54 protein-coding genes (1 of these 54 cut by a window edge) are annotated in these 56,959 nt (G+C 58.0%); 31 read left to right on the top strand and 23 right to left on the bottom strand.

What is annotated here, in order from left to right:
* Positions 1 to 1,237, bottom strand: the 5' portion of a protein-coding gene (locus K5Q35_RS20395; protein ID WP_220801162.1) for an aminotransferase class V-fold PLP-dependent enzyme. It extends 23 nt beyond the left edge of the window; the window shows 1,237 of its 1,260 coding nt (coding positions 1-1,237); the start codon lies at positions 1,235 to 1,237; the stop codon falls past the left edge of the window.
* A gap of 334 nt (positions 1,238 to 1,571) precedes the next feature.
* Between K5Q35_RS20395 and K5Q35_RS20390 the strand changes: the two genes are divergently transcribed.
* Positions 1,572 to 2,480, top strand: coding sequence for a YihY/virulence factor BrkB family protein (locus tag K5Q35_RS20390; protein WP_220801161.1), 909 nt, complete (start codon positions 1,572 to 1,574; stop codon positions 2,478 to 2,480).
* Between the two features lie 10 nt (positions 2,481 to 2,490).
* Here K5Q35_RS20390 and K5Q35_RS20385 read toward each other — a convergent pair whose 3' ends face one another.
* Positions 2,491 to 3,300, bottom strand: a complete 810-nt coding sequence (locus K5Q35_RS20385; protein WP_220801160.1) for a response regulator — start codon at positions 3,298 to 3,300, stop codon at positions 2,491 to 2,493.
* 106 nt (positions 3,301 to 3,406) lie between these two features.
* Here K5Q35_RS20385 and K5Q35_RS20380 point away from each other — a divergent pair, with 106 nt between their 5' ends.
* Genes K5Q35_RS20380 through K5Q35_RS22770 form a run of 4 tightly spaced genes read left to right on the top strand, consistent with a single transcriptional unit; the run spans position 3,407 to position 6,025 of the window.
* Positions 3,407 to 3,565 (top strand): NepR family anti-sigma factor, encoded by a 159-nt coding sequence (locus K5Q35_RS20380; RefSeq protein WP_245538194.1) that lies wholly within the window; start codon positions 3,407 to 3,409, stop codon positions 3,563 to 3,565.
* Entirely contained in the window at positions 3,562 to 4,119 is a 558-nt protein-coding gene (locus tag K5Q35_RS20375) for an RNA polymerase sigma factor (protein ID WP_220801159.1), read from the top strand. The genes K5Q35_RS20380 and K5Q35_RS20375 overlap by 4 nt, the downstream gene beginning before the upstream one ends.
* Position 4,120: 1 nt before the next feature.
* Complete coding sequence (locus tag K5Q35_RS20370; protein WP_220801158.1) at positions 4,121 to 5,845, top strand: sensor histidine kinase; 1,725 nt, start codon at positions 4,121 to 4,123, stop codon at positions 5,843 to 5,845.
* A gap of 54 nt (positions 5,846 to 5,899) precedes the next feature.
* On the top strand, positions 5,900 to 6,025 hold the full coding sequence (locus K5Q35_RS22770) for a hypothetical protein (RefSeq protein ID WP_259650614.1): 126 nt from the start codon (positions 5,900 to 5,902) through the stop codon (positions 6,023 to 6,025).
* A gap of 6 nt (positions 6,026 to 6,031) precedes the next feature.
* Here the strand turns inward: K5Q35_RS22770 and K5Q35_RS20365 are convergent, their stop codons facing one another.
* Positions 6,032 to 7,657, bottom strand: coding sequence for an FMN-binding glutamate synthase family protein (locus K5Q35_RS20365; protein WP_013984595.1), 1,626 nt, complete (start codon positions 7,655 to 7,657; stop codon positions 6,032 to 6,034).
* A 165-nt stretch (positions 7,658 to 7,822) separates the two neighbouring features.
* On the opposite strand from K5Q35_RS20365, the gene K5Q35_RS20360 reads away from it, so the two are divergent.
* On the top strand, positions 7,823 to 8,014 hold the full coding sequence (locus K5Q35_RS20360) for a hypothetical protein (protein ID WP_220801157.1): 192 nt from the start codon (positions 7,823 to 7,825) through the stop codon (positions 8,012 to 8,014).
* Here K5Q35_RS20360 and K5Q35_RS20355 read toward each other — a convergent pair.
* Positions 8,011 to 8,763: an MBL fold metallo-hydrolase gene (locus K5Q35_RS20355; protein ID WP_220801156.1), complete on the bottom strand. Its 753-nt coding sequence runs from the start codon at positions 8,761 to 8,763 to the stop codon at positions 8,011 to 8,013. The genes K5Q35_RS20360 and K5Q35_RS20355 overlap by 4 nt on opposite strands.
* A 51-nt stretch (positions 8,764 to 8,814) precedes the next feature.
* Between K5Q35_RS20355 and K5Q35_RS22765 the strand changes: the two genes are divergently transcribed.
* Both K5Q35_RS22765 and K5Q35_RS20350 read left to right on the top strand, forming a co-directional pair.
* Positions 8,815 to 9,096 (top strand): hypothetical protein, encoded by a 282-nt coding sequence (locus K5Q35_RS22765; protein WP_259650613.1) that lies wholly within the window; start codon positions 8,815 to 8,817, stop codon positions 9,094 to 9,096.
* Positions 9,062 to 9,697 carry an aminotransferase class I/II-fold pyridoxal phosphate-dependent enzyme gene (locus K5Q35_RS20350; RefSeq protein ID WP_259650612.1) on the top strand — a complete coding sequence of 212 codons (636 nt, stop codon included), beginning with the start codon at positions 9,062 to 9,064 and terminating at the stop codon, positions 9,695 to 9,697. Before K5Q35_RS22765 ends, K5Q35_RS20350 begins: the two co-directional genes overlap by 35 nt.
* On the opposite strand, the gene K5Q35_RS20345 is transcribed toward K5Q35_RS20350, so the two are convergent.
* Genes K5Q35_RS20345 through K5Q35_RS20330 form a run of 4 tightly spaced genes read right to left on the bottom strand, consistent with a single transcriptional unit; the run spans position 9,694 to position 13,584 of the window.
* Positions 9,694 to 10,254: a membrane integrity-associated transporter subunit PqiC gene (locus tag K5Q35_RS20345; RefSeq protein WP_220801155.1), complete on the bottom strand. Its 561-nt coding sequence runs from the start codon at positions 10,252 to 10,254 to the stop codon at positions 9,694 to 9,696. The genes K5Q35_RS20350 and K5Q35_RS20345 overlap by 4 nt on opposite strands.
* Positions 10,255 to 12,336, bottom strand: coding sequence for an intermembrane transport protein PqiB (locus K5Q35_RS20340; RefSeq protein ID WP_220801154.1), 2,082 nt, complete (start codon positions 12,334 to 12,336; stop codon positions 10,255 to 10,257).
* Positions 12,329 to 12,988 (bottom strand): paraquat-inducible protein A, encoded by a 660-nt coding sequence (locus tag K5Q35_RS20335; RefSeq protein ID WP_013984600.1) that lies wholly within the window; start codon positions 12,986 to 12,988, stop codon positions 12,329 to 12,331. Before K5Q35_RS20335 ends, K5Q35_RS20340 begins: the two co-directional genes overlap by 8 nt.
* Entirely contained in the window at positions 12,946 to 13,584 is a 639-nt protein-coding gene (locus tag K5Q35_RS20330) for a paraquat-inducible protein A (protein ID WP_013984601.1), read from the bottom strand. The genes K5Q35_RS20335 and K5Q35_RS20330 overlap by 43 nt, the downstream gene beginning before the upstream one ends.
* Positions 13,585 to 13,899: 315 nt before the next feature.
* On the opposite strand from K5Q35_RS20330, the gene dld reads away from it, so the two are divergent.
* The 4 genes from dld (at position 13,900) to K5Q35_RS20310 (ending at position 18,581) form a co-directional block, all read left to right on the top strand.
* Positions 13,900 to 15,621, top strand: coding sequence for a D-lactate dehydrogenase (dld, locus tag K5Q35_RS20325; RefSeq protein WP_220801153.1), 1,722 nt, complete (start codon positions 13,900 to 13,902; stop codon positions 15,619 to 15,621).
* 125 nt (positions 15,622 to 15,746) lie between these two features.
* Entirely contained in the window at positions 15,747 to 16,517 is a 771-nt protein-coding gene (locus tag K5Q35_RS20320) for a (Fe-S)-binding protein (RefSeq protein WP_220801152.1), read from the top strand.
* A 9-nt stretch (positions 16,518 to 16,526) separates the two neighbouring features.
* Positions 16,527 to 17,933, top strand: coding sequence for a LutB/LldF family L-lactate oxidation iron-sulfur protein (locus K5Q35_RS20315; RefSeq protein ID WP_220801151.1), 1,407 nt, complete (start codon positions 16,527 to 16,529; stop codon positions 17,931 to 17,933).
* Positions 17,934 to 17,936: 3 nt separating this feature from the next.
* A complete protein-coding gene (locus tag K5Q35_RS20310) occupies positions 17,937 to 18,581 on the top strand; it encodes an LUD domain-containing protein (protein ID WP_220801150.1) in 645 nt (214 codons plus the stop codon).
* A gap of 194 nt (positions 18,582 to 18,775) precedes the next feature.
* Here K5Q35_RS20310 and K5Q35_RS20305 read toward each other — a convergent pair whose 3' ends face one another.
* Entirely contained in the window at positions 18,776 to 19,075 is a 300-nt protein-coding gene (locus K5Q35_RS20305) for a CcdB family protein (RefSeq protein WP_044025792.1), read from the bottom strand.
* The gene (locus K5Q35_RS20300) at positions 19,075 to 19,305 is read right to left on the bottom strand and encodes a type II toxin-antitoxin system CcdA family antitoxin (protein WP_013984606.1); all 231 of its coding nucleotides are present in this window, start codon (positions 19,303 to 19,305) and stop codon (positions 19,075 to 19,077) included. Before K5Q35_RS20300 ends, K5Q35_RS20305 begins: the two co-directional genes overlap by 1 nt.
* Before the next feature lie 276 nt (positions 19,306 to 19,581).
* On the opposite strand from K5Q35_RS20300, the gene K5Q35_RS20295 reads away from it, so the two are divergent.
* Positions 19,582 to 20,562 (top strand): LysR family transcriptional regulator, encoded by a 981-nt coding sequence (locus tag K5Q35_RS20295; RefSeq protein WP_013984607.1) that lies wholly within the window; start codon positions 19,582 to 19,584, stop codon positions 20,560 to 20,562.
* On the opposite strand, the gene K5Q35_RS20290 is transcribed toward K5Q35_RS20295, so the two are convergent.
* Positions 20,559 to 22,079 carry a trimethylamine methyltransferase family protein gene (locus tag K5Q35_RS20290; protein ID WP_220801149.1) on the bottom strand — a complete coding sequence of 507 codons (1,521 nt, stop codon included), beginning with the start codon at positions 22,077 to 22,079 and terminating at the stop codon, positions 20,559 to 20,561. The two genes, K5Q35_RS20295 and K5Q35_RS20290, sit on opposite strands and share 4 nt — an antisense overlap.
* A 184-nt stretch (positions 22,080 to 22,263) precedes the next feature.
* On the opposite strand from K5Q35_RS20290, the gene K5Q35_RS20285 reads away from it, so the two are divergent.
* Positions 22,264 to 24,699, top strand: coding sequence for an FAD-dependent oxidoreductase (locus tag K5Q35_RS20285; RefSeq protein ID WP_220801148.1), 2,436 nt, complete (start codon positions 22,264 to 22,266; stop codon positions 24,697 to 24,699).
* A gap of 698 nt (positions 24,700 to 25,397) precedes the next feature.
* On the opposite strand, the gene K5Q35_RS20280 is transcribed toward K5Q35_RS20285, so the two are convergent.
* From K5Q35_RS20280 to K5Q35_RS20255, 6 genes are all read right to left on the bottom strand, one after another.
* Positions 25,398 to 25,595, bottom strand: a complete 198-nt coding sequence (locus K5Q35_RS20280; RefSeq protein WP_158308179.1) for an SUMF1/EgtB/PvdO family nonheme iron enzyme — start codon at positions 25,593 to 25,595, stop codon at positions 25,398 to 25,400.
* Positions 25,596 to 25,679: 84 nt separating this feature from the next.
* A complete protein-coding gene (locus K5Q35_RS20275) occupies positions 25,680 to 28,073 on the bottom strand; it encodes an arylsulfatase (RefSeq protein ID WP_220801147.1) in 2,394 nt (797 codons plus the stop codon).
* Between the two features lie 15 nt (positions 28,074 to 28,088).
* A complete protein-coding gene (locus K5Q35_RS20270; protein WP_220801146.1) occupies positions 28,089 to 29,030 on the bottom strand; it encodes a transporter in 942 nt (313 codons plus the stop codon).
* A gap of 56 nt (positions 29,031 to 29,086) precedes the next feature.
* Complete coding sequence (locus K5Q35_RS20265; RefSeq protein WP_220801145.1) at positions 29,087 to 30,541, bottom strand: DUF1254 domain-containing protein; 1,455 nt, start codon at positions 30,539 to 30,541, stop codon at positions 29,087 to 29,089.
* Between the two features lie 25 nt (positions 30,542 to 30,566).
* Positions 30,567 to 32,159, bottom strand: coding sequence for an arylsulfatase (locus K5Q35_RS20260; protein WP_220801144.1), 1,593 nt, complete (start codon positions 32,157 to 32,159; stop codon positions 30,567 to 30,569).
* A gap of 1 nt (position 32,160) precedes the next feature.
* On the bottom strand, positions 32,161 to 32,934 hold the full coding sequence (locus K5Q35_RS20255; RefSeq protein WP_220801143.1) for a hypothetical protein: 774 nt from the start codon (positions 32,932 to 32,934) through the stop codon (positions 32,161 to 32,163).
* 156 nt (positions 32,935 to 33,090) lie between these two features.
* Here K5Q35_RS20255 and K5Q35_RS20250 point away from each other — a divergent pair, with 156 nt between their 5' ends.
* Positions 33,091 to 33,768 carry a Crp/Fnr family transcriptional regulator gene (locus K5Q35_RS20250; RefSeq protein ID WP_220801142.1) on the top strand — a complete coding sequence of 226 codons (678 nt, stop codon included), beginning with the start codon at positions 33,091 to 33,093 and terminating at the stop codon, positions 33,766 to 33,768.
* A complete protein-coding gene (locus K5Q35_RS22980; RefSeq protein ID WP_220801141.1) occupies positions 33,758 to 33,925 on the top strand; it encodes a hypothetical protein in 168 nt (55 codons plus the stop codon). Before K5Q35_RS20250 ends, K5Q35_RS22980 begins: the two co-directional genes overlap by 11 nt.
* Before the next feature lie 354 nt (positions 33,926 to 34,279).
* Here the strand turns inward: K5Q35_RS22980 and idi are convergent, their stop codons facing one another.
* Genes idi through K5Q35_RS20215 form a run of 6 tightly spaced genes read right to left on the bottom strand, consistent with a single transcriptional unit; the run spans position 34,280 to position 40,448 of the window.
* A complete protein-coding gene (gene idi / locus K5Q35_RS20240; RefSeq protein WP_013984618.1) occupies positions 34,280 to 34,810 on the bottom strand; it encodes an isopentenyl-diphosphate Delta-isomerase in 531 nt (176 codons plus the stop codon).
* The gene (locus K5Q35_RS20235; RefSeq protein ID WP_220801140.1) at positions 34,807 to 35,985 is read right to left on the bottom strand and encodes a geranylgeranyl diphosphate reductase; all 1,179 of its coding nucleotides are present in this window, start codon (positions 35,983 to 35,985) and stop codon (positions 34,807 to 34,809) included. The genes idi and K5Q35_RS20235 overlap by 4 nt, the downstream gene beginning before the upstream one ends.
* Before the next feature lie 4 nt (positions 35,986 to 35,989).
* Positions 35,990 to 37,288 carry a BCD family MFS transporter gene (locus tag K5Q35_RS20230; RefSeq protein ID WP_013984620.1) on the bottom strand — a complete coding sequence of 433 codons (1,299 nt, stop codon included), beginning with the start codon at positions 37,286 to 37,288 and terminating at the stop codon, positions 35,990 to 35,992.
* Complete coding sequence (chlG, locus tag K5Q35_RS20225) at positions 37,288 to 38,187, bottom strand: chlorophyll synthase ChlG (RefSeq protein WP_013984621.1); 900 nt, start codon at positions 38,185 to 38,187, stop codon at positions 37,288 to 37,290. Before chlG ends, K5Q35_RS20230 begins: the two co-directional genes overlap by 1 nt.
* A gap of 54 nt (positions 38,188 to 38,241) precedes the next feature.
* A complete protein-coding gene (gene ppsR, locus K5Q35_RS20220) occupies positions 38,242 to 39,669 on the bottom strand; it encodes a transcriptional regulator PpsR (RefSeq protein WP_013984622.1) in 1,428 nt (475 codons plus the stop codon).
* Entirely contained in the window at positions 39,666 to 40,448 is a 783-nt protein-coding gene (locus K5Q35_RS20215; RefSeq protein WP_220801139.1) for a cobalamin B12-binding domain-containing protein, read from the bottom strand. The genes ppsR and K5Q35_RS20215 overlap by 4 nt, the downstream gene beginning before the upstream one ends.
* Positions 40,449 to 40,759: 311 nt before the next feature.
* Here K5Q35_RS20215 and bchF point away from each other — a divergent pair, with 311 nt between their 5' ends.
* The 15 genes from bchF to K5Q35_RS20140 all read left to right on the top strand — a co-directional run bounded on the left by bchF (position 40,760) and on the right by K5Q35_RS20140 (position 56,746).
* On the top strand, positions 40,760 to 41,272 hold the full coding sequence (gene bchF, locus K5Q35_RS20210) for a 2-vinyl bacteriochlorophyllide hydratase (protein WP_013984624.1): 513 nt from the start codon (positions 40,760 to 40,762) through the stop codon (positions 41,270 to 41,272).
* On the top strand, positions 41,269 to 42,555 hold the full coding sequence (locus K5Q35_RS20205; protein WP_013984625.1) for a ferredoxin:protochlorophyllide reductase (ATP-dependent) subunit N: 1,287 nt from the start codon (positions 41,269 to 41,271) through the stop codon (positions 42,553 to 42,555). Before bchF ends, K5Q35_RS20205 begins: the two co-directional genes overlap by 4 nt.
* Positions 42,552 to 44,096: a ferredoxin:protochlorophyllide reductase (ATP-dependent) subunit B gene (bchB, locus tag K5Q35_RS20200; protein ID WP_220801138.1), complete on the top strand. Its 1,545-nt coding sequence runs from the start codon at positions 42,552 to 42,554 to the stop codon at positions 44,094 to 44,096. The genes K5Q35_RS20205 and bchB overlap by 4 nt, the downstream gene beginning before the upstream one ends.
* On the top strand, positions 44,086 to 47,658 hold the full coding sequence (locus tag K5Q35_RS20195; protein ID WP_220801137.1) for a magnesium chelatase subunit H: 3,573 nt from the start codon (positions 44,086 to 44,088) through the stop codon (positions 47,656 to 47,658). The genes bchB and K5Q35_RS20195 overlap by 11 nt, the downstream gene beginning before the upstream one ends.
* Before the next feature lie 52 nt (positions 47,659 to 47,710).
* Complete coding sequence (bchL, locus tag K5Q35_RS20190) at positions 47,711 to 48,610, top strand: ferredoxin:protochlorophyllide reductase (ATP-dependent) iron-sulfur ATP-binding protein (protein ID WP_013984628.1); 900 nt, start codon at positions 47,711 to 47,713, stop codon at positions 48,608 to 48,610.
* Positions 48,610 to 49,350 carry a magnesium protoporphyrin IX methyltransferase gene (gene bchM, locus K5Q35_RS20185; RefSeq protein WP_220801136.1) on the top strand — a complete coding sequence of 247 codons (741 nt, stop codon included), beginning with the start codon at positions 48,610 to 48,612 and terminating at the stop codon, positions 49,348 to 49,350. Before bchL ends, bchM begins: the two co-directional genes overlap by 1 nt.
* Entirely contained in the window at positions 49,347 to 50,780 is a 1,434-nt protein-coding gene (locus tag K5Q35_RS20180) for a PucC family protein (RefSeq protein ID WP_220801135.1), read from the top strand. Before bchM ends, K5Q35_RS20180 begins: the two co-directional genes overlap by 4 nt.
* A gap of 22 nt (positions 50,781 to 50,802) precedes the next feature.
* A complete protein-coding gene (gene puhA, locus K5Q35_RS20175) occupies positions 50,803 to 51,570 on the top strand; it encodes a photosynthetic reaction center subunit H (RefSeq protein ID WP_013984631.1) in 768 nt (255 codons plus the stop codon).
* Between the two features lie 88 nt (positions 51,571 to 51,658).
* Entirely contained in the window at positions 51,659 to 52,297 is a 639-nt protein-coding gene (gene puhB / locus K5Q35_RS20170) for a photosynthetic complex putative assembly protein PuhB (protein WP_220801134.1), read from the top strand.
* 5 nt (positions 52,298 to 52,302) lie between these two features.
* The gene (gene puhC, locus K5Q35_RS20165) at positions 52,303 to 52,770 is read left to right on the top strand and encodes a photosynthetic complex assembly protein PuhC (protein WP_013984633.1); all 468 of its coding nucleotides are present in this window, start codon (positions 52,303 to 52,305) and stop codon (positions 52,768 to 52,770) included.
* A gap of 20 nt (positions 52,771 to 52,790) precedes the next feature.
* A complete protein-coding gene (locus tag K5Q35_RS20160; protein WP_013984634.1) occupies positions 52,791 to 53,087 on the top strand; it encodes a hypothetical protein in 297 nt (98 codons plus the stop codon).
* Entirely contained in the window at positions 53,084 to 54,226 is a 1,143-nt protein-coding gene (acsF, locus tag K5Q35_RS20155; RefSeq protein WP_374758668.1) for a magnesium-protoporphyrin IX monomethyl ester (oxidative) cyclase, read from the top strand. Before K5Q35_RS20160 ends, acsF begins: the two co-directional genes overlap by 4 nt.
* A 1-nt stretch (position 54,227) precedes the next feature.
* The gene (gene puhE, locus K5Q35_RS20150; RefSeq protein ID WP_013984636.1) at positions 54,228 to 55,049 is read left to right on the top strand and encodes a putative photosynthetic complex assembly protein PuhE; all 822 of its coding nucleotides are present in this window, start codon (positions 54,228 to 54,230) and stop codon (positions 55,047 to 55,049) included.
* Complete coding sequence (gene hemA, locus K5Q35_RS20145; RefSeq protein ID WP_220801133.1) at positions 55,039 to 56,253, top strand: 5-aminolevulinate synthase; 1,215 nt, start codon at positions 55,039 to 55,041, stop codon at positions 56,251 to 56,253. Before puhE ends, hemA begins: the two co-directional genes overlap by 11 nt.
* A 73-nt stretch (positions 56,254 to 56,326) precedes the next feature.
* On the top strand, positions 56,327 to 56,746 hold the full coding sequence (locus tag K5Q35_RS20140) for a cytochrome c family protein (RefSeq protein WP_013984638.1): 420 nt from the start codon (positions 56,327 to 56,329) through the stop codon (positions 56,744 to 56,746).
* Positions 56,747 to 56,959 lie beyond the last annotated feature (213 nt).

The raw sequence follows: 56,959 nt of genomic DNA, 5'->3' as shown, positions 1-56,959 counted from the left end.
CTTTCATGGCCGCCAGAAAGGCCGAGACCTCGGTGAGGGTGTTGTAATGGCACAGCGACACGCGCACCGCTGACGTCAACCCAAGGGGGGACAGGATGTTGCCCGAATAGTGATCTGCCTTGCGAATATGCGTGCGGATGCCCTGCGCATTCAGCTTTTCGACGATCTCAACCGCCGGGACGTGATCCAGCGCAAAGCAGACAAGCCCCTCGCGCTTTGGGTTTTCCGCCCCGCCAAGGATCGTCACCCCCGGCAGTTCCGCAAGGCCGGGCAGATTGCCTGTGCCCTGCAGCATCGCGTGGGTCAAAACCTGTTCATGGGCATGGATCGCACCGCCTGCCGCCTTGATCCGCTGCTGCCTGTCGTCGCTGTCGGTATGCTGCGTGCCAAGCCATTCGAAATACTGCACCACATCGGAAAACGTCGCATAGGCCCCGGTGTCCCGCGTGCCCATTTCCCAAGAGGCGCGCGGCCCGTCGATCAGTTGCTCAAGCGGCAGGGCGGTCATGCGATCTGACACCCATGCCACGCCATAGCCATGCCGGGAAAACACCTTGTAGGGTGAGACGACATAGCCATCTATGTCATACCCGGCGATATCAATCCGCCCATGGCTGGCGTGCTGAATACCGTCAACGATGATAAAGGCATCCGGGGCCACCGCGCGGATGGCTGAACTGATGCCTGCCACATCATTTGCAATCCCGGTCACGGGAGAGGTGTGCAGGATGGTCGCGACCCTGACATCAGGGGTCATCAGCGCCGCATATGCCGCTGGTATGACCGCCCCCGTCGCATCGTCATGCGGGACCGAGATATAGGGTTTGCCCGCCTGTTCCGCCCAATGCCTTGCAGCAGAGCGCGAGGCAGGATGCTCAACCGTGGACCCGATGATGGACCCCGCACCGCTGCCCATCGCCGCCGTGCGGATCAGGCGAAAGGTCAGTTCGGTGCCGCTTTCCCCGACAAAGAACTGTCCCCCTTGTGCGTTGAAAAACAGCGCCATATCGGATTTAGCACGGTCGATGATCTTGACCAAAGCATGCGCTGCCGGATTGTCACGCCCTTGATTGTCGGGAATGGCCGCGAATTTCGCCGAAGTCTCAACAGCTGAATTGAGGGTCAGCGCGCCGCCTGCGTTCTCGAAAAAGACGCGCGGGCCCTGAAAGGGGCAGGCATCTACATGAGAAAAGCGGCTGCGAACTTCTTGCATAAGACCGGTGGTGAATTCAGGCATTATACTGTCCTTGTGGAAATTATTTCTGACTGCTTGAGCGGCAAACAGGCCTGCGTCAAGTCGCGTTTACCCAAGCAAAGTGGATTTAACGGAGGGTCTTGTGTGCACGAGGATCACACACCTTAAATTTAACAGGGATGTGGGATGCAACTGCTTAGACACAAGAGACGCAATCCATGGTAGAAATCAGGGCATTTTCCCTTTAGGTTCGCAGGGTAGGGTCGCGCCCTTTATTGCGAGATCGCCCGCAGTACATTTCTGAATTTGCTCAGTTTTATGTGTGCTGGTGCTGCGCCGTTTTTGATTTGTGGCTGCGCTGAGAGGATAAAGAAAAATGATATCACGGATTTCAGTTGGCCTGCTTGGCAAAGCGCTCTTTGCTGCAGTCGGACAAGTCGGACGCAGCAATCTGGCGCTGATCGCGGCTGGGGTTGCGTTTTATTCCATGCTGTCCATTTTCCCGGCGCTTGCGGCCTTGATTGCCGTGCTGAGCCTGATTGCCGACCCCGAAGTGGTCATCGTGCAACTGTCAGAGTTGCAGGAGCTTATGCCAGATGATGTCTATGACATTCTGAATGCGCAGATCGTCGGGCTTGTCAGCACAAGTTCGGACACGCTGGGATGGACGGGTATTGTATCGGTACTCGTCGCGCTGTGGTCCGCGCGCGCAGGCGTGGGTGCGATGATGCACGGGTTGAATGTGGTCTATGCCACCGACAGCCGGGGCACATGGCGTCATTACCTGCGCGCTGTCTTATTGACCATCAGTCTGGTTGCCGTCGGGATCGTCGCGCTATTGGCGCTGGTCATTGCGCCGGTCATTCTGGCGTTTCTTGCCTTGGGTGGGTTCACATCCGTGATCATTGACCTTTTGCGTTGGGGCCTCGGGATTGCGGTGATCTTTGCGGGTATCGGCATGCTCTATCGGTTCGGACCGAACCGGCGGCCTGAAAACACCAGATTTCTGACACCGGGGTCGGTTTTCGCGGCAGTATCCTGGGCGGCGCTTTCCATTGCGTTTTCGTATTACGTCACGCATTTCGGAAACTACAACGAGGTCTATGGATCAATCGGGGCGGTAATTGCGATGCTTGTCTGGCTCTGGATCAGCAGCTTTCTGGTGCTCTTCGGCGCCGCGCTGAACGCCGAGATCGAGGCGCGCACGGAGCCAACCCTGGACGAACCCGTCGCCGAGGATCCTGTCGAAAATCCAGATGCCGCAGAACTTGCACCCACAAGCTGAGCGCACAGGCTCAGGTGGTGAGTGTTTCCGTCGATGAGAAGAACATCGCCTGACTGACGGAGGACACGACCTGATCCTCTGCATAAGGTTTGGAAATCAGGAAGGCGGGTTCGTGTTTTTCACCGGTCAGCAACCGCTCCGGGAAAGCCGTGATAAAGATGACCGGACGCTCGCCCAAGGCTTCAATCAGGTCGTTTACCGCATCAATACCCGACGAATTATCCGCAAGCTGTATGTCAGCCAGAATAAGGTCCGGTGCATCGGCCTTGCCCAATGCGACAGCTTCCGCGCGTGTCGAGGCAATGCCGGTTACACGGTGGCCCATTTCGGACACGATGCTTTCCAGATCCATGGCAATGATCGCTTCATCCTCGATGATCATCACCGAGCCAGAGGCCGCATCTGCCATTTCACGCCGCGCGATGGAGACCAGCGCCTCGGCCTCCGTTTGTTCAATTCCGATGATATTTGCAATCTGGTCAAACCCAAACCCCTCAAGCGTGTGCAGCAAGAGCGCTTCGCGGCTGTTATCGGTCAGCTTGGCCATGTGTTTTTGCGCCCGCGCCTTCAAGCCACTTTCGGCATCATCAACAGGCGCGCCGGCACTGGACCAGATGCGATACAACACCCGGAACAGCCCGGTTTTGACGTCACTGCCATCAAGGACCGATCGGTCGGTCAGGATCGTCTCCAGAGCAGCCGCTGCAAACCGGTCACCGCTGGACTGACTTCCGGTCATCGCACGGGCAAAACGGCGCAAATAAGGCAGATAATTCGCCAACTGGCTGCTGATATCTGTGGTATCTGAAGGATTTGACATAAACCGTGTCCTTTTTTTCGGCGCAACGTGAACCATATAGAGAGTCGTGGTGTTTAGATACTGCCGGCAGCAATAGTTGCAACCGCTTTAGGGAATTTTGATCAGTATGGCTCAGTCAGGTGCGCAGCGGAAACGGGATTCGATCATCGACCAGTCCCTCAAGCAGGCCTATGAGCAGGTCATCGACGAAGGGGTCCCCGACCGTTTTCGTGTCTTGCTGGATGCGCTCAAGGAACAGGAGCAGCAACAGGGTCGTTCCAAATGAACGATGCCGATCCACGCTCTGCGCTGTTGGATCATTTGCCCGCCATGCGTGGTTTCGCCACCAGCCTGACCCGCGATCCCGTAGCCGAAGATGACGTGGTACAGGACGCCGTGATCAAGGCGTGGACACATTTTCATCAGTTTCAACCCGGGACCAATCTGCGTGCCTGGCTTTTCACGATCCTGCGCAATACGTTTTACTCGTCTCAGCGTACGTCCGGGCGCGAGGTCGCAGATGTGGATGGCGTACACAGCAGCGCGCTGGCCGAAAAACCTGCGCATGATGGGCGGTTGCAAATGACGGATTTCCGCACTGCCTTCGCGCAATTGCCTGATGAGCAACGCGAGGCGCTTTTGCTTGTGGGCGCATCCGGGTTTTCCTATGAAGAGGCAGCCAAGATGTGCGGCGTTGCCGTGGGTACCGTCAAAAGCCGCACAGGTCGCGGACGTCAGCGTCTCGCAGAATTGATGCAACTCAGCGATGAGGACGCGCTTGAAATGACCGATGACGCGACGCTTTCTGTCTTGACGGCGGCCAAAGCCGCAACGTTTTAAAATGACGGGCGGATTTCTGGACGGTGATGTTTTTCGCGGCCTCGCGTTCAGAATTCTTGTGTTTCTGACGCTGGCCCTTTTGCCGTTCGGATTAATTGCCGTTTTCCAAACGCGCGAGATTGCACGACAAGCCAATTCAAATTCAGAGTTATCCCTTTTGGCGCTCACGGATCAGGCTGCCAGTGCAGAACGTTCGATCTTTCAGGAAGCCTTTGGGGCGGCGGAAGCGCTGAGCGCGCTGACGCAATTATACGCAAGCGATGCACGGGCATGTTCGTCTTTTCTAAGTGCTTATCGCCGCGCCGTTGGGCTCTATTCCTTCATCAGCTATCTGCCCCCTGACGGGATCGTGCGCTGTTCATCGGCGGGTGGGTCCTATGATTTCAGTGACGCGCCCGGCTTTGCAAAGGAGCTGGAAAACCCCAGACGCCAGATCACTGCCAACCCAAGCGGCGAGATCAGTGCAGAACCTGTGCTGGTTCTGTCGCAACCGTTTTTCACCCGCGCAGGGTTTGCCGGGTTCATTACAATGTCGGTGCCGCTGTCGGTTTTCAGTGCCGGCATGGCGACCCCGCTGGATGGGATGCCGGCGCATCTGGTGACATTCAATGCAGACGGGAAAATTGTGCGGTCCGATCGCACGGATGACGTGACCAAAGTGGACTTGCCTGCGGATAAATCCCTGCAGGCATTGGTCGGGCAGGAGTCCGTTGTGTTTCAGTCTACCAACACCATCGGCGAGGCGCGCATCTATGCGGTCGTGCCCGTGGTCCCGGATGTCGCCTATGCGATGAGCATTTGGCGGCCCGATGAAATGGAGGAAAGCCTGCAACAATCCATCGGGCTTAGTCTGGCATTGCCGGTGATCATGTGGTTGGCCAGTCTGGTGGTGGCATTCTGGTCGTTGAACCGTCTGGCTGTGCGCCACATCAAAAAGCTGGGTCGGCAGATGCGCCACTTTGCTTTTAACCGCCGCGTGCCGCGTACCACCCTGGGGCAGGGCGTACCGCGCGAACTTGCGGAAATACAAAATTCATTCGTGCGGATGGCAGATTCCATTGTGCGTGATGAGGCCGCGCTGGAAGACACGCTGCGCGACAAGAACATCCTGCTGAAAGAGGTCCACCACCGGGTGAAAAACAATCTTCAGCTGATCTCGTCCATCATGAACATGCAGATCCGGCGCGCAGAATCCGACGATGCGCGTCAGGTGCTGAAACGCTTGCAGGAACGTATTCTCAGCCTCGCAACGGTGCACAAGAACCTCTATCAGACGGAAAACCTCGATCGCGTCGATGCAGGTAAATTACTCGAGGAAATCATCGGTGAATTACTGGCGATGGGGCTATCTGCAAGTGCTGGTGTGCGTGTGACGCAGCACTATGCGTCGATTCAAATGGATGCTGATGATGCAGCACCTTTGACCTTGATGGTGTCAGAGGCGTTGACGAATGCGCTCAAGTACCTTGGTGAGCCAGAAAGTGGCGGGCCTGCGCGGCTCGACATCACCTTTGAGATGAGCGCGGAGAACACCGCGTGTTTCCGGATCGCAAATTCCACCGCCGGCGCGCAAGGCAGTGCGGGCACCGGTCTGGGCACGCAGCTGATCAGTGCCTTTACCCGGCAACTCAACGGTACGGTAGAGGTAGGGTATCAGCAGCAAGAACATTGGCTTGAGGTCAGGTTCCCTTTGAGAGAGCGTGTAAAAGGCACTTACGATTTCTGAACCAATTCCGGCTAGCGTGATCAGGTGAGCATCAATCCAGCGGAGTTAGGAAACATGACGATCGAGATTTTTGCAATAGGATCCAGCGGTTTGGCACTGGTTGTCGTCATGCTGATGGTTGCGACAAGAGGTGATGTTGCCATCCCCAGCGATGTCAAGAAACACCGCGCCGGGAAATAGGCTGAATTAAAAACCCGGTGCCGCGAAACTTGCAGCATCGGCACGATGCCACCGCGTGCGGTAATCTTCCAGAACCGGGGAGCCTTCTTGATTGTTCTGTAAGAAGCCTTCGGGCAGATAGGCAAAGATATCGCTGGCTTCGGCCATTTTCTTGTCGCCAAGTCTCAGCATCATATGCTGTGGCATGAAACAACCGGGGTGCTCCAATCCGGCGGCGCCTGTCATTTCTCCCAATGCCTTGAGCGTGTTGCGATGATACCGGGCCACGCGTTCTGATTTTGACCCCACATCGAGAGCGCGGGCGCGCAAAGGGTCCTGTGTGGCGACGCCCACGGGGCAGTGGTTTGTATGACACGCCTGTGCCTGAATGCAGCCGATGGCAAACATGAACCCACGGGCCGAATTGCACCAATCCGCCCCAAGCGCGAGTGCCCGCGCCACATCAAAAGCGGAAACGATTTTACCCGCCGCCCCTATCTTGATCTGATCCCGCAGACCCGCCCCGCGCAATGTGTTGTGCACGAACGCGAGGCCCTCAACCATTGGCATTCCGACATGGTTGGAAAACTCTACAGGTGCCGCACCCGTACCACCCTCGGTGCCATCCACGACGATAAAGTCCGGCACGATCCCGGTCTGCAACATAGCTTTGACCATACACATGAACTCGCGCCGATGGCCGATACAGAGTTTGAAACCGACGGGCTTACCGTTCGACAAGGATCGCAGTTGCCCGATAAATTCCATCATTTCAAGCGGGGTTGAAAACGAAGAGTGTGCGGCAGGGGACACACAATCAATCCCCATCGGGATGCCACGCGCCTCGGCGATCTCTTCGGTGATCTTGGAGGCTGGCAACATGCCGCCATGCCCCGGTTTCGCGCCTTGGCTTAATTTGACCTCGATCATCTTGATCTGATCGAGGCTGGCCGTTTCGCGGAACTTATCGGGATTGAACGTGCCATCTTCATGCCGACACCCGAAGTATCCCGACGCCACCTGAAAAATCAGATCACCGCCACCGATCTTGTGATATTTGCTGACCGACCCTTCACCTGTATCATGCGCAAAACCGCCCATCTTTGCGCCCGTGTTCAGCGCTTCGATGGCATTGCCGGAAAGCGAGCCAAAGCTCATCGCCGAAATATTATAGATGGATGCGCAATAAGGTTGCTGGCACTTTGGCCCGCCGATGGTGACACGAAAATCCGTGTCTGCAATGTGGATCGGGTTGACCGAATGTGTCACCCAGGCATAGCCCGCGTCGTAAACCCGCATGCGGGTACCGAAGGGACGTTTGTCTTCCTGACCCTTTGCGCGCTGATAGACCAATGAACGTGCATCCCGCGAAAACGGTTCCTCATCCTGATCGGATTCGATCAGATACTGGCGGATTTCAGGCCGAATGCCTTCGAACAGAAACCGCATATGCCCCAGAACCGGATAGTTGCGCAAAATCGAGTGGTGCGGTTGGCGCAAATCATGAACGCCCAGCAAAGTCATGGCCGCAAAAACGAGAAACGGAACGATCAACCAGGCGCTCCAGATCATCGCCGCGAGCGCGCATGCAACGGCCAGCGCCGCCACAACAGCCATTGTCGTGAAGCGCAGCATCGGTTCAAGAAAGTGCATCCAGTTTCTCCGTTTTCGGGCATCGTTGTTTGGTCGCGGATCGTATAGCTGTTTTTGATCGTGTTCTATTGCGCGCAGTGAAGCAAGCCGTTGTGTGCCCGAATAAATTCAGCGGCACTACACAACGCTTCAACAATTGCTGATCTGGCGTATGGAGCCGTACAAATGGAAAAACTCAGGCAGGAAAGAGGCCGGGAGGTGAAAAAGATTGCCGTTGTCACCGGTGCTGCGGGTAGTTTGGGGTACGTGATGCAACCTGCTGAAATCGCCGCTTGGGTGCACGTTCTGGTATCACCGGCGGGCGATACCTCAGGCGGGAATGCCATCATCCTCAACCTGGGACGAAACGTGCGCTAATCGTACCATTCGGGCGCTTTTCGCAGTTTTGGCCATTGTTCAGGGCAGTGACCGAATATCACCATCGCCTTGTCGTTGTGTGCCTGTGTCATCAACCGGTTTGCATGGTGGCGGGCCAGGTCAGCATCCCATGCACCGGTAAAGTCGCTTTCCAACTCTGACGGCCTGCTGATCGCATCCGAGGTTAAAACTACTGGGCCGGTCTGGGGCAGCTCCAAGGCAAAAGCCAACTGTCCCGGTGCATGACCCGGCACCAAAAGCGCATCAAATCCCGGGCCCAACCGGGTGTCGGATTCCAGTTCGATATACTCAGCCTCGGGCCATTCCATCGTTTGTTTCCCGGACCAATACACCGGACGGGGCAGGGCGCGTTCAGCGGCGGCAATGACAATAGGCACGCCGGGGAAGCCCCCCATAAAACCTACATGGTCGATATGTGTATGACTTTGGATCATCAGATCAATATCGCCGCGCGCCAACCCAAGCAGGGCGAGCTGCGCCAGGGCGAGGTTCGACTTACCCAGCGACAGAACCTGACCAAAACCGCCAAGCGCGTCTTCGTCAGTCGCCGCCGCGCTATTCGCGCCGTATTTGGCAGGAAACCCGGTATCAATCAGAACATTTTCACCGGCCGTTGTCTGGATGAGATAGCCGCAAATGCCAATGATGCGGCCATCTTCATGCACCTGAAACAACCCGTAATCAAGGATCGCCAACCACGCGGGCCGGCCACGAAGGAGGGGTTGCATATATAAACCAAGGCCTTTTTGGTTGCCCGTGAACTAGAGCGGATGGGCCCGATGAAAGTCAAGATACACAGGCTGTTTGAATATCTGTTGGAATCGACGCAACCCAAGTCCGAGACGATTGTCGGTCTTTTCCTGTCGGCCTCGCCCACCTTTGGGGATTTCATTGCTGATATTGATCCATCCCTGTCACTGGATTGGAACAACCGTGACTTTCGCGGCTTGCCGCTGGACGCGCCGCGCCGCGACCCCGCGTACACGTTTGATTTTCCTTACGAACCCGAACAATCCAACAGGGCAGGTGCTGGATCAGAGTGCGTTGCGCGAAATCGCTGAGATCGCGGATAAGGTCGGCGCATGGTTGCTTGTGGATGAGGTTTACGCCGGTCTGGAATGGCAGGGGCCGCGCGCGCCCTCGATTGCAGGGCTTTATGATCGGGGGATCACCACAGGCTCCGTGTCCAAGGCATTGGGCCTGCAGGGTTTGCGCACCGGGTGGCTGATCTGCCGTGATCCGACGTTGGTCATGGACGCAGTTATTCTGCGCGAAAACACGTCTGAGATCATGAACATCATGGGCGAAGTCATTGCTGAAATTGCCCTGCGCCCTGATCGGCTGGAACCGGCTCTGCAAGATGCATGCATTGCGGGCGCTGCAAATCTTGCCCGGCTCACAACATGGCTTGAGGCGGAGCCGCAGTTAAGCTGGGTTGCGCCAAGGGCGGGGCTGATCGGGCTGGGACGCTTGCCGATCGGGTGCGATAGTGACGCATTTGCAAAGCGCTTGCTGGGTGATCCCTACCGCACTTTTGTTTTGCCGGGCAGCGCTTACGGGCAGCCACAGCACATCAGGCTGGGTGTCGGTGGTGGTGCAACGGTCAGTCTGGAAAAGGGCCTTGCCCGCGTGTCACAGACGTTGCGCGACGGGTCCGCCTAGCGCAGACCGTTGCGCGCGATAAATACAGCCAGATCAAGAATGATCTGCCCGCGCGCTGATGCAATGGCCGAGGGCCCGGCCAAAGGATCAAAAGCCACCGCCAGATCGAACAGCCCCGACCGTTCCCGACGGCCATCGGGGACTGCCACGAAATACTGGCCCGACGCGCGGTACTGACCGTCGTCACCCGCTACAAGCGTTTCAAAGCGCACATCAAGGCGGGCATCGGGCAGGGATTCAAATGGCCAGGGCGAGGACGCCACACGTGCACGCGTGACCTGCGTCAGATACCGGCTCAGTTCCAGCGCTACGGCGCGGTCAGGTGTGTCGGCCCACAGCACGTCACCGGCGCTCAGGATGCGGCCATCCGCTGCCTGAAGGGTGATTTCATCATCAGCAGCATAGGCGGGCAGGGACACGTCACGCACTTCGACGGCGCGAAAGGCGATGGCCTGCGTTTGCGTCACTTGCGGCGATGTCACAGCATATCGGTCCGACACAGCACCACAGGCCGAGAGGCAAATCAACACGCTCAAAAGAAAGGGAAAAGGTCTCATTTATCGTCCTCTGATCAGAGCGCTGGGATTGCGTTCGAGCAAACGTGCCAAGGCAGAAATAGCATTGGAGGCCTGCGAGATATCGCGCAGGGCCGCCTGTGCATCCCGGCTGAGGACTTCGCCCTTGTTATATCCTGCGATTGTGGCGCTGGCCTCGTCAAAGACCTGCGTGATGCGATCCACCAGATCGGGCAGATCCTGTGTGGACAAGGCCACCGCGTCCGCTGCATTGCGCGCAGAAAGCAGTGTTGCATTTACGTTATCCACAGCGCCCCCCTCGCGCAATTCGGCAAGGGTGCGGTTCAATTCGTCCAAAGCACCAGCAAGTGAGGCTGGCAGTTCCTGCATCGCTGGCGCGCTGACAACTGCGTCCGCCGACGCAAGCACGTCCGTGACCTGCTGGGTCAAATCCTTTAGGGGCAAACTGGCAGCTTCGGCCGCAACGCCTGCCAGTTCCGTCACCAGTTCTGGCAGTCCTTCGACCGACGTGCCAACCGCGGTTGCCGCGGAGGTGGCTGCATCTATGGATGCAAGAATGCGCGCCACGCCCTGTTGTTCTTCAATCTGGGCGAGGATACCATCGAGCCTGCCAAGGGCAATGTTCAGCGTGACCGGTATGTCCTGCACAGTCTGAGACGTGATGACACCGCGAATATCCCCAAGCAAACCGCGTAAATCTTCGGGCGCGGCCCTGATGTCTTCGCTCGACAGTAAATTCTCAGCCGATTGCAGAAATCCCATGACGCTGATCATGACTTCCTCGATGGGCAGGCTGTTGATCCGGGTGAAAACGCCCTCGACCGAAGCCGATGCATCAGAGATCTCACTGGGGGCGGATGGCATGCGGGGAATGGACCCTTCGGAGATCTCAACCTGGTCCGGCGGCGCATCGGGCAGCTGCACAAGTTCTATCTTCAACCCGCCGGTCAGAATACTGGTTGAGGCAAGCCGCGCGCGCAAGCCATTGCGCACCTGTTCTTCAAGGAGCATCAGCGCGGCTTGCGGCGTGATCTCTTCGGGCAGACCAAGGCGCGCAGGCTGGATGCCCAGAACAACGGCAAGTCTGACACGGCTGTCCCCGTAGGTTTCAGGGTCCACAACACCTGACAGGTTCTCAACAGAACCCACGCGCAAACCACTCAGTTCGACCGGGGCACCAAGCGTCAGGCCGGAGATATTTTCATCAAAGATCACCCGCACCTCAAGCAAATCGACTTCGGAGGCGTTAAACACACTGTTGCGCGCATCGGTCTCAGACGCAAATACCTCGAAAACGGAGCCATCCCCCACCTGCTCGCCACCGGACACAAAAGTATCGAATGTTATGCCACCACCGAGCAATGACGCAACGGACGTAAAATCAATCTCGGCCCCTGCAGGCCCAATGGAAAAGCTGAAACCCGACGCGTCCCAAAACCGCGTGGATGGCGTGATCAATCGCCCGTGAGGTTCGTAGATAACCGCCTCGGCAATTGCGAAATTGCCTTCGGGCGAAATGCGGGCCGGGCCCACGCGGCCGATTTCTATCCCGCGAAACAGGATGGGCGTATCAGCACTCAGGGTGCCGCCGGGCAAAGACCTGAGCGCGATCTGCAAATCTTCAGTGCCGGAATGATAAAGTGGCGCGCGCTCCAGACCTTTGAACTCGCTATTGGAAGGGCCGATGATACTGTCCCACGATCCTTCTACGAACACCCCGCTCAGCACGGTATCGAGACCAGTTATGCCGCTGGCTGAAAATTCAGGTCGAACAATCCAGAAAGAGGCGGTTGAATCGACATATGGTGCAACTGATTTGTCCATGCGAATTCTTGCAACGACACTGCTCAGCCCCTCGCTGAACATCACCTCCTCGACGACGCCGACTTTGACGTCACGAAATCGCACTTCGGTTTCGCGTGGTACGATGCCTGCCGCATTTTCAAATTCGACCGTGATCATCGGGCCGCGCGCATTGTAGGTTTGAAATGCCACAAACAACGCCGTCAGCAACGCCAGAACCGGTATTATCCAGACAATGGACAGGCTGCTGAGGATGGACTTTTGCTCTTTTTCGATGAGGACCGGCGGGGCGTCACTCATTTTTCGTTCCCTCGTCCTGCGCGTTGATCTGATCCCATATCAAGCGGCTATCAAAAGACTGCGCGGAAATCATCGTGAAAATTACGGCAGAGGCAAAAAATATACTGGCCGCACCGGGATTTATCGTCACAAGCAGCTGAAGCTGCACCAACGATGACAGGATGGCCACCACAAAGATGTCGATCATTGACCATCGTCCGATGTATTCGACAATCTCAAAGAGCTTTTGTCGCTGGTGATTAGAAACCGTCGTTGGGCGGTGTATCGATATTGCCAGAAACGCAATGGCAAGGAATTTTCCAATCGGGATAGCCACAGATGCAAAGAGGATCACAAGGGCGATCCCGACGCTGCCATACTCGATCAATTCAACGGCACCGCCAACAATCGTGCTGTCTTGCACATAAAACAGCATACGCGTTTGCAGCATGGGATATATATTGGCCGGAATGTAGCACATCAGGCCGATCACCCAGAACGCCCAGACCCGTTGCAGGCTTTTTGGGTCACGGCTTTTCAACGCGTGTCCGCAACGGCCACATTTTGGCGTGCCCTCAGGCCAGACCTGATGACAGCGAATACAGCCCACCAGCCCCAGTTCGCGCGCGGTTAATATCTTTTCGGTCGGCTCAATGCGTTCCATACGGACCATCTACAGATTATATTTTCCTGCACAACGACAAGCAGCACAAGTGCGCTGAACAGCCAGAAAGCAGGCCCGAAAGTCACGTGAACCAGAGCGCTGACCTTGATGAGCGCAACGGCACAGCCAATTGCAAAAACCTCCGCCATGGACCAGGGCCGCAAGGCTTCGGCGACCCGAAAAGCGTCTGTCGCATAGGGCGCGGGCGCGCGATCGCGGACAAGCGGCACAATAACATACAGACAAAGCAATACCCGCAGCAGCGGAATAAAGAGGATCAGCGCCGCCGTTGTCAGAGATAGCACCGCCAATGGCCCATCGCTGAACACCAAAGCGGTTTCGAGGATCGAAACTGAATTGCTGATCCCGACGGCATCCACCGACAGAAATGGGAATACCGCCGCCGTGGAAATTAGGATCACGATCGACAGTGACAATGCGATAATCTGAAGCCCGGCATTTCGACGTGGCGTGATCAAAACCGTATCACATCGACTGCAAATTGCCTTTTCGCCATGCCCGGGTCGGGCAAGGGAAAACACGGCATCACAATTGGGGCATATGATGAGGTCCGTGCGGGGCAATGGCTTTGTGGCTTGTGTCATCGCGGGCAAGATAGCCTGTTTATACCAGTACTAAAACGCCTGTTTTTCGCCATGACGCCGCACGCGCATGAGATCCTCCTGCTGCGCGCAACATAAAGTACCAACGCAAAAGAGGGCATCTGTTGCAGCACGATCATTTGCAAGCCGCGCGCGCCGTTCCCTGTGTCAGATAAATGATGACGGTGCGCCGATCGGCTGATGGCCCAGCGTGGCAAACCACCTGCGACGCTGCGGCTATTGCGTCGAATGTCAGATTTTCCGATAATTTATCGTGTGACATGGTCGCCGCCCGATCCAGTCGCAAGGAGCAGACCTATGACAAATGACGATCTGATTGCAAAACTCAAAACCATCGCTGGTCCCCGGCATGTTTTGACCGGGGATCGCCAAACCGAACGATACCGTAAAGGATTCCGGTCGGGGGAGGGGGACGCAATCGCCGTCGTTGTACCGGGATCGCTGGTCGAGATGTGGGAGATCCTCAAAGCCTGCGTGGCAGCGGACAAGATCCTGATCATGCAGGCTGCCAACACCGGTCTGACCGAAGGCTCAACGCCAAAAGGGACGTATGACCGCGATGTTGTGATCCTGTCCACGTTGCGACTGGATCGCATCCACCTGCTGCGTGACGGACAGCAGATCGTCAGCCTGCCCGGTGGCACGCTTTTCGGTCTTGAAAAACAGCTTGCGCCCTATGGTCGCCAACCCCATTCCGTGATCGGATCGTCCTGCATTGGCGCGTCCATCATGGGCGGTGTGTGCAACAACTCCGGTGGTTCGCTCGTGCAGCGGGGGCCTGCCTATACGGAACTGTCACTCTATGCGCAGATCACCCATGAAGGGCAGCTTGAACTGGTCAATCATCTCGGCATCAACCTCGGCAACAGTCCTGATGAAATTCTGACGCGGATCGATAGAGGCGCATTCAGCGACACGGACCTCAGCGAGGATGCGGGCCGCGCCTCGGATGCAGGCTACCCCGAACGGGTCAGCGATGTGGACGCCGATAGCCCTGCAAGGTTCAATGCCGATCCCCGCACCTTGCACGAAGCCTCCGGATGTGCCGGAAAGCTCGCGGTTTTTGCGGTGCGGCTGGATACCTTCCCCATCGCGACAGGTGAAAAGGTATATTACGTCGGCACGACCGATCCCGCGCAGCTGACCGAATTGCGCAGGCGGGCCCTGACGGAATTGCCTGAACTGCCGATCAGCGGTGAATATCTGCACCGCGAGTGTTTCGATATTGCCCGCAAATACGGCAAAGATACGCTGCTGATGATCAACTGGCTGGGGACAGATTTTCTGCCCAGGATTTTCGCCATGAAGGGCGCGATGGATGCGCGCTTTGCCAAGGTTCCGTTTCTGCCCGCAAATCTGGTCGATCGGGTGATGCAGATCGCCTCGAACATCCTGCCGGAAGCCTTGCCCAAACGGATGATGGATTTTCGCGCGCGCTTCGAACACCACCTGATCCTCAAGGTCAGCGCGCACAGCATCGCCGGGACCGAAAGCATCCTGAATGACACGGTTGGGCCTGACGGCTGGTTTGCCTGCGATCCCAAAGAGACCAAGAAGGCGATGTTGCATCGGTTTGCCGCTGCGGGCGCCGCGATCCGGTATCATGCGGTCCATCCCGGCACGACGGAGGATATTCTCGCACTTGATATCGCGCTGAAACGGAACGACCGTAACTGGGTCGAGACGCTACCGCCCGAAATCGAGGATCAATTGGTCGCCAAGATGTATTATGGCCATTTCTTCTGCCACGTCTTTCATCAGGACTATGTGGTCAAAAAAGGGTGCGATCCTAAGGCGCTGAAAAAACAGATGCTCGCCCTGCTGGACACGCGCGGCGCCGAATACCCTGCAGAGCATAACGTCGGGCACCTTTATGCGGCGAAACCCGCGCTGGCCAATCATTACAAAACGCTTGATCCGACGAATTCGTTCAATCCCGGTATCGGAAAAACCTCGCGAGAGCGATACTACGGCGCGCCTTGCGGCTGTGGCGCGGATCACACGGCGGCGGCTAAGTAAATTAGACGTTTCCCATCCACCCCTTCACAACAGCTAACGGTTGTCGTGGCAGAGATTATGTACCACCATGGCGTTGAGAGCGTCTTGGCAAGAAGACGTTCGCAGCGCGCAATCAGGAGCCGTTCATGAAAAACAACCGCGGTCCCCACGTCGGGTTTTTCGTAACCTGCATCGTGGATTCCATGCGCCCCAATATCGGGTTTGCAAGCCTCAAGCTGCTGGAGGACGCCGGATGCATTGTCGAGGTGCCAACGGCGCAGACCTGCTGTGGCCAACCTGCCTTTAACAGCGGCGATGACGCCACAACCAAGGCCATCGCCAAGCAGGTGATCGAAGCCTTTGAACCCTATGACTATCTCGTGGTGCCGTCCGGGTCCTGTGCGAGCATGATCCGAAGCCACTACGCCGAGCTTTTTCAGGATGATCCGGCGTGGCAGAGCCGCCAAAAGGCGGTCTGCGCGAAAACATGGGAAGTGCTCAGCTTTCTGAGCGACGTAATGAATTACACGCCCAAGGCCACCTATCAGGGCACCGCCACCTATCACGACAGCTGTTCGGGCCTTCGGGATCTCGGTGTGCACGATCAACCGCGTGCGCTGCTTGCTCATGTGCAGGGGCTGTCCATTGTTCCCTTGGAAGGCAACAACGAATGCTGCGGCTTTGGCGGCACATTCTGCGTAAAATACCCCGAGCTTTCCACGGCGATCGTGAGTGACAAAACCGACAAGATCAAAGCGACACAGGCCGATACGCTGCTCGGCGGTGACATGGGTTGCCTGATGAATATGGCTGGAAAGCTCAGCCGGGAAGGGCGCGATGTGCGGGTGTTTCATACCATTGAAGTTCTGGCTGGCATGGCAGATGGGCCGGGCATCTGTGCGCCCAGGCTGAAATAGGGCATTCAGATGGAACAAACCTCTCGCCTCTTTAACGAAAACGTCAGGCGCGCGCTGGCTGAGCCGACGCTGAAAACCGCCCTTGATCGCACCACAACGCTGCTGCGCACCCGACGCGCAAAGGTCATCGATGCGTTTCCCCAATACGCCAAGGCCCGCGAAACGGCGCAAAAGATCAAAGACCACACGCTGGACCATCTGGGCCATTATCTGCGCCAATTTGAGGAAAACGCGCGGGCAAATGGGGCGCAGGTGCATTGGGCGGCAACACCAGAAGATGCGCGCCGGATCGTGACCGACATTTGCCGGGCTGAGAACGCCAAGACTGCCACGCGCGTAAAATCGATGCTGGGCGAGGAAATCGGCATCGCGGAAGCCCTCACCGAAGCCGGGGTTGAGCGGATCGAAACCGATCTTGCAGAACATATTATCCAGCTGGCCGGTGACCCGCCGTCTCATATCGTGATGCCAGCGATGCACAAAACACACGAACAGGTTGCCGAGCTCTTTGCGCAAAAGCACCAGGATCCGGGCACCAAGCAAGACATTCCCTCGCTCGTTGAAAGTGCGCGACGCGAATTGCGCCCCAAGTTCATGAATGCCGATATCTCGATTTCGGGTGCAAATTTTCTGATCGCGGATACCGGATCCTTTGTGACCATCACCAACGAGGGCAATGCGGAGCTGACCACGACGCCCCCCAAAACCCATATCGTGACCGTCGGTATCGAAAAAATGGTGCCCAGCCTGAAACATGCTGCCGTTTTCATCAGGCTGTTGTCCCGTGCCGCCATTGGCACTGAAATCACGCAATACACGACTTTTTATAATGGCCCGAAGCGGGCAGGCGACCGGGATGGCCCCGAGAACCTGCATATCGTTCTGGTGGACAATCATCGCTCAGACATGCTGTCAGACTTCCTGCGACCCATGTTGCGATGCATTCGCTGTGGGGCCTGCATGAACCATTGCCCGGTCTATGCGACCGTTGGTGGTCACGCTTATGGCGCGGTCTATCCGGGGCCGATGGGATCGGTGCTGACACCCGCCATGACGGGTTTGAAGGGGTCGAAAGACTTACCTAATGCCTGTACGTTGAACGGCCGTTGCAAAGAAGTCTGCCCGGTCAATATACCCCTGCCCGACATGCTGCGGTCCTTGCGCGCGCGCCAGTTTGAGAGCGGAATGGTGACGCCTAAAGCCAAATGGAGCCTCAAGCTCTGGGCGATGTTGGCGACACGGCCCGCACTTTATCATTTTTGTACGACGATCGCGAATATCATGTTGCGTGTTCTGGCGCGCGGGCAGGGAAAAATCAGTGCAGTGCCTTTCGCCGGTGGCTGGACCCGTACCCGCGACTTACCACAGCCCGAGGCGGGCACATTCATGCAGCAATATCGCAAGCAACAGAGGTAAAGCATGTCGCGCGACAGTATTCTCGCCAAAATTGACGCAGCGACGGAAGCGGGGTCCAAAGCGGAGATTGATGCCCTCGCCGCAGAGCTGATTTCCGAGCCCGACGGATATCGCGCAGAAATAGCACCACAGCCCTTAGACGCACGTTTCATCGAAAAAGCGACCTCCGAAACTGTGACGGCCACCGTCGAAAAACTATCGTCTCTGTCAGATATTCCCACGGCAGTTTCTGCCTACCTGACAGTCAAGGACCTCAAACCAAAAATTGCGGTGCAACCCAAAGAGTGTCTCACAAACCTGAACTGGTCCGGTCTGGAAACCGTGGATCATGCTCAGATGAACGAGCCTGTCGCTATTACTTTTGCAGATGCCGGGATTGCCGAGACCGGCTCACTCGTGTTTTTCACCGGACCCGACGCACCCGTCCTGTTGAACTTCCTGCCGCTCCACCATTTGGCCGTTGTACGCAACAGTACAATCAAGGCCTATATGGAAGACATCTTTGACACCTTCGGAACAACCCGCACAAAACAAGGCCGGAGTTGTAACATCATCACAGGCACCAGCGGCACCGCTGACATCGAGGCGCGGAACGTACGCGGCGCGCATGGCCCGCGGTTCATGCACATCCTGCTTATTGCTGACTGAGGTCAAGGGCGGGGAAACTACTGGCAGACCGTAAGGTCCAGAGCCACTCGGCACAAAGGCCACGGTCGCAGTAGATTAGAGCGGGCATGCTATGATTTCGTCCCGCCTCCGCCTTTTGGCATTTCATAACATAATGTTCATTACAGGCTAACACTCTCGGCTGTCGCTCCCACTTACCGGCAGTGTGCTGGTACTTAAAAACCCTGCATCAGCATATCGACCGCAGCCGTAACTTTCTCAAACTCTTCATCGAGTTTTCCAACGGCGGAATTAAGCATGCTGGTCGGTACAGCCGCCATAAACTGTGTGACCATTACCACTGACTTACCATCAAGCTCAAAGACAGGGTTCAGTCTCGTCGCCGGTTTTGGTGCTTTTGACGGTGGGAGCAATGGCACCACCACGCGGGTGTTCAGATCGCTGAGCAGATCCGTTTGGACATCTAATAAATAGCCGTCGCCGGATGGGCTGGGATACACATCATATTTGGGCATCAGAACTGGCGGTATCGATCAAGTGGCAAGCCATTCTTCTCGACGTATGCGTTAGAGCTTCGAATAGCGGCCGCATTCTCAACTTTCCATTGTTCCGACTTAGCTGCTGAAACTGCACTTCGAACCCCGTCCTCTGCCGCGCGAGACAGATTGACTTTCAGCGCCTTGGCTTCTGCAAGCAAAGCAGCGTCCAACGACAGATTTGTAGGCTTCCGTGTATGAGAGTTCATGTGATGGCCTCCTTGAATGAAATTACACTTAATAAATATACCCGTCAATTATGCGCATATAATATGCTTATAGAGTTCATCTTAGGTTAAGCCAGATACCCGCTCTGGGTTGTCGCACGGGCAAGTACCGGAGTAGCTTCTAGCATTGGGTTATGCTGCAAAAAAGTGGGAAGCCTTTGACCTGTTGGCTTTGTCCACATTTCCGATTTGATTGGCGTTGTGCGCTGATTTACGCGATGTATCTGCGAGACGGATTCGGACCGGACAGATGCTCCTATGGCGACACCCTCTTCTCACAAAGATCTCAGCCTGAAGTGGCTTGAGCTTTTCCAGACCTATGCACGGACACATTCTTTGCAGGCGACGGCCAATGAGACGGGGTTGTCTGTCAGCACGGTTTCCCATCATTTGCGCAGCCTCGAAGAACATCTCGGCGTAGCCCTGTTTGATCACGCCCGCAGGCCGATGGTTTTGACGCCGACGGGCCGTAACTTTCTGCGCAATATTGCTCAGGCGATGCAGGGTATTCGCAAGGCAACGGCAGAGGCATCTTCGGGCAATGTTGCGGATGCTTCTTATCTGCGCGTCGGCACGATCGAGGATCTGGACAGCGATGTCACACCAGAACTTGCTGTTCATCTTTCCCAGAAGATGCCCGACTGCAACTTCCTCTACCATACCGGCACCAGCCATGAGATCGTCAAGATGCTGCGCCATCGGGAGTTGGATCTGGGCATTGTAACCTCGCCCGCAAAATCCTTGAACGACCTGATCGACTGGCCACTGCTGCGTGACCCTTTCGTTGCGGTTTTACCAAAGTCCGCGGAGTCTTCTCTGCCTGATATCGTTGCCGGGCACACCAAGCTGCCGTTCCTGCAATTCTCGAGTGACCTGATCATCGCGGCTCAGATCGAAGCACAATTGCGCCGCTTGGGGGTCGAATTGCCCAACAAATTTGAATGTGGGAACAACCAGACACTAATGGCGATGGTCGCGGCGGGTGCCGGTTGGACCATCACGACACCTTTGCTGTTCTCCCGTGCAAGACGGTTTCAGCCCAAGCTGCAAATGCACCCTTTTCCGGGCAAGAGTTTCGGGCGCACCCTGTCCTTAATTACCAGCCCGGATTGTGCCCGGTCCGTCATCGATCTGGTCAGCCACAAGCTGCGCAGTGAATTGAGCCAGCAGGTGATTGCACAGACGCATCGCGCCATTCCGTGGCTCAAGGATCAGTTCACTCTGATAGACCAGGTTTAGTCCAGCAAGATGTTGAAGCGCGCTTTGATTTCGCGCTGCTGATCCGGTGACAGGTAAGCGGGCTTATGGGTGCTCAAAACCGCGCGCACGTGCTCATTGGCCACGCTCCATGCATCCTTGGCCCCGTTTTCCGCCCAAGTGCGCAGCTGTTCACGGTCGGCATGTGTCGGGTAAAAGTAGTCTCGCTCCATCGCCGCCAAGGTTTGTGCGCTGCCCAGAAAATGCCCATCCCCAAGCACCGCCTCCAGAATGGCGTCGTATCCGATGTTGTCTGTCGACACCTCGATACCCCGCAACGCGCGGTAGGTGTTCGAGTGCATTTCATCATCCAGAATGAACGCCTCAAAACTTACCCCCAGCAAGGATGCCGTCATACCTGAACTCTCGTAAATCAAATTGCCCCCCGCGAGGGCTGCCGCCATGGATGTCAGCCCCTTTTCAGCGCCGTATTGGGCGTCGATGGCTTTGGCATCTGTCATGGAACAGGCCACGCCAGACACCAGCCCCAGCCAGTTGGACAGTTGCGCAGAGGCGGCATTCAGCACCGCCGTTTCCCCACTGCCGCCCGCGAATGCACCGGTACGCAGATCAATCACCAAAGGCCAATTGGAAAAGATCATCGGATATCCGGGTTGGATCGCGTGGACCATCACAAGGCTGGCAAGAGTTTCGGCCAGCGATTGCGCCAAAAACCCCGCCATCGTGGCAGGTGCCGTCGCACCGGCTTGGGCAGCGGTGATGCAGGACATTGGGATGTTGTGTGCGACGCATTGATAGACGACATCAACCGCGTCTTCGCCAAACCGCATGGGCGAAATGATCGGGCTGATGTGGGCCTTCATGAAGGGCCGTTTGGCGAATTCGCCAGCACCACCCGCCGCAATGTCCAACATCTCGACGATGGGGGCGACATGCCCGGCCAAGGTAAAAGACGTCGCGGTCGGTTTGGTTGTGTTCTTCAACAGGGCGTAGACAGTGTTCACGTCGAGATCAAAACTATCCGCGATGTCTGTTGCCACGCAGCACCGGGTGTACCAGCTGATATTGGGCAAAGTGTCTTGCAAGCGCGTAAAATCATGCAGGTCTTGGAGCGTCGAAGGGCGGTAGAGCCGACTGTCCACATCCAGTGTTTGCACCGCAGCCCCGCCAGTCCCGAAATGCACCGCCTCATCGCCCACCGTAATCGAGCGGGCCGCGTCACGACCATGAAGGACAAAAGAGGTTGGTGCCTGATTGATCGCTTCTTCGACAAGCCGGGGCGGGAAGGTGATGCGACCGGGTGCACCATCCTTGGCACCTGCTGCCAAAAGATCGATGCGCAACCGCTCTGGCACCTCCCCCAGACCAAGATTTGCGAGGAGTTTCAGCGCAGTATCGTAAATGCTCTGCAGTTCATCGTCGCGCAGTGGTTTATAGGTGCCACCGGTTTGCCCCGGCGGACAAGGGTCGACCACAGGCTTAGCTGCACGTTGTGCCAGCCGCTTTTGGCGTCCTGCGCGCGTTGTCGCACTGCCCATGCTGTTCAGTCCCCGATAACCTGTTTCAGTAGAACACCCTGTTGCGATGTTTACCGCAACAGAACTGTCATAAATTCGGGTTAATCGAAATTGATTTCCTATTTTATGAGATTAGATGCCCGAATCTTGTATCAGCACGGAAATTATTGCTCTGTTCCATCGCATTAAATCTCAGGGGACAGACATGAAATCACGCACGAAGGTTGTGGTCATCGGTGGCGGAATCGCCGGATGCTCAACACTGTATCATCTGACCAAAGAGGGCTGGTCCGACGTCGTTCTGATTGAACGCGATGAGCTGACCTCGGGCACTACATGGCATTCAGCGGCGCAGGTGACAAACTTCGGCATGAACCAGACGATGGTGGGACTCAAAACCCACTCCATCCAGCTGTATAAGAAACTGCGCGACGATCCTGAGTATCCCGTTGGCTATCACCACGGCGACGGCGGCATCCGGCTGGCCAATACACCCGAACAAATGCAGGCCTACCGTCATTTTGCCTCAATGGCGAAGGGCATGGGCACGACCTTTGAAGTGATCGATGCTGAGGAATGCGCACGCCGTCATCCGCTGATTTCAACGGACAACCTGTTGGGCGGTCTGTGGGATGGCGAGGACGGTGACATCGATCCCGCGCAGCTGTGCCAGGCGCTGGCCTTTCACGCGCGCAAAGCCGGTGCAGAAGTCTATCGCCATACGAATGTCACCGCGCTGACGCAGCACAAAGATGACACGTGGACGGTTGAGACGGACAAGGGCAGCATTGATGCTGATATCGTCGTGAACGCCTGCGGCTACCGCGTGAATGAAGTTGGGGGCATGATGGGTGTGCATCACCCCGTCGCCTCCATGGAACATCAGTATTTCGTCACCGAAGACATCCCGGCCATCGCAGAGGCCGGCCACCGCATGCCGCTGCTGCGTTGCCCGATCTCTGACTATTATTCGCGACAGGAAAAGAACGGCCTCTTGGTAGGGTTCTACGAACAGGACTGTAAAACATGGGGCATGGATGGCATCAGCCCGAGCTTTGCCAATGATCTGTGCCCTGATGACCTTGACCGCGTGATGGACGTCCTTGAGGGCGCGTTTGAACGGATGCCTGCCTTGGCCGAAGTTGGCATCAAACGCGTCGTGAACGGCCCGATCACCTATACCATCGACGGCGCGCCGTTGGTCGGTCCAATCCCCGGCAAGCGCAATGCCTACTGTATCATCGGCTTGCGCGCGGGTGTGGGCGAAGGGGGCGGCCATGGTTGGCTGCTCGCGCAACAGATCGTGCATGGCGAAGCGCAATACGACACATGGGTCATCGACCCGCGCCGCTTTACCGGACATACCAATGTCGAACTGACGGCATTGAAGGCCATTGAGGACTATCAGAACGAATTCCGCTTTCACTTCCCGCATGAGCATCGCCCTGCCGGTCGCAATGCCAAAACGACGCCGCTGACACCGATCATGGCGGCGGAAGGGGCAGAGTTCACGGTTGTGAATGGCTGGGAGCGGGTCGACTACATCAAGCCGTCGCCGGACTTCCACCCGACCCTCAGCTTCAATTTTGACGAAGCCTTCGACGTCATCGGTGAAGAAGTCCGCAATGTGCAGGAAAATGTCGGCCTGTGTGAGGTCAATGGTTTTAACCGTTTCGAGATCACCGGTGCGGACCGACACCGCTTTTTGGATCGGATGTTTTGCGGTGCAGTCACCAAAAAGGATGGCCGGGTCGGCCTTGGCTATCTGCTGAACCACCACGGCAAGATCAAGGGTGAGGCGACTGTTGCCAATATCCCCGCCTCTGACCGGGGGCCTGCGCGGACTTGGTACGGGTCGGCGGCGGCATCTGAATATCACGACATGGATTGGCTGACCGCGCATTTGGGTGCCGACGAAGACGTGCAAATCAGCAGTCTGACCAACGATCAAACGATCCTTGTGCTGGCAGGTCCCAAAGCGCGTGACGTGCTGTCAGCCTGCGCGCGCGGCGATTGGTCCAAAGCCGCCTTTCCATGGTTGTCGGTGCGCGAAGCTTTCATCGGGTTCTCTCCGGTCACCGTTTTGGGCGTCAGTTTCTCGGGCGAGCTTGCCTATGAAATCCACGTGCCGAACGCGTCGCTCTACGCCGTCTATCTTGCGCTGCGCGCAGCGGGACAGCCGCATGGCCTCACGCTCTTTGGCGCACGTGCGGTCGACTCGATGCGGATGGAAAAGGGTTTCATGCATTGGAAAGCGGACCTTCTTACCGAATTCGATCCGTTTGAGACGGCGCTGGACAGGTTCGTGAAACCAGAAAAGGGCCCGTTCATCGGTCAGGAGGCTTTGCAAAAGCGCATGGCACACGGACCCACCCGCAAACTTGTGACCCTAAAGATCGGCAGCACGACGACACCAGCCCATGGCGGCGCGTCTTTGATGCAAGGCGATACGGTTGTCGGCACCATTACCTCGGGTGATTGGGGCTATCGCGTGGGCCTGAATCTGGCCTATGCCTTTGTCATGCCGGACATGGCCGAGATTGGCCGCGTCATGCAACTGGACCTCTGCGGTGAACTGGTCGCAGCCGAGGTCATCACCCCATCACCCTATGATCCCGACCACGCACGGATGCGGGCGTGAACAGCGTGACGGAAACCGCGGATGACGGCGTTGTCATCGTCCGCAACCGGTGGAAGATCTTGGGCGACAGGACTGAAGAGGCACTGTTATATTGAGTATGCGACGGCGTGTGATTTAGGGCATTTGATAGTAGGTCATGTCCCATTGAGACATGTTCAAGCGGCGCTGCTTTCCGAAGGGTATAATCCTGCTGGCCGTCCGCTGGTTTTGCATATGCCCGCAGTCATACCGCGATGCGCGCGATCTTCCGTGGCACATAGATGAAAACATATGTCCGAGCAAACAGCAGATGGTGCTACCTTGGGCGGGCTGTCGATCATCTTGCTCAAATGATTGATTCCGGCTGACAGCCCGAAGTGCTGCAAGGGCCTTTATGCGCCAGACAAGTGATGCCGTCCGCTACTAAAAGCCCGTGACGGTTATTTCTGACAAAGCCAATAGCCACGCAAAGGTGATCGAAGAGGTGGATTTTGGAGACGGGCCTGACGACCGAAACGTAGCTTTCGAAGGCTCGCAACGGCCAGGAAACTCAGTTAATGCAACCGTTGCGTCTGAAGGCGAACGGGAGCCGAAGGAATGTGGGCGTCAAGTTTCCCGGACCCTCCGGCGCGCGCCAATTCGCACCGATAAACCACCGCCACCATCCGTTGGGATCGGCGCGCAAGGCCCTTTCGACTGTGGTCACATAGCCCGTTACTTCAACGAAAGCTCTGAACCGGGCTGGTGACTTCGATACGACCGATCATGAAAGGGTCGACGGCCACCTCTGCTACAGGGAGTTCTTCACGGTACTGCCGGTCTGATCCCATCTGAAAAGTGCCACGCTCCATTAGGATCAATTCCGTCGCAAACGTGACCTTGGCGACCGTCCAGCTAACCAGAAGAGCGATAGACATAGAAGTCTTGCGAGCGCGCATCCCAATGCCGACCCGGCGTTCGACCTCCATCGTTCCATTCACGTTGGATTATCGGACTTTTCATCAATCGTCCAATGCGGCTCCCTGTGTGATCTGCACGTTGTGAATAGTGCCATCGAAGGCGAAGGGACGGCTTTCTTCATAGCTCAAAGACACGGGCGAACCGAGGTCGCGACCGACATCGAAACTCTCGGTCGCGGTGAAGGCTGCCGGCACGGTGCGGGGCACCTGAACGGTTGCCGCCTCTTCGCCATTGATCTTGATGAGTACATCCGCCGCCGCTGCGGGTTTCGCGATTGTCGTGTCGATAATGATCTTGTGCCGACCTGCCGGAATCGGATCGGTCTTTACCTGCGTGTTTTCGATGATGAGCACGTTGTACTCATAAGTCAGCACACCATCCTCGACATAGACGGACAGGCCGCCGCCAGCGCCGCCGACTGCGTAGAGCACGCCGTTCGCGGCCTCGCCGAACTCGGCATCGATGATCACGCGGGTCGACTGACGACCGATGCCCGGTGCTGCGAACTCGGGCATCCGCTTGGTCTCGGGTCCGAAGGTCCAGCTGTCATAGGCCGAGGTGATCCGATCCTCGGGATGGATGCGCAGCCAGTTGCCCGCCCCGATGGGAAAGTCCTTGTTGTCCTCCGCCACCTCCAGAAACCGGGCTTGCAGCTCGGCCAGCTTGTCCGGCATATCCGCCGCCAGATCATTGGCCTGACTGAAATCCTCCGTCAGGTTGTAAAGTTCCCAAACGTCGTTGTCGGAATCCCAATCAGCGATCCCGGCAGCCGAACCTGCGCTGTCCCATGGCGTGAAAGGCCCAAAGGTGCCCGCGAACCAGCCGTCCAGATAAATTCCGCGGCTGCCGTTGTTGTCAAAGAACTGTTCGGACTTCTGCGGCGCGGCCTTTGCATCCGTGAAAGTATACGCGAGGCTGACGCCGTCCATGGGCATCTGGGAGAAGCCATTGACGACGTCGGGATGCGGGATGTCGAGCAACTCGTAGACCGTCGGGGCGATGTCGACGACATGGTGAAACTGGGTGCGCATTTCGCCATCATGAACGACCCGGCCCGGCCAGTTGACGACCATCGGATTGCGTGTGCCGCCAAAATAAGCGCCCATCAACTTGGTGCCCTTGAACGGCGTGCTCCCCGCCCAGGCCCAGCCCGCATGGTACATGTTGTCGGTGCGCGGGCCGCCCAGCTCCTCGATCCCGCCGATCTGATCGAGCGCCTCAAGTTGCTGTTCGATCGTGTTGGGGACGTTGTTCTGCGCCAGAAGTTCGCTGATCGAGCCGCGTTGGCCTTCGGCGGAGGATCCGTTGTCACCGAAAATGTAGAAGATCAGGGTATTGTCGCGCAGGCCCCGGTCATCCAGCCCGTCGATCAGCCGACCGGCCTGCGTATCGGTATGTTCAACGAAACCGGCGAAGATTTCCATCAGCCGCGTCTGGAAGTCGTGTTGATCCGCAGGGATATCGTTCCAGCCTTCCAGCGTCTTGTCGCGCGGGGTCAGTTGCGTGCCCTCGGGGATCACACCCATCTCCAGTTGCCGCTGGAACGTGGTTTCGCGGTAGGCGTCCCAGCCGTCGTCAAACTGGCCGTCATATTTGTCAGCCCATTCGGGGAAGATGTGGTGCGGGCCATGCACGCCGCCCGGGGCCCAGTACATGAAGAAAGGCTTATCCGGATCAAAGGCGCGGTAATCGTCCAGCCAGCGCAGCGCGTCGTCAACGAGGTCCTCGGTCAGGTGATAGTCGGGGTCGCCCACGGGCGGTTCGACCGCGTCGAGGTTTCGCGTCAGTCTTGGCTCCCATTGCGAGGTTTCGCCACCAAGAAACCCATAGAAATATTCGAACCCGTATCCGGTCGGCCAGCGGTCCTTTGGCCCGATTGCCGTCGTCTCGATCGCGGGCGTGTTGTGCCACTTACCGAAGGCGGAGGTGTGGTAGCCATATTCCTTCAAAACCTCGGCGATGGTCGCCGCCTCCTTGGGGATGACGCCGGTATAGCCGTCAAAGGCCACCGCACGCTCTGCGATGGTACCGGAGCCGACACGCGTGTGGTTGCGCCCTGTGAGAAGCGCGGCACGGGTGGGCGAACAGATCGAGGTCGTGTGAAACTTGGTGAACGAGATGCCTTCGGCGGCAAGCGCATCAAGGGTCGGCGTGCTCACCGCTCCCCCGAAGGTCGAAGGGATGCCAAAGCCCACGTCGTCCAGCATGACGATCAGGATGTTCGGTGCGTTCTCTGGCAGACGCTCTACAGGGTCGGGCCATTGCATCGTGCTGTCCTGAAGACGTCGGGCGGTGGTGCCTGCCATGGGTTGTTCCGGGAACGGCAAGACCGAGCCGTCGTTCGGGGTGCCTGCCTCCTGCGCTTGGACGGAGACGGCAAGGACCGTTGCGGCGATGGCCGAGAAAAGCGTGGGAACCGAGGTTAGATGAGACATGGGGTGGTCCTTTGATCAGAAAGCATAGGAAAGGGACAACATGTAGAGATTGCCGGACAGCCGGTCCTTGGCGTCGATATCAAAGAGCGCCTTGGCGGTGACTCCGATAGAAGTGCCTCCGACGGGCACATTCCATTGCGCCACCGGACCGATGCCGTAGCTCCACGCTTTGATGTCCGAGGCGTCCAAGGGGCCGACCACGTTGCCCTCGTCGGCTTCGACTTGGGCGTAGAAGTATCCACTGATGCCAGCGGTGAAGCTCTTGGAGACATGTTGGGCGACGGTCCAGTCGAGGTGAACTTCTTCGCCTGTTCTATAATCTGTATCCGGGTTTTCCCAGTTGTGAAGATACCCGAAATTCACGGAGACTTCGAACCCGGATTGAGGATTGAACCAGCTATAAGCGCCGCCGATTTCGGCGGTCCAGTAGTTGCGACTGGTGTTCAGCGCCTTGTCCGGGTCAAAGCTGCCAGTCGGCGCGTAGGCACCAAGCTTGAACGTGAAATGATGCTTGTCCTGCGACCAGTTCAAAAGGACCGGCGCGACGTAGAGGTCGGCAAAGCCGGAGATGGACCTGCCGCGGGTAAAGCCGCCGGGGTCCGTCACGACCTGCCCGGAAATTTCCGCGTCGAGCACATAGGTCAGAACAACAGACGCGCCATAACGCGCGCCGAAAACCTCGGTATCGGTCAGCCATGACAGCCGGGTCGTGTTGAGCCATGCCTGCTGATTGGCAGATCCTACCGCGAGACCGTTTCGCACATGGGCCCCGACATCGTAGTCGTAGAACCATGTGTCGTTGCGCAGGTAGACGCCCGCCGGTCCGAAGACGCCGAGCAGGAACTCGCCTTGTGTGCCGGGAACGTAGTGGCTGCCGCCGCCCTCTCCAGCGAAAGCAGGCGATCCACCGCCCACGACGCCCGCCGCGATGATCGCAGCGATGGCAGGTTTACGCATGACGATGGGTATCCTGCCTGTCAGGCTGTGGCGGCATTGTGTAGGATTATCATATGTCACGGGTTGGACCTCTCCACGGCGGGCGGCGCCCATGTTCCAGTTGCCAGACCGTCATCCGGGCCATAGAGACGCAGGTTCATGTAAAATCCGCCCTCCGGCGCCGGCAACCAGTTGGATGTGGCGCTATCCCCTTCCGGCGCGGTGTTCTGAATGGTGATCGTAAGGGAGCTGTCATCGCCGTAAACCAACCCCGGTGTGTAGGTGCCGATGGAATAGCGGTTGGTGGGGTTGGCCACAAACGCGCCATTGCCCGCGTCGTACATGGACAAAGACCAGAAGGCGGACACCCCGGGCAAGGCGTCACCTTCAAACCGGAGGGTGTAGCTGTTCGCCCCATCAAACGCGGCCCCGTCCGTGTCAGTGCGACCGTCCATGTAAATCGCTTCGTCGGGCCGATTGCCGCCGGTGAACCATTTGGCCCAAGTCGCCCGGAACAGGTAATCGGTGCCCATGATCCCCGACGTCCGGCTCCAACGCCAGCCATTGACCTCTTCGCCCGTTGTGGCTGCGTTCACATCCATCAGGTGATTGGCAAAGAGATAGGCTTTTGCCAGCCCTGACCGTTCCGCGTCCGACAACATCGTCGGGTCAAAACGGGTGTTGCCATCGGTGAAACCTATCTGCGCCAGACTGTCGGCGAATACGGCATCTTGCTGCGGCTTGGGCGGCGTGAATTGCAGTGCATGGGCCAACTTGTCGTAAAAGAGCAGACTGTCGGGCAAATCCGTGGGCGGGGCATAGGCGACACGCGCTTGTGAAAACGCGGTGTCGACAGGCACTTCTGTATCGGTGGGGTAAGCGCTCAATGGGGTGATCCACATCCCGTCCTGTATCTCATTGGCGCGGGCCACATCGCCCGGACCTTTCACACCAATGCGCCCCCAATACACCGCATTGTCATAGGGGCTGTCGATCCGTAGCAGACCGTCGGGCAGCGTGCCTATCCAGTTCGGGCCCACAAGCGCATAAGCCCCCGCGTCGGTCCCCGTCGTCAGTGTGCCCACATAGTCAAAGGTATCGCCGTTTGGATCCCAAAGCTGGATTGCATAATAGCGATCATCTTCAACGTCCGGCACGCTCAGCACCATGGGTTCATTGCTGAGGTCCATGAAGGATTGGATGTAAAGCGTGTCGTTATTGGGGGTGGCAATCTGTGTATATTCGGGGCCGCGCAACTGCCGCACGCGGGCCAGTTCATTCACCTGTGATCGCGGGTTACCGGTTTTCTCCTCAGCATCCGGGGCCGCGCGCCCCCGCATGAGATCTTCGAAAAAGACCACCGGGTAGCCCCAGATGACGGCATCAAGCGCAAGGTAGAAGGCTTGGGCTTCTTCCCCCTGCAAGCCTGACAAATCCGGCAGCGACAATGTGCGATCGTCGGCGCTCACGATGGGCGGCAGACCGAGAAGAGCAAGCATAACAGCGGCGATTACAAATCTTGTTCGTGTCACGGCAGCGTCCTTGTCTCGTCGAACTTCAAAGCCCGAGATCTTTGGGCGGGAACAGGCGGAAGGTAGCGGCATGGGCCTTCATTTCGGCACCCAGCGAGGCAGTCCATGCATTCATGCGGTGGCCGACGGGGTATTCCTCTTTCGGGTCCACGTAGAGGTTAAAGAGCCAGGGCGCGAGGCCAGTGGGCACGACCGTTGCCATGTCGATCCAGAGAAATTTCTCTTGCGCCAGTGCCACATGCAAATGGGCCTTGTATTCACGCATCCGCATCGCGGCGAGGGTCGCGCCAAGCCAGTTGTAGACATGTTCGCGCCTGCTTTCGCCATCATCAACCAGCAGAAAGGAGCTTTGATCGACCCCGTCCCAGTAGCGGTCTGTCGGCAGCGCGTCCGCATCGACACCCGCCAGCGCCAGCGACGTGTCGAAAAGGTCCATCAGATCGAAAAGCCCGTCCGACACCCGGCCCGGCGCGATCATACCGCGCCAATAGGCGATGCCCGGAACGCGCACCCCGCCTTCCCAGGTCGTACCCTTGGCACCCCGGAACGGCGTATAGCCACTGTCCGGCCAGCTATCCATTTGGGGTCCGTTGTCGGAGGTGACGAAGATGAACGTATTGTCGAGCGCGCCGACCTCTTCAAGGGCGTCGACGATTTCGCCGATGTGGCTGTCTACCTCGACCATATTGTCGCGATAGGGAAACTTCGAGGCGCTGGCGCCTTTGAACGCCTCGGACGGAAAGTTATCAGCATGTACCTTCATGAAGGAATGGCTGATGTAAAAGGGCTGGCCACCCTCGGCCAACGCGCGAATGCGCTGAACGGTGTAATCTTTCAGCCGCGTGTCACCCTCGGCCATCTGCGCGGGCGAGGTAATGGTTTCAATGGTTTCGGTCGTGCCGTCCGTCAGCCCGTAGATCAGATCGTTGTTCGATCCTATGGACTGGTATCGGTCAAACTTGTCCTGATCGAGCACAAGGTCCGGGAAGCGCCGTTCGTCATAGGCTTGCGTATATTCCTTCTGCGCCTTGTAGAAGCCATAGAACTCGTCAAAGCCGACATCATGCGGACGCATGCCCTCGGTTTCACCGATATGCCATTTGCCCACAAGCATCGTGTGATAGCCCGCATCCGAGAGAAGCCCCGCGACCGTTAACTCGCCCTCCCACGGGTTCACGCTGATCTGGTCACCGGCAAGGATCGGTCGGATCAAACCGGTGCGGGCAGGCAGGCGACCGGTATAGACAGACGCACGCGTCGGCGTGCAGGTGTATTGTGCGTAGGTGGACGTCAGCTTAAGCCCCTCAGCGGCAAGCGCATCCATCTCGGGCGTTGCTGCGCCGATCATCTCGCCGCCGCCGAACGCGCCCGGATCGCCGTACCCCATGTCATCGACGATGAAGATCAGGATATTGGGTTTCTGGCCGACCCGCGCCTCAAAAGCCGCGAGTTTTTCGACCGCCGCCTGCTCTTGCCCGGCGCGCGGGATCGCGGGTTGGCGGTTGGCGGCACGCGCCTCGGCGCGGCTCAAAGCCGAAGCGGGACCGGGAATGCCCTGAGCGAGGGCCTGAGAGCAGGCGAGGCCCGCTGCAACGATGGAAATGAGGAATAGGCGCAAGTCAGCCTCCTGTTGGAAAAAGGAATTTTACGGTGACGCCGACGGTGTCGCGCGGCGCTACCCCATCGTCATAGAAGTTGCGTTCATAGCTGAACTGATACTGTACCGGCACGCGACCCGCACCGGGGTGGGTGAGCTTTGACAGCTTTACCCCCAAGGGAAGGGACGTGAATTTGTTTGCATCCCAGTCGTAGACGAACGTCATATCCGAGAACCCGGCGGACCACCCCTGACCCATCGGTACGTTCACAATGGGTTGGATGGTTGACAGGTTCACGTCCGGGCGGTCGTCATCGCCCGCGACCGTCAAGAGGTTCTGGTTGAAGATCCCCCAAAGCCCCCAGGCTGGACTCGCCGTGAAACCGACTGCGGGACCAAGCCCCCATTTTTCGGCGCTCAGCCCCTCTTTGCCGGTCGGCAGCAGTGCGACCGCACCGACACCCCACCGCCCCCATGGTTGGTCGAAGACGGTCAGATTGAACAATGTCGCATCAGATAGACCGCTTTGGCCTGATGGCGTATCTGTCATATAGGGCAGCGTGAGCCGCGCGATGTTGTTCGTCGACCCGAGGATGAACGGGATCGCCGCCCGAAACTGGAGAGTGTTCTGCGTGGCACTGCTCTGGTTGTGAAAGTCGGAAACGTAAAAGTCCTGCAGTTGGAAAGACATCAGCGACGCCGTCGGATCGTTGGCCGCCGATGCCAGATCCTGTCCGCCCGACTGTGCAAAGGCAGGTGCCGCTGCCACCGTTGCAAAGATCAAATTCAAACGCATACAGGCCTTCATCGCGCAACCGCCATTGTTGGTGATCCGGATGGTGCGAGGCGACAAACTACTGGTGCGACAGCTTCAACCGGCGCAGCCTTCTGGATCACGGTACTGACATGATAGTCTCTTTCGCTCACGTCATTGTCATCGTATGTACAAACCATGGCATTACAACAAGATATTCAGGCTGGCGCGTTTGGCGATGGTCTGTGGCTGCGCACCCTTCCCGCGACTGTGGTGAAGACCTTGGAAAGCTCAGCCCAAACCCTTGAGTTGAAGGCCGGACAGCGGTTCAGTGAAATTGGTGATACGGCGCATTGCCTCATCGGTGTTAACCGGGGCGTTCTCGCGCTGCATACTGACGACCAAGAACGGCATGACGTCATCGGCCATGTGTTCTGGCCGGGTGATTGGTTCGGCGTTGCGTCAGTCCTGATCGACACACCGCGTTTTCTTGGCAGTTCAGCACTCGTTGACGCCCGTGTCGTGCTGGTTACGAGACGGTCAATCGAACGCATTGCGCAGGAGCAGCCGATCCTTTGGCGGAGCGTTGCGGTTCTGGCGGCGCAAAATGCGATGCTGGCGACCCGCATCGCGCGGGATAACCTCTTGCGGTCTCCGACTGAAAGATGTGTGGCGACCTTGGACCGGTTGGTCGGTCGTCAATCCCTTCCATGCGATTTGCCCGTCACCCAGGGGCAATTCGCCGAAATTTGCGGTTTGTCCCGGGGCGCGGCCGCAAAGGTGCTCGCCAGGCTCGAGAGCACGGGACAGATTTCGCGCGGATATGCGGCAATCAAGGTCGAGGAGAAATTTCACGCTTCCGCCAATGAACGATAAACACCTGCGCACGGTCTACGGTGTCCAGATCATCCTTGATGGTATCTGCGGCTTTCTGAGCGCCGTTGCCACCATGGCGGCGGGTGTCATGCCGCCAAACCAACTTATACGAAAGTTCGCTTCATACCCACGCCAGCACGAAGTGGCCGTGGCCTAACCGGACATCCGACGCATCAAGCGAACCTTGTTCATCATCGAATGGCTGCACGCCGTTGACTTACAGCGCCGTGCCCAAATCGGTCTGAGAAAACGCGCTACGGATTAGACGTCGGGGTGACGTCCGAGATCGCATCACCGCAGGCCAGAACTGTCAAATGGTCAGGTTAAACCTGCTGGCCGCGATCATCATATCGTGAAACAGAAAACACCTCGGCATAGCTGCTAATGCCCAAAAACGCGCCGGCCAAAGCCGAAAGAATGACTAGGCGCACTTTCGCGACCGATATCCGCAGCTATACCAGATTACGCCGTCGAACAGATCTGATCAACAAGACGCGCTTATCGCTGCTGGTTACAGCAGGGCGAGTTCCCCGAAAATCGTCGCTGCGTGATCCCTCAGGTAGATACGCAGCCATGGCGTATATCTGTCGGGGTGTTGCGCAACTTGCTCCACCAGATCATCAAAGCGCACCCATTCGACCGCCATAACCTCATCCGGGTTCGGCAACACGGCAAGGGTTTCATCAGCGTCAGCGACATAGACATCCACGACTTCGTGCTCAATCAACCCGCCGCCCACATCCGCGCGATACTCAAGATGATGGCGGTGCTGCGGGTTCAACCCGCGTACGCCAAGCTCTTCATCCAGACGGCGCACAGCACAGACTTCGGGGGCTTCATCCCATTCAGGATGCGTGCAACATGTGTTCGTCCACAGACCCGGTGTATGGTATTTGCACAACGCCCGCTGTTGCATCAACACCGCGTCCCCTTTGACGACAAAAACCGACACAGCCTTGTGCCGAAGCCCTTTTACATGGGCCTCCAGCTTTTCAACAGGTGTCAGTGTGCCATTTACCCAGGCCGGGATCATGATCGTCATACGCGTGTCGTTGCCACAAGCCCTGTCAGGTGTGCAAGGTTTTTGATACCGATCTTCAGGTGGGCCATGGGCCGCGCACGCACCAGTTTCTTGTTCATATAGGCTTCGAACGTGAGGCGCTGGACATCCACATCATGGCACAGCGACACGAAACGCTCGCGGCGTTCGTCGCTGCGGTAATATGCGTTCTGCATGGAACCGAGCACCCGAAAGACCATCTTGTGTTCTTTCATGAACAACTGGCGCGCCAGCCGCAAATCTTTGACACGACCGGATGCCAGCGTGGCGGCGCAAGCGGTTGCGGCCACGCGGCCCCCAACCATCGCATAATAGATGCCTTCGCCGGAACTGGGGGCCACGACGCCAGCGGCGTCCCCGGCCAACAGCACGTCCTTACCGTTGTCCCAGCGGTCAAGCGGACGCAGGGGGATCGGGGCCCCCTCTTTGCGGATCGTTTCGCAGTCAGTCAGCCCCGCCGATTTACGCAATGCAGCGGTAGCCTCTTTGAGGTTCACGGATGAGAGTTCCGTGCCCATGCCGACACTTGCGCTGTTGCCATGGGGGAAAACCCAGCCATAGAAATCAGGCGAAATCGCGCCGTCGTAAATCACGTCGCAGCGTTCAGGGTCATAGATCGCGGATTTTGGCGGCGCTTTGATAATCTCGTGATAGGCAAACACCAGCGGCACCTTGTCCGCATCCTTGACCTCGGCCAGCCCGACGCGTGATTTTGCGCCATCCGCACCGATGACCAGCTTGCAGGGCAGTTCGCGTTCTTCCTGCGTGGCCTTGTCGCGGTAGATCACGACCGGCGTGCCCTCAGGCCGTTCGATCCGCACGAAGGTGCCGGTGAAGTATTCAGCCCCCGCATCCGCCGCGCGTTTGCGCAGGAACGGGTCAAAATCCTTGCGATCCACCATCCCGACAAAGCCGTTTTCAATCGGGATATCCACTTTGCGCCCCGTGGGCGAAATCATTCGCGCGGTGTTCACCTTGGCCAGCAGCTGATCATCACCGATATGGAAATCCTGCATCAGTCGCGGTGGGATCGCGCCACCACAGGGTTTGATCCGCCCTTCGCGGTCCAAAAGCGCAACCTTATGTCCGGATTGAACCAGGTCAAGCGCGGCAGTCGCCCCTGACGGACCCCCGCCTATCACAACAACATCATACATCCGTTTATTCTCCCGGCATCATGGCGGTGCGCGCGCTTGCGTCCGCATTAGGTGAAGTCAGCCGCAGGGCGAGCACCGCTGCGACCAAGAAAACAAGTCCTTCAATGGCAAAGACACTGCCGTAGGCGATCGCATCCTGAGGCGTAATCCAGCGCATCACATCAACCATCGCCGTCCCTGCAAAGGAACCAAGGCCAAAGGCGATTGCCTGCGCGGCCCCAAAAAGCCCCATCCGCAAGCCTTCGCGCCCGTCACCGCCCTCGCGGGCAAGTCCCATCATCGCGCCGATTGCGGCAACAGCAAACGAGCCATTCGCCAGACCCAGCACAAAGATGTTCAACCCAATCGGCCAGGTTGCCGCGTGCAGACCCCCATAGGCCAGCCCGACCAGCGAGACGCCTGACAACAGGCATCCGCCGACGACCCACACACGGGTGGGCACAATAAACCAACGTGACAGGACGGTACCGCCCAGCAAAACCGCGATCATACCCATCAGGGCACCACCGTGGTGCATGCCCCCCAGTTTGGTGCTTTCTCCAACGGTCAGGCCAAAGACATGGCCCGCGAAGGGTTCGAGGATCAGATCCTGCAGATTATAAGCCAGCATCGAGGCAAAGACGAAGATCGTGAAAATACGCACCCGCGGGTCAACCCAAAGCTCGCGCAGAATGGCGCGGAAATCTTCGTTCCGCTTTTCAACGACGCGCTTTTCGCCGCGCTCCTGACCCCATATGCCAAGGCAGGTCAGCGTCAGGGCGACAGCCGACACACCCAGCGTCACCGCAACAAGGCGTCCATGAGAATAGGGATCAAGAAGTTGCCCCGCAGTGATCCCGGTCACCGCAAGCCCGAAGATCATCATGATCCAGACAAGGCTGCCTGCCGGTGCCTGCCGCTCGGCACTCACACGCGTGGACAAGAGCGCCAGCAGGTTCGTACCCGCGGCCCCGATGCCAAGGCCGATCAGTAGGAACGATGGAATAGCGGTGGCAATACCGACCCATGCGGCCTTTTCCATCAACCCGACGGAAAGCGCAGCACCAATCGCGCCTGCGGCCAGCAAAGCCACACCGCCGATGATCCAGGGCGTGCGTTGACCGCCCTGATCCGCACTGTGGCCAAAGCGCGGACGCAGAAACTGTGTGCCATAATAGAGAGAAACCAATAGCCCCGGCAGGATCGCCGGCATCGCCAGTTCAACCACCATGACCCGGTTCATGGTCGCCGTGGTCAACACCACAATCGCGCCCAGCGACATCTGCACGAGGCCCAGCCGCATAATCCCAAACCAACTGAGCATCAGGCGAGCCCCCTTAGCGCAAAGGCTGCAATCATCATGCCACTGATATAGAGCAACACGCCGGTACCGTTATACCATGGCGCCTTGGCCTTTGGATCTTTGAACATGATTGTCATGGCCCAGAACTGCACAAACAGCACGGCGCAGACACCGGCAGCGTGTAGCGGCTTGCCCCACGAAAACAGCAGGAAGACGACGACAACCTGCGGGGCGGACATGACGGCGCAGGCAACCTGCGCTGCGCGGTGCGGGCCCAAGGTGACAGGCAGGGAATTGACACCCATCTGCCTGTCACCTTCCAGTGCCTTGAAGTCATTCAATGTCATAATGCCATGCGCGCCGATACCATAAAGGACGGCAATCACGATGACGGGGAGGCTCGGCGCGCCCGCACTCAACACGGCAGCGCCTGTAAACCATGGCAGTGTCTCATAACTCAGGCCGACCAGCCCCGGACCCCACCAGCCGGACCGCTTGAGCCGGACCGGCTCCGCCGAATAGGCCCATGCAGCCAGCACACCAATGACTGTCGCACCGAACCCCCAAGGGCCCAGTTGCCAGCCAACACCAAGCGACAAAACCGACATGGCCAGCGCGATCCATAGGCCCCAACGGCCCGGGATGCGGCCCGACGGGATCGGCCTGTGGGGTTCGTTGATGGCATCCACATGGCGGTCGCACCAATCATTGGCGGCCTGACTCATCCCGCAGACGATGGGACCGGCCAGAACGACACCCAATAAGACCAGCGTCCAGTTTCCAACGGGCGACACACCGGACGAGACAACACCGCAAAGATAGGCCCACATCGGCGGAAACCATGTGATCGGTTTGATCAACCTTAACGCGGCTGCGGGCTCGGGGAATCTTCGGGTATGTATGTTTTCAGTTACAGCCATGTGTAAACTATGCCTTACACTTTGAGTCGGTGCAAGAGGCAGGATAGCGTAAGATCAGCCGTTTTTATTAAGCAGCCCGTACTTACGCAATTTCACATAGAGGCTCTGGCGCGACAGGCCCAACATCTCTGCCGCGGCGACGCGGTTGTTGTTGGTCAACTCGACCGCGGTTTCGATGCACATCTTTTCGACAACATCGGTTGTTTCCGCTACAATATCCTTGAGGGCTGCCGAGCCGACAAGATCCATCACGTTACGTGCAGGCTCTGCGGGTGCCGTGTTCGACATATGCCCGCTGCTGCCACCCCGTGCAGTTTCCGTCCGGCTGACATCGCGGATCATGCAGCCAATTGCCGCCACATCCGCATCCGCCAGATGGGTGGCGGAGATCTCGACCGCCAGACGCGTACCCAGATCATTCACCAGTTTGGTGGCATAGATGCGCATATGACCCGACCGCTGCGGCTGCTCTGTCAGAACCGCCAGATCAATCTGCCCGCGCCCGAGGAAATCACCAAAGCTGCGGCCGACGACATCCGACAGATGCGCGGCACCAACAAGGTCAAGGAAACTCTCGTTCACCGAGATGATGACGCCTTTGGGGCCCATGAACAGCATCGCGTCACTGCCAGCGCGGAACATCGCCAAGGCATGGTCTGCTGCGGCATCCGGCGTTGCGGCCTTGCTCGCCGCTGTCTCCAGACGGCACATCAGGATACGTTGCCCGCCAGCCCGGAAAACAACCGGATGCGCGATCACGGAAGCTTGCGTCCGTGTTGCGGTCAATGTCACCTGACCTTCTTCTTCGGCCAGCGTTGCATTCATCAGGCTTTCGGTTAGCTCAACGTTCGAGCGATCCATGAAATGCTGTGCAAAACTGCTGGAACGCAACGCATCTGCATTCAGACCCAACAGGGCGGCGGCAGCTTCGTTTGCGTCCTCAACACGCCCGCTCTGCACAGAAACAAAGACCACGGCCTGTTTGGTGTTGGCCAGCAAAACCCGGTAGCGCGCATCAAATTCACGCCGCGCCTCATAGCCCTGTTCAAGCGCAATCTGCGCCTGAACCAACTGCTGCTGCGTTTCGGCGATCGGGCGCAAATCCCGACCCAAAAGCAGTGCCGCGTTTTCATGCCCGAACCGATGGAACGTATAGCGCACCGGGTATTGCCACACGGCATTGTCGCTATGGTTCAGTTCCAGCTGCTTTTTCGGGACCTCTCCCAAAAGATAGGCCGCATGGGCTCTTTCGAATTTCGGAATCGATTCCCGTGTCAGAAATTCGGAAACGGGACGATCTTCCCAATGCCGAAGGTTCCCAAAGGACTCACTGTGCGAATTTACGACGACGGAAAGAATGATACCTTCGGCTGAAACAACCAATGCAATATCTGACGCGGCCGCGATGATGCTGCTCAGAAACTCGGGCTCAATCAAAGGAACAGAGCCACTGGACCAGAATGTATTTCCGCCGGTTGTCATGACGTGCTTGTTGAGTTGACGTGTTTCAGGCAATGCGCCACGGCTTCTTCGGCAACGCTTGTCACGATATCAGCACCCGTTAGTTCCTTCACGCGTTTTTTATTGACCTGACATGCCCCCCCGACTGCAAGCATCGGATCGCTTCCGACAGCTTTCCGGATGATCTGTATTGTATTGGCAACACTTGTCAGGGTTTCGCGCCGACCACATGTGATCAGGATCAGATCGGGAACGTCGTTGATCAGCCGCACCGTCAGGGCACCGTGATCTTCGTCATAAGACATGGCGACTTCGCAGCCCAAGCGGCGCAATTGCGCGGCCACAACGCTGGCCCCCAGAAAATGCTGTTCATTCTGAGGGATCACCACGAGCGCATTCAACCGCACTGCACCCACCTTGTGATCTACGTTGCTGGCCCCCGAGGCATCTGCCAACAGTGCCTGCAGGCGCATCGTTCCGATTGTCACATCTGCAAAACTGATTTTGTCATCCACCCATTGCTCGCCAAGCAGGCGGGCCGTCGCGGGGACATACAGATCAATGATCGCATCCACCGAAAGGCGATAGCCACGCAGCTCCGCAAGAATGACGTCGGGCGCGAAATGTTTCTTGCTCAGAACCCGGGACAGAGTTTGATCCAGCACGAACTGGCGCAACCCTTCGCAGGACACAGCTTGGCGATCGCGCAGCACAGAAATGACCGTAGATGCCAGAACATCTACATTGTCGGGTCGGTTGCGCATAACGCCACGCGGGTCTGCTTGATCATCCGTCGACATGGCTCTTTCCCAACGACCCTTCATCTTTAATCGCGCGAGCACAGAGGTCCCCGCAGAGTCGATATATATAAAAGGTCTACCCTTGACAGCAAAATGTCAAATCAAATTGACAGTTTTTACCGCTTAAAACAGCCAATCCTCAAGAATCTGGGCATAAAAATTCAAGTTTTTATGGCTTGTGCTGAATTTAGGGCAATTTCGGCCTGACAGATAAATGTAAACTATGCGTTTCTAGGGTGTAAGTTTTAGTTGACACTTTTCGCCGAAAGCCGCTAGTTTCGGTAAAGATGGCAGGAAAGGCGACTCCCAAAATGAACGGACACACGTCCAGGACATCGGCCCCAACAGGCCTTTATTCAGCGGAAGAGCGCGTCCGGCGTGATGAAACCGTCTGGACGACGATTCAGGGTGTGCTTGCTCCGTTCCAATTCCTGGTCTTTTTGATCTCTTTGGCGCTGGTGCTGCGGTATCTTTGGAACGGCGAGGGCTATGCGCTTGCCACATGGTCCATCGTCCTCAAGACAATGGTGCTCTACCTGATCATGGTCACGGGCGCGATCTGGGAAAAAATCGTTTTCGGTCAATATCTTTTCGCCCCCGCCTTCTTTTGGGAAGACGTGTTTTCCTTTGCGGTCATCGCGCTTCACACGGCCTATATCTGGGCTCTTTTCAGTGATGCCATGACGGCCACCAACCTGATGATTTTGGCTCTGACGGCCTATGCCGCCTACGTGATCAACGCGGTCCAGTTTATTCTGAAACTCCGTGCCGCAAGATTGCAGGCCGCCGAAACTTCCAACACGACGCCTGAGGTGGCAGCATGACAGAACTTCCCCGCATCCCGACGCAAGGCGGTTGCAGCAACGAACCGATTCTCAAGCAGCGCGGCCAGCGTGAAGTCTTTTGCGGGCTGACCGGAATCATCTGGTTGCACCGCAAAATGCAGGACGCGTTTTTCCTTGTTGTCGGCAGCCGCACCTGCGCGCATCTTTTGCAATCCGCCGCAGGCGTGATGATTTTCGCCGAACCGCGTTTCGGCACCGCAATCCTCGAAGAAACCGATCTGGCGGGTCTCGCCGATGCGCAGACCGAACTCGACAAGGTCGTGGACCAACTGCTCGCCCGGCGCACAGATATCAAACAATTGTTCCTCGTCGGGTCCTGCCCCTCTGAGGTCATCAAACTGGACCTGTCCCGTGCCGCAGAGCGCATGACAGAGAAATACGCACCCTCCGTGCGGGTTCTGAACTTCTCCGGCTCCGGCATCGAAACCACCTTTACGCAAGGCGAGGACGCCTGCCTCGCCTCCATGGTGCCGGTCCTGCCGAAAACGGATACACGCCAGCTGCTTCTCGTGGGTGCTTTGCCTGACGTGGTCGAAGAACAAGCCGTTTCCCTGCTCGAACAGATGGGCATTGGCCCGATCAAGGTGTTGCCAGCCCCGCGCGCCGATACCGATCTTGGCATTGGCGAAAACACCGTCTTTGCACTCACGCAGCCCTTCCTGGGCGATACACATGGCGCGCTTGAACGGCGCGGCGCACGTCATTTGCCGGCCCCCTTCCCCTTTGGCGAAGAAGGCACCACCGCTTGGCTGCGCGTGATTGCCGATGAATTTGGCGTCGATGCGGACACATTTGAGCGCGTGACAGCCGCCCCCCGTGCCCGTGCCCGCAAGGCCATTTCGCAAGCTTCTGAGGCGCTGCGCGGCAAGACGATCTTTTTCTTTCCCGACAGCCAGCTTGAAATTCCGCTGGCACGCTTTTTAACCCGCGAATGCGGCATGGAAGCGATCGAAGTCGGCTCGCCTTTCGTGCACAAAGGCATCATCGGGTCCGACCTTGAAATGCTCGCACAAGGCCCCGTGATTTCCGAAGGGCAAGACGTTGACTTGCAGCTTGATCGCTGCCGCGCGGCCCGCCCTGATTTGACGGTCTGCGGGCTTGGTCTTGCCAACCCTCTCGAAGCTGAAGGGCTGGCCACCAAATGGGCCATCGAGCTCGTGTTCACCCCCGTGCATTTCTACGAACAGGCCGGCGATCTTGCCGGGCTCTTTTCTCGCCCGGTGCGCCGTGCCGGATTGCTTAAAGTGGAGGCCGCCGAATGAAACTGACGGTCTGGACATATGAAGGCCCTCCCCATGTTGGCGCGATGCGCGTCGCCACGGGTATGAAAGGGCTGCACTACGTGTTGCATGCGCCGCAGGGCGATACCTATGCGGACCTGCTGTTCACGATGATCGAGCGGCGCGATCACCGCCCGCCGGTGACTTACACGACCTTTCAGGCGCGTGACCTTGGCTCTGACACGGCCGATCTGTTCAAGCAAACGCTGCAGGACGCCTATGACCGCTTCAAACCGGAGGCGTTGATTGTCGGGGCCTCCTGCACGGCGGAACTCATTCAGGATGATCCGGGTGGGATGTCCGAAACCATGGGCATTCCGATCCCCGTGATCCCTCTGGAACTGCCCAGCTACCAGCGCAAAGAGAACTTTGGCGCGGATGAAACATTTTTCCAGATCGTGCGGACACTGGCCAAGCCAATGGCGCGCACCAAGCAGATCACCTGCAACCTGATTGGCCCGACCGCTCTTGGGTTCCGGCATCGTGACGACATCACGGAGCTGACAAGCCTGTTGTCCGATATGGGCATCAGCGTCAATGTCGTGGCCCCGATGGGTGCCACACCAACCGACATTACCCGCATGGGTGCCGCGCATTTCAATGTTCTGATGTATCCCGAAACGGCGGAAACCGCCGCGCGCTGGATGGAACGCGAGCTGGGCCAACCCTTTACCAAAACCGTCCCTATTGGTGTCGGCGCGACACGTGATTTCATTGCTGAGGTTGCGGAAATCACGGGTTTGGACCCCTATCTTGATGACAGCCGCCTGCGCCTGCCGTGGTATTCCAAATCCGTGGACAGCACGTATCTGACCGGCAAACGCGTGTTTCTCTTTGGCGATGGCACGCATGTGATTGCTGCGGCGCGCATCGCACGCGATGAGATGGGTTTCGAGGTCGTCGGCCTTGGCTGCTATAACCGTGAAATGGCCCGACCCCTGCGTGCCGTGGCGAAAGACTATGGTATCGAGGCCCTCATCACCGATGACTACCTCGAAGTCGAAAGCCGGATCGAAGCGCTTCAGCCTGAAATGATCCTCGGCACCCAGATGGAACGCCATATTGGCAAACGCTTGGGCATTCCCTGCGCGGTCATCTCAGCACCCGTACATGTTCAGGATTTCCCCGCACGCTATTCACCCCAGATGGGCGTTGAGGGCGCAAATGTCATCTTTGACACTTGGGTCCATCCGCTGGTCATGGGACTTGAAGAACACCTGCTGCACATGTTCCGCGATGATTTCGAATTCAACGACGCCGCCGGCCCGTCCCATCACGGCGGGCATTCGCCCAAACCGCAAGCCGCAGGCGAAGTCGCACCACAGGACACACCACAGCCGGAAATCGCTGGCACCTCGATTGAGGTCGTCTGGCTGGCAGACGCGGAACGCGAGCTGAAAAAGATCCCGTTCTTTGTACGTGGCAAGGCGCGGCGCAACACCGAAACTTTCGCCTCAGAGCGTGGTGTCGGTGAGATCAGCGTAGACACGCTCTATGAAGCAAAGGCCCATTATGCGCGATGATATGAGCATAAACGGGCAGATGCCCGGATATCGCGTGGTGGTTATCACGCTGGACAGCCATGCGGCAGGTCCCGCCATGCGCGCAGCAGAACGCCTTTCTGCGGATTATCCCGGCCTTGATGTCTCGATTCACGCAGCGGCAGAGTGGGGCGAAACGCCCGGCACCTTTGAAGCCGCGAAAGAAGCGATCGAAAACGGCGATATCATCATCGCCAACCTGCTTTTCCTCGAAGAGCATTGTGCGCGCATTCTGCCCAGCCTTGAGGCCCGTCGCCCCAATTGTGATGCGATGATCGGCGTGATTGCCGATGCCTCCATCGTCAAGCTGACCAAGATGGGGTCGCTCGATATGATGGCGCCAAAGTCGGGCGCGATGAAACTGATGAAAAAGCTGCGCGGCTCGTCCAAGCCCTCCAGCTCAACAGGCGCGGACAAGATGGCGCTGCTGCGTCGCCTGCCAAAAATCCTGAAGTTCATTCCGGGCAAAAGCCAGGACCTGCGCGCCTGGTTCATGAGCATGCAATACTGGCTGGGTGGCTCAGACGACAACGTCGAAGCGATGATGCGCTTTTTGCTCAACCGCTATGCCAAAAACACCGGATGGGCCAAAGCGCCCGACGCACCTGCGCCAATCGAATACCCTGACGCGGGCCTCTATCATCCCGACCTGCCGACACGGATTACAACAGATCTGAGCGACCTGCCCACACCCAACGGCGCAGCAGCAACGGTCGGGCTGTTGATGATGCGGTCCTATGTGCTTTCCTCGGACACGGCGCATTATGATGCTGTCATTCGCGCTTTCGAAGCGCGCGGTATTGCGGTGCGCGCCGCCTTTGCCGGGGGCCTTGATGGTCGGCCCGCAATCGATGCCTATTTCCGTGATCAAAACGGTCCGCAGATTGATGCGATGGTCTCTCTGACCGGGTTTTCACTGGTCGGTGGCCCTGCCTATAATGACAACGACGCCGCCATCAAAGTTCTGAAAGATCTTGATGTCCCCTACCTCGCCGCGCATCCGCTGGAATTCCAGACGCTGGATCAATGGGCCTGCTCGACGCAAGGGCTTGGACCGATCGAGACGACCATGCTCATCGCGCTGCCCGAACTTGATGGCGCGACCAACCCGACCGTTTTTGCCGGTCGCCACGGCACAGCAGGGTGTCACGGCTGCGATCACGACTGTAAAATGACGTCAGATCACAAGGCGATGGCCCCCTGTCTGGAGCGGGTCGACAGCCTTGTTGAAAAGACCATCCGCATGACCACATTGCGGCGCAAAACCAACGCGGAAAAGAACCTTGGGATTGTTCTGTTCGGGTTTCCACCCAACGCGGGGGCCGTCGGTACTGCTGCCTACCTCAGCGTTTTTGAAAGCCTTTTCAATACGCTACACCGCCTCAAAGCAGATGGATACGACGTAGAGGTTCCCGAAACCGTCGATGCGCTGCGCGACAAGGTGCTGGCGGGCAACGCCAAGCAATACGGTCAGGAAGCCAATGTCGCAGACCACGTGAGCGCTGACACCATCGTCAGAACAACGCCGCCGCTTGCCGAAATCGAAGCCGTCTGGGGCCCAGCACCCGGACGCATTCAATCGGACGGGCGCGGTGTGTTTATCCTTGGTGCACATTTCGGCAAGGTCTTTGTCGGCGTGCAACCGGCCTTCGGATACGAAGGTGACCCGATGCGGCTCCTGTTTGAAAAAGGGTTCGCGCCAACCCATGCCTTCACGACGTTTTATCTATGGCTGCGCAATACACTGAAAGCAGACGCGATCCTGCATTTCGGCATGCATGGCGCGCTTGAATTCATGCCCGGCAAACAAGCGGGCCTTGGGGCGCGCGACTGGCCCGACCGCCTGATTGGCGAGATGCCGAACATCTACCTTTATGCATCGAACAACCCCTCCGAAGCGTCCTTGGCAAAACGTCGTTCCGGTGCGGTCACGATCACCCATCTGACGCCGCCTCTGGCGGCCTCCGGGCTCTACAAAGGGCTTCTGGACCTCAAGGACAGCCTGACCCGCTGGCGCGCGATGGAAAAAGACGGGGCTGAGCGGGATGAGTTACAAGACCTCATCGCCCAGCAAGCAGATGCCGTGGACTTGGGCAATATCAGCCCGGATCAGCTTTGGCTCAAACTGCTCGAAACCGAAGATGCGCTGATCCCGGATGGCCTGCACATCATTGGCAAACCGCTCTCCGACGCGGCACGCGCGGAATACCTCAGCATCATGGATCACGCAGATGAGGAAACCCGCGCGCGGGTGGATGCGCTTTTGCAACAGGAAACCGAACTTGACGCGATCTGCCGCGCCCTGTCTGCACATTACATCGAACCTGTGCCGGGCGGTGATCTGATCCGTTCAACGGATATCCTGCCGACCGGGCGCAATATCCACGCCTTTGACCCCTTCCGCATGCCGACGGCGTTTGCCTGTCAGGATGGCGCAAAACAAGCGCAACTGCTGCTGGATACACATGATGCGGTGCCGCGGACTGTAGCGCTGGTCCTTTGGGGCAGCGACAACATCAAATCCGACGGTGGCCCGATTGCACAGGCCTTGGCCCTGATGGGATGCGTGCCCCGCTTTGACAGTTTTGGGCGGCTGGCTGGTGCAGATCTGATTTCCTTGGAAGACCTCGGACGCCCACGCATTGACGTGATCATGACCCTGTCAGGTATTTTCCGCGACCTCCTGCCCTTGCAAACGCGCATGCTCGCTGAGGCCGCACAGAAATGCGCGATGGCGGATGAGCCGATTGAGATGAACTTTGTCCGTGCACATGCGCTGGCCTACGTTGAGAAAACCGGCTGCGATATCACTGAAGCCGCGTTGCGTGTATTCTCGAACGCCGAAGGTGCTTACGGCTCAAACGTCAACCAGCTGGTGGACAGTTCCGCCTTTGGCGACGAAGACGAACTTGCCGATGCCTATCAGGCCCGCAAAAGCTTTGCTTACGGCACAGACGGCAAGGCGTCCTCCAATGCTGCACTGCTGCAGTCCCAACTGGCCGAGGTCGATGTGGCTTATCAGAACCTCGAATCTGTTGAGCTGGGCGTGACCACGGTCGATCATTATTTTGACACGCTGGGCGGGATCGCACGGGCGGTCAAACGCGCCAAAGGGTCCGAAGCCGCCGTTTACATCGGGGATCAGACCCGCGGGGCCGGCAAGGTCCGCACCCTGAAAGAGCAGGTCGCTCTCGAAACCCGCAGCCGCAGCCTCAACCCGAAATTCTTTGAGGGCCTGCTGAAACACGGCGCCGAAGGCGTGCGCCAGATCGAAGCGCAGGTCACCAACACGATGGGCTGGTCCGCCACCACAGGTCAGGTTGATCCGTGGGTCTATCAGCGCCTGTCCGAAACCTTCGTGCTGGATGAAGAGATGCGTCAGCGTCTTGCTGACCTCAACCCGACCGCATCAAGCCGCATGGCAAACCGCCTGCTTGAAGCACATGACCGTAATTACTGGAGCCCCGACGCAGAAACGCTGGCCGCTTTACAGGATGCAGCCGATGCGCTTGAGGATCAACTCGAAGGGATCGCAGCACAATGACCCCTTCACGCGACATGAACAGGGCAGCGCGCCCCTTTGAAAGGACGATGACATGAGCCCACTGGACAGAACACCGCCAAGCCTGCGTGGTCAGGACGGCGAAGGATCCGTACAAGTCCATCAGGACGACACCGCCAAAATCGAAGGGGCCAAGGTCTTTTCTGTTTACGGCAAGGGTGGCATCGGCAAATCCACCACATCCTCGAACCTGTCAGCGGCATTTTCCATGCTGGGCAAACGCGTGTTGCAGATCGGCTGTGACCCCAAACACGACAGCACCTTCACGCTGACCGGCACCTTGGTGCCCACGGTGATCGACATCCTGAAAGAGGTGGATTTCCACCCCGAGGAACTGCGCGCCGAAGATTTCGTCTTTGACGGCTTTAATGGCGTGAAATGCGTCGAGGCGGGCGGCCCCCCAGCGGGCACCGGCTGCGGCGGGTATGTCGTCGGGCAAACCGTTAAGCTATTGAAACAGCACCATATGCTGGAAGACACTGACGTCGTGATCTTTGACGTGCTCGGCGATGTGGTCTGCGGCGGCTTTGCAGCCCCCTTGCAGCATGCGGACCGTGCGCTGATCGTCACGGCCAATGATTTCGACAGCATCTATGCGATGAACCGGATCATTGCCGCGGTGCAGGCCAAGTCAAAGAACTACAAAGTGCGCCTCGCAGGCTGTGTTGCGAACCGCTCCAAAGATACGGATGAGGTTGATCGCTACTGCAAAACGGTTGGGTTCAACCGCATCGCCCATATGCCGGACCTAGATGCGATCCGCCGCTCACGTCTTAAGAAAAAGACGCTCTTTGAGATGCCCGACGATGAAGAGATCGTACAGGTCCGCAAGGAATACATCCGTCTGGCCGAAACGCTGTGGAACGGGACAGAGCCGCTGGCCCCTGCCCCCCTGCCCGACCGGGAAATCTTTGAACTTCTGGGGTTTGATTGATGCGCGACGAAGTAACCCTTTCCAATGGTGCACCAACTACCGGGCGCGATGCTTCGCGGCCGGGGTATAGCGCCACTTTGGGCCGGGTAGAGACGTATTTCGACAAGACCGCGACCCGCACTTGGGAGCGGCTGACCTCTGACGCGCCGGTTTCGAAAATCCGCCAGACAGTCCGGCAGGGCCGGGACCGGATGCGCGATCTGATGCTGAGCCGCCTGCCCGCCGATCTGACGGGCCACCGCGTGCTCGATGCAGGCTGCGGTGCCGGGCAGATGACGATTGAGCTGGCCGCGCGAGGTGCCGAGGTGCTTGCCACCGATATCTCGCCCTCGCTGGTCCAGATCGCCGAGGCGCGCCTGCCCGAAGCTTTGCGCAAACAGGTCACCTTCACCTCTGGCGACATGCTTTGTCATACGCTGGGCCAGTTTGATCATGTGATCGCGATGGACAGCCTGATCTATTACGATGCCAACGACATCGGGCGCGCCCTTGCGGCCCTTGAGACACGCACCGGCGGGTCGATCGTGTTTACCGTCGCACCACGCACCAAGGCCCTGATGGCCATGTGGTACGCGGGCAAACTCTTTCCCCGGTCTGACCGCAGCCCGGTGATGATCCCCCATGACGCAGGCAAACTGGCGCAGGCTGCCAGCACGCAAGGCGTGTTGGGGCAGGTCAAACCCATCGAACGCGTCACATCCGGGTTTTACATCTCTCAACTGATGGAGGTGCGCGCATGAATGTGGCCGGTCTGAAACGCCTGTCGCTCAAAGCGATGCCCTTTGCCGATGCGGCGAGTGACGGATTGCCCTTGCCGCAGTTGCTGCGTCTGTCGTTGTTCCAGATTTCCGTTGGCATGGCCGCCGTGATGCTTCTGGGCACATTGAACCGGGTCATGATCGTTGAATTGACGGTGCCTGCGATGGTTGTCGCGGTCATGATCGCCCTGCCGGTTCTGATTGCCCCTTTCCGCACGCTTCTGGGCTTTCGCTCAGACACGCATCGCTCCGCCATCGGCTGGAAACGGGTGCCCTACATCTGGTTCGGCACATTGTGGCAGTTCGGGGGGCTGGCCATCATGCCCTCGGCGCTTTTGGTCCTTGGGGGTGATGTCTATATCGACGTCCCCTTTGCCGGAGAAATCCTCGCGGCACTGGCCTTTGTCATGACCGGTCTCGGCATGCACATGACGCAAACCGCCGGTCTGGCGCTGGCCTCGGATCGGGCGACGGATGAAACCCGCCCGCGTGTCGTGGCGCTGCTTTACGTGATGTTCCTCGTGGGCATGGGCATTTCGTCGCTGATCATCGGCTTTTTGCTGCGGGATTTCACCCCGCTGAAACTCATTCAGGTGGTGCAGGCCACTGCTGTTATCACCGCCGTTCTGAACCTGATCGCCCTGTGGAAACAGGAAAGCCTGCAACCCATGAGCCGGACAGAGCGCGAAGCGCCCCGCCCAAGGTTCAAAGACGCATGGGATGATTTCATCAAGGGCGGACAGGCCGGGCGACTGCTTGTGTGCATCTTTGTCGGCACCATGGCGTTCAACATGCAGGATGTACTGTTGGAACCCTATGGCGGCGAAATTCTCGGCCTTTCGGTGTCCTCCACCACCTTGCTGACGGCGATGTGGTCGCTGGGCGCGCTGCTCGGCTTTGCCTTGGCGGGCAAGCGACTTGCCGACGGCTCGGACGCGTTCCGGCTTGCGGCTGGCGGCATTCTGGCCGGGGTTGGCGCGTTCTGCATGGTGATCTTTGCCGCCCCTCTGAATTCGCCTGCGTTGTTCTTTTCCGGCGCGGGCATGATCGGTTTTGGGGGCGGCCTGTTTGCGGTCGCAACTTTGACCGCCTGTATGACCCTGCCCGAAACCGGCACGGCAGGTCGGGGTCTGGCTTTGGGCGCATGGGGGGCAGCACAAGCGACCGCTGCCGGCCTCTCAATCGCCATTGGTGGCAGCTTGCGTGACTGGACAGGCTCCATCGCCATGTCAGGAGCTTGGGGAGAGGGCCTGGTTTCCCCAGCTACCGGCTATTCAGTCGTATATCATCTGGAGATCGTACTTTTGTTCGTAACTCTGGTGATCCTTGGACCGCTTGTGCGTCGGCGCGTTTATCACACCTCAAGAGAAAGCGGATCGCGCCCCATGGGCCTGGCCGATTTCCCAACATGACCCCGTTTCAGGAGGAAACGAAATGACTGCAGCGTTCTTTGGCGAATTTGATCTGGCGAGCTTGTCTCTCTGGTTATTCTACATCTTCTTTGCTGGGCTGATCATCTACATCCAGCGTGAAAACATGCGCGAAGGCTATCCGCTCGAAGACGATGAGGGGAACCCTTCTTCCAACCCCAGCATGTGGCCGATCCCCTCGGACAAGACCTTCAAACTGCCCCACGGTCGCGGTGATGTCACCGTGCCAAGCGGGCAGACACCGGAACGCGCAGACATTGCTCTGAAACGCACAGGGCCCGGCAATGGTTTCCCACTGGAGCCCACGGGCGATCCGATGCTCGACGGTGTCGGCCCTGCCTCATGGGCGCCGCGCCGCGACGCGCCGGAACTGGACGGTCACGGGCATCCGAAAATCGTGCCTATGTCTGCTGCCGAAGGCTTTATCGTCTCCGCCGGACGTGACCCGCGCGGCCTGCCCGTGATGTCAGGCGACAAGGAAATCGTCGGCAAAATCACGGACATGTGGATTGATGAACCGGAACAACTGGTGCGCTTTCTTGAGTTCGAATTGGAAGGCAAATGGGGGTCAGGCACGCGTCTGGTGCCAATGACATTCGCCAATATCAAGTCAAACAGCGTCAACATAGCGGCCCTTTATGGCGAACACTTTGCCAATGTGCCGACAGTTGCCTCTGCGCGTCAGATCACCCTGCTCGAGGAAGACAAGATCGCGGGCTACTACGGTGGTGGCAAACTCTATGCCGGCAACCGTCAGGAACCCAAACTCTGACGATCCCTCCGCCACGCGCACCTCTGCGGGACCAAGACCCCGCTGAGGCGCTCATTAAGTCGAAACCACAACCAAGGAGATACTCGCCATGTCTCATGACGATTTTGAAATAGAGCCCGTTGAGGGGCTCCCCGCCGAGCCCCCGAAGGGCGAGAATATCCTCTGGCAAGGCCGTCCCGACTGGTGGCGTCTTGCAGTGGAATCTCTGAACGTGAAATGGGTCGCGGGGTATTTTATCCTGCTGGCCGTGTGGCGGTTCGTCTCACAACTGGATCTTTTGCCACTGGGTCAGGCAATCGGTGCGGCAGTGCCCTTTTTGATACTGGGCCTTGTGACCTGTGGCATGCTGACACTCGTCGCCGTCGCCCAAGCGCGCGCCACGGTCTACACCATCACCGATGCGCGTGTCGCCATGCGCATCGGCGCAGCCCTGAATGTGACCCTGAACATTCCCTACACACAGGTCGGCAATGCGATGCTGGACCTGCGCCCCGGTAAAACAGGGACCATCGCGCTTGAAACCATCGGCGAAACCCGCCTGTCCTACCTGACCTGCTGGCCGCATGTGCGCCCCTGGCATTTCCGCGAAGCGCAGCCTGCCCTGCGCTGCATCCCCGACGCCGAACGTGTCGCGCGGCTGCTGTCGGAGGCCGCAGAGGCGCGCGTCTCTGTCCCCACTGTCACCCGTGCCCGGCCCCAAGCGGCCCAGGCCGTCGCAGCGGAGTAGAGCCAATGACAACTCAAACCCAACCCCGCATCCACGCCAAGCAAGAAGACCTCGTACCGCGCATCATGGTCCGCATCATGTTCGGACTGGTCCTGACCATTCTGGGCATCGTCACCGTGGCGACACTCACCGGCCGCGCCCCAGACAGCCAGCCCCCCGTTGGGGCCTTATTGACGGAACGCGCGATCTTTCTGTCCGGTGACGCCTCAGGCGCCGCCCGCGTCCTTGATGAAAACGGGACCCTGCTGGCCGACTTCACCCCGCAAACAGGCGGGTTTGTCGCAGGCATAGAACGCGTCATCGCCCGCGAACGCGGGAAAAGCGGGATCGACATGTCGGCCCCCGTCCTACTACAGTTACGGGAAGGCAATCGCCTCTCGATCACGGACCCCGTCACCGGATGGTCAGCCGAGCTTATGGGCTTTGGCGCCACCAACTCCCGCACCTTCGCCAGGTTGCTGGATAAACCCTAACCCAGAAAGGAAGCCACCTCATGGGACTACTGACAAAGGACTTCGAACGTGCCCCCTGCACGGTTGAAATCAGCCACAAATTCGAAAGCCTGCACGCGCATGTGAAATTCAACAACGGGGCAGTGATCTACCCCGGCGACGAAGTGCAGGTACATGGCGGCGAAATCATGGCCCCCTTCGGAGAAGTGATCTCTGAAGACCGCGAAGCCACGATCATCCGCGCCAGCAAACTCGAACGCCTCTGGACCCGGCTCACGGGCGATTTCGAGGTCATGGAGCTTTGCGAATTTTCATTCTCTGAGGAGGTCACGCTGTGAACATCCAGAACCCGCAAAAAAGCGACGTCGCCCCCGCCAAACACACGTCCGAAATCACCGACGCCGAAGAAAGCCTGAAGCTGCAGGAAGCGCAATCCGTCGTGGACAGCGAAAGCGCCACCGAAGTCGCGATGCAGAACACGCTGCTGACGCCGCGTTTCTATACCACCGACTTTGATGAGCTGGACGCGATCGATGTCACGCCTGTGCGTGAAGACTGGGACAAGCTGATCGCGCAGATGGTGTCCGACCCCAACAAAGGCCACTTCAAAAAGAACGAAGACTGGGACCACGTTGACTGGGAAAATATGGAGCCGACGCTGAAAAAGGAATTCCTCGATTTTCTGATCAGCTCCTGCACGGCTGAATTCTCGGGCTGCGTACTTTACAAAGAGATGAAACGCCGCGGCAACAACAAGGACATCACGCAGCTGTTCCAGCTGATGGCCCGGGATGAGGCCCGCCACGCTGGTTTCATCAATGACGCCCTGCGCGAAGCAGGCGTCGCCGTGAACCTCGGATTTCTGACGCAGAAGAAGAAATACACCTACTTCCGCCCCAAGTTCATCTATTACGCGACCTATCTGTCCGAAAAGATCGGCTATGCGCGCTACATCACGATTTTCCGCCATCTGGAAAAGCATCCCGAGCACCGCTTCCACCCGATCTTCAAATGGTTCGAGGAATGGTGCAACGATGAATTCAGCCACGGCGAAGCCTTTGCCCTGCTGATGAAAACCGACCCCAAACTGACCAGCGGCAAGAACGTGCTGTGGATCAAGTTCTTCCTCACGGCGGTTTATTCAACGATGTATGTGCGCGATCACCAGCGCCCGGCCTTTCACAAAGCCCTTGGCGTGGACCCGGATTGGTACGCCCATGAGGTCTTTACCAAAACCTCTGAGCTGACCAAACAGATCTACCCGATCACTCTGGACATCGAACACCCCCGCTGGCAGCGCGGCCTTGAGAAAATGCAAAAAGCCAACGCTGATCTGGCGGTTGCGACCAAGGATGGCAAATTCTTTGCCAAGATCGGCGCGCAGGCCCGTGCGGTCAGCGCGTTCATCTCGCTGATCACGATCCCGGCGAAAAAGCACGAGGTCCCGACCGAGACCCTCATGCGGCCCGCCTACTGAAATGAGCATCTGGTCCGCCGCCCTTCTAGCCCTTTTCGTGTGGTGGTTTTCCACCGGCGCGATCCTGTGGGTGGTCAAGGTGGCGGACCGCAAAGGCGGCAGCGCAGGCTGGCTCGCTACGCTCTGGGGCCTGCCGATGCTGGCGCTCGGCGTGTACGGTTTCCTGAGCACCCTTGGCGACATGTCCGCGCAGGGCGCAGTGCTTGCGTTCCTCTCCGCACTGGCGATCTGGGGCTGGATCGAACTGGCGTTCCTGACAGGTGTCATCACCGGCCCCAACAACTACCCCCTGCCCCCGAATACGCCCGAATGGGAACGCTTCATCCGCGCGTGGGGCACATTGGCCTATCACGAAATGCTGCTGGTTTTCACATTGATCAGCATGTTCCTCGTCGAATGGAACATGATGGCGGGCAATAAATTCGCCACATGGACCTTCGCGGTGCTGTTTTTCGCCCGTATCTCGGCAAAACTGAATCTGTTCTGGGGCGTGCCTCGGATCAACGTGGACTTCCTGCCGACGGCGCTTGCGCATCTTGCGACCTATTTCCGGATCAGACCGCTCAACTGGCTGTTTCCGATCTCCGTTTCTGCCCTGACCTTCGCGACCGCCTGCTGGCTGGAGCGGATGCACGGGGCCGAGACCCAAGGCCAGATCATCGGCTTTGCCCTGCTGAGTGTCATTACCGCACTCGCACTTCTTGAACACTGGGTGATGGTTCTGCCGATCCCGGACGAAAAGCTCTGGCGGTGGATGTTACCTGCCCCAAAGCAACCAACACCAAAAGCAACGACACTAAAAGGGGGACATCATGGACTTTGATGCACTGTTCCAAGCGCAGCTGGACACACTCAAAGAAGATGGAAATTATCGCATCTTCGCAGAACTTGAACGGCAGGCGGGTCAATTCCCCCAGGCGAAATGCTATAACGAAGACAGCCCCGATCAGGTGACCGTCTGGTGTTCCAATGACTATCTCGGCATGGGCCAGAATCCGACCGTCATCAACGCCATGAAAGATGCGATCGACAGCTATGGCGCCGGTGCGGGTGGTACGCGGAATATCTCCGGGACCAACCACGCGCACAAACTGCTTGAAGCCGAATTGGCGGACCTGCACCAAAAGGATGACGCGCTGCTCTTTACCTCCGGCTACGTCTCCAACTGGGCGGCATTGTCCACGCTGGGCAGCCGTCTGCACGACGCGGTGATCCTCTCGGATGAGCTGAACCACGCCTCCATGATCGAAGGCATCCGCCATTCCCGCGCCAACAAGGTGCTGTGGAAACACAATGATCCCGAAGACCTCGACCGCAAGCTCTCCGCCCTGCCCGCCAATTGCCCCAAGATCGTGGCCTTTGAATCGGTCTATTCCATGGATGGTGACATCTGTCCCATGAAAGAGATCGTGGAAGTGGCCGAAAAGCACGGTGCCATGACCTACCTCGACGAAGTCCACGCCGTCGGCCTTTATGGCGCGCGTGGTGGCGGCATCTCGGAGCGTGAGGGCCTGCAGGACCGCATCACCCTCATTGAAGGCACCTTGGGCAAGGCCTACGGCGTTGTGGGCGGCTATATCACCGGCTCAGAGGCGATGTGCGACTTCATCCGCTCCTTTGCCTCCGGCTTCATCTTTACGACCGCCCTGCCCCCGGCTGTGGCGACCGCGGCACAAGCGTCCATCCGGCACCTCAAGCAATCGGATCAGGAACGCAAGATGCAACAAGAACGCGTCGCCTATCTGCGTAAACGTCTGGACATGGAGGGAATTCCCCATCTGGAAAACCCCAGCCACATCATCCCTGTGATGATTGGTGATCCCGTCAAATGCCGCATGATCGCGGATTACCTGATGCAGCAATACGGTATCTACGTGCAGCCCATCAACTATCCCACCGTGCCCAAAGGCACAGAGCGTTTGCGCTTTACCCCGGGGCCGCTGCACAGCATCGAGGATATCGAACATCTGGTGCTGGCGCTCAAGGAACTTTGGAAACAATGCGCCATTTCACACGCGGTTGCATAAGATTGCAGGGTTGTGAGTGTTGACTCTCGCGTTTAAGTCCTAAGATGTAAGGCAAGCAACCAAGGAGATAACGATGACACGAACTTTAGCAGTAGTACTCGCAATGACATTCTCGGCAGCACCGGTATTTGCCGAAGGTGACATCGAAGCAGGTGAAAAAGCATTCAACAAGTGCAAGTCTTGCCACCAGATCGTTTCCGATGCTGGTGATGAAATCGTCAAAGGCGGTCGGACAGGCCCGAACCTCTATGGGGTCTTGGGTCGTCAGGCGGGCACTACCGACTTTAGATACGGTGACGACCTCGTTGCCGCCGGTGAAGCCGGGCTTGTCTGGGATGCCGCAAACTTCGCGGAATATGTTCAGGACCCACGCGCCTTCCTGCGCACGTATCTGGATGATTCCAAAGCGAAATCCAAAATGGCATATAAGCTGAGAAGTGGTGGCGAAGACATCGCAGCCTATCTTGCGTCGGTGACCGGCAGCTCTAGCTGATACCCGTTCGCTCGATCACTCTGTTAGAAAACGCCGTCCCACATCGGGGCGGCGTTTTTGCTTTGCCGTGACAAGCACAGAGCAGTGTTTCCTGTATAACTTCGGCAGCCCGCGCCACTTTTCGAATATGCACCTGCGTTAGCCCGCGCGGGTATGGCTAAAGCGTCATGCGAAAAACCTGAATCACATAACGCTGCCTGAAATCAAAAATTT

This window comes from Roseobacter sp. OBYS 0001, assembly GCF_019654895.1.
In the GTDB taxonomy this organism is placed as follows: Bacteria; Pseudomonadota; Alphaproteobacteria; order Rhodobacterales; family Rhodobacteraceae; genus Roseobacter; species Roseobacter litoralis.
This window is presented reverse-complemented; position numbering and strand designations above follow the sequence as displayed.

Bases quoted from the DNA above. Each gene is read 5' to 3' on its own strand.
- K5Q35_RS20390 (WP_220801161.1), top strand. From the start codon at position 1,572: ATGATATCACGGATTTCAGTTGGCCTGCTTGGCAAAGCGCTCTTTGCT.
- K5Q35_RS20385 (WP_220801160.1), bottom strand. From the start codon at position 3,300: ATGTCAAATCCTTCAGATACCACAGATATCAGCAGCCAGTTGGCGAAT.
- K5Q35_RS20380 (WP_245538194.1), top strand. From the start codon at position 3,407: ATGGCTCAGTCAGGTGCGCAGCGGAAACGGGATTCGATCATCGACCAG.
- K5Q35_RS20375 (WP_220801159.1), top strand. From the start codon at position 3,562: ATGAACGATGCCGATCCACGCTCTGCGCTGTTGGATCATTTGCCCGCC.
- K5Q35_RS20370 (WP_220801158.1), top strand. From the start codon at position 4,121: ATGACGGGCGGATTTCTGGACGGTGATGTTTTTCGCGGCCTCGCGTTC.
- K5Q35_RS22770 (WP_259650614.1), top strand. From the start codon at position 5,900: ATGACGATCGAGATTTTTGCAATAGGATCCAGCGGTTTGGCACTGGTT.
- K5Q35_RS20365 (WP_013984595.1), bottom strand. From the start codon at position 7,657: ATGCACTTTCTTGAACCGATGCTGCGCTTCACGACAATGGCTGTTGTG.
- K5Q35_RS20360 (WP_220801157.1), top strand. From the start codon at position 7,823: ATGGAAAAACTCAGGCAGGAAAGAGGCCGGGAGGTGAAAAAGATTGCC.
- K5Q35_RS20355 (WP_220801156.1), bottom strand. From the start codon at position 8,763: ATGCAACCCCTCCTTCGTGGCCGGCCCGCGTGGTTGGCGATCCTTGAT.
- K5Q35_RS22765 (WP_259650613.1), top strand. From the start codon at position 8,815: ATGAAAGTCAAGATACACAGGCTGTTTGAATATCTGTTGGAATCGACG.
- K5Q35_RS20345 (WP_220801155.1), bottom strand. From the start codon at position 10,254: ATGAGACCTTTTCCCTTTCTTTTGAGCGTGTTGATTTGCCTCTCGGCC.
- K5Q35_RS20340 (WP_220801154.1), bottom strand. From the start codon at position 12,336: ATGAGTGACGCCCCGCCGGTCCTCATCGAAAAAGAGCAAAAGTCCATC.
- K5Q35_RS20335 (WP_013984600.1), bottom strand. From the start codon at position 12,988: ATGGTCCGTATGGAACGCATTGAGCCGACCGAAAAGATATTAACCGCG.
- K5Q35_RS20330 (WP_013984601.1), bottom strand. From the start codon at position 13,584: ATGACACAAGCCACAAAGCCATTGCCCCGCACGGACCTCATCATATGC.
- dld (WP_220801153.1), top strand. From the start codon at position 13,900: ATGACAAATGACGATCTGATTGCAAAACTCAAAACCATCGCTGGTCCC.
- K5Q35_RS20320 (WP_220801152.1), top strand. From the start codon at position 15,747: ATGAAAAACAACCGCGGTCCCCACGTCGGGTTTTTCGTAACCTGCATC.
- K5Q35_RS20315 (WP_220801151.1), top strand. From the start codon at position 16,527: ATGGAACAAACCTCTCGCCTCTTTAACGAAAACGTCAGGCGCGCGCTG.
- K5Q35_RS20310 (WP_220801150.1), top strand. From the start codon at position 17,937: ATGTCGCGCGACAGTATTCTCGCCAAAATTGACGCAGCGACGGAAGCG.
- K5Q35_RS20305 (WP_044025792.1), bottom strand. From the start codon at position 19,075: ATGCCCAAATATGATGTGTATCCCAGCCCATCCGGCGACGGCTATTTA.
- K5Q35_RS20300 (WP_013984606.1), bottom strand. From the start codon at position 19,305: ATGAACTCTCATACACGGAAGCCTACAAATCTGTCGTTGGACGCTGCT.
- K5Q35_RS20295 (WP_013984607.1), top strand. From the start codon at position 19,582: ATGGCGACACCCTCTTCTCACAAAGATCTCAGCCTGAAGTGGCTTGAG.
- K5Q35_RS20290 (WP_220801149.1), bottom strand. From the start codon at position 22,079: ATGGGCAGTGCGACAACGCGCGCAGGACGCCAAAAGCGGCTGGCACAA.
- K5Q35_RS20285 (WP_220801148.1), top strand. From the start codon at position 22,264: ATGAAATCACGCACGAAGGTTGTGGTCATCGGTGGCGGAATCGCCGGA.
- K5Q35_RS20280 (WP_158308179.1), bottom strand. From the start codon at position 25,595: ATGTCTATCGCTCTTCTGGTTAGCTGGACGGTCGCCAAGGTCACGTTT.
- K5Q35_RS20275 (WP_220801147.1), bottom strand. From the start codon at position 28,073: ATGTCTCATCTAACCTCGGTTCCCACGCTTTTCTCGGCCATCGCCGCA.
- K5Q35_RS20270 (WP_220801146.1), bottom strand. From the start codon at position 29,030: ATGCGTAAACCTGCCATCGCTGCGATCATCGCGGCGGGCGTCGTGGGC.
- K5Q35_RS20255 (WP_220801143.1), bottom strand. From the start codon at position 32,934: ATGCGTTTGAATTTGATCTTTGCAACGGTGGCAGCGGCACCTGCCTTT.
- K5Q35_RS20250 (WP_220801142.1), top strand. From the start codon at position 33,091: ATGGCATTACAACAAGATATTCAGGCTGGCGCGTTTGGCGATGGTCTG.
- K5Q35_RS22980 (WP_220801141.1), top strand. From the start codon at position 33,758: ATGAACGATAAACACCTGCGCACGGTCTACGGTGTCCAGATCATCCTT.
- idi (WP_013984618.1), bottom strand. From the start codon at position 34,810: ATGACGATCATGATCCCGGCCTGGGTAAATGGCACACTGACACCTGTT.
- K5Q35_RS20235 (WP_220801140.1), bottom strand. From the start codon at position 35,985: ATGTATGATGTTGTTGTGATAGGCGGGGGTCCGTCAGGGGCGACTGCC.
- K5Q35_RS20230 (WP_013984620.1), bottom strand. From the start codon at position 37,288: ATGCTCAGTTGGTTTGGGATTATGCGGCTGGGCCTCGTGCAGATGTCG.
- chlG (WP_013984621.1), bottom strand. From the start codon at position 38,187: ATGGCTGTAACTGAAAACATACATACCCGAAGATTCCCCGAGCCCGCA.
- ppsR (WP_013984622.1), bottom strand. From the start codon at position 39,669: ATGACAACCGGCGGAAATACATTCTGGTCCAGTGGCTCTGTTCCTTTG.
- K5Q35_RS20215 (WP_220801139.1), bottom strand. From the start codon at position 40,448: ATGTCGACGGATGATCAAGCAGACCCGCGTGGCGTTATGCGCAACCGA.
- bchF (WP_013984624.1), top strand. From the start codon at position 40,760: ATGAACGGACACACGTCCAGGACATCGGCCCCAACAGGCCTTTATTCA.
- K5Q35_RS20205 (WP_013984625.1), top strand. From the start codon at position 41,269: ATGACAGAACTTCCCCGCATCCCGACGCAAGGCGGTTGCAGCAACGAA.
- bchB (WP_220801138.1), top strand. From the start codon at position 42,552: ATGAAACTGACGGTCTGGACATATGAAGGCCCTCCCCATGTTGGCGCG.
- K5Q35_RS20195 (WP_220801137.1), top strand. From the start codon at position 44,086: ATGCGCGATGATATGAGCATAAACGGGCAGATGCCCGGATATCGCGTG.
- bchL (WP_013984628.1), top strand. From the start codon at position 47,711: ATGAGCCCACTGGACAGAACACCGCCAAGCCTGCGTGGTCAGGACGGC.
- bchM (WP_220801136.1), top strand. From the start codon at position 48,610: ATGCGCGACGAAGTAACCCTTTCCAATGGTGCACCAACTACCGGGCGC.
- K5Q35_RS20180 (WP_220801135.1), top strand. From the start codon at position 49,347: ATGAATGTGGCCGGTCTGAAACGCCTGTCGCTCAAAGCGATGCCCTTT.
- puhA (WP_013984631.1), top strand. From the start codon at position 50,803: ATGACTGCAGCGTTCTTTGGCGAATTTGATCTGGCGAGCTTGTCTCTC.
- puhB (WP_220801134.1), top strand. From the start codon at position 51,659: ATGTCTCATGACGATTTTGAAATAGAGCCCGTTGAGGGGCTCCCCGCC.
- puhC (WP_013984633.1), top strand. From the start codon at position 52,303: ATGACAACTCAAACCCAACCCCGCATCCACGCCAAGCAAGAAGACCTC.
- K5Q35_RS20160 (WP_013984634.1), top strand. From the start codon at position 52,791: ATGGGACTACTGACAAAGGACTTCGAACGTGCCCCCTGCACGGTTGAA.
- puhE (WP_013984636.1), top strand. From the start codon at position 54,228: ATGAGCATCTGGTCCGCCGCCCTTCTAGCCCTTTTCGTGTGGTGGTTT.
- hemA (WP_220801133.1), top strand. From the start codon at position 55,039: ATGGACTTTGATGCACTGTTCCAAGCGCAGCTGGACACACTCAAAGAA.
- K5Q35_RS20140 (WP_013984638.1), top strand. From the start codon at position 56,327: ATGACACGAACTTTAGCAGTAGTACTCGCAATGACATTCTCGGCAGCA.